The organism is Streptomyces sp. NPDC059080, from assembly GCF_042739975.1.
Taxonomy (GTDB): Bacteria; Actinomycetota; Actinomycetes; order Streptomycetales; family Streptomycetaceae; genus Streptomyces; species Streptomyces benahoarensis.
This window is the reverse complement of sequence record NZ_JBHYGX010000002.1, coordinates 116711-172664: the sequence shown is the minus strand read 5'-3', so window position 1 is coordinate 172664 and position 55954 is coordinate 116711. Positions and strand designations below refer to the sequence as shown.

Below are 55954 nucleotides of genomic sequence, written 5' to 3'. Positions count from 1 at the left end.
CCCCTCGCCGCTGCCCCCGCGCTCGCCGGGGATGATGCTGCAGTTCCCGGCGACCCCCGGGGACGGCTGGCCGCCGAGCAACACCCCGCCCCCCACCCCCCCCCCGGCCCCGGCCGAGACCCTCCCGCCGCCCGCACGTCGCCTCTCACAGATTCCGGCCGATGCCCATGAGCTGGTCGAAGACGCCAAAGGCGGCGACGGTGAGGGGGATGGCGAAGGCGCCCAGGACCGCGCCGAGCCCGCCGAACCAGAGGGGGCGCCGCATCGACGGGAGTTCGGGCCGCATCAGCCGCCGGAACCCGTACAGCACCAGCACGGCGCCGATGACGATCGCGGCCGTGGGACCGGATCCGCCCGGCAGATCCAGCTGCGCGGGCCCGGCCAGCAGCAGCGTGAACAGGCCGATCGCACCGGCGATCCCGACCGGCGCCACCTCGACGACGACCTTCGCGCCACCGGCCCGCAGCAGCAGCCCCAGCCCGATGCAGGCGGTGATCGCCGCGCTGAACGGCGAGGTGCCGTCGATGCCGAGCAGCACCAGCGCGACGGCGCACGCCAGCGACAGCGCACCGCCCCACAGCGCGAGCAGCAGCATCGCGGTCCGCACCGCGGTCTCCAGCTCCGTACCCTCCGGCGTCGACCCGCCCTGACGCCGGTAGCCGAACGCGGCCACCCGTCCGGCCGTCGCCGGTGCGATCAGCAGCAGCCCGAACGCGACGACGGCGATCACCGCGGCGCACTGTGCGGTGTCGGCCTTCAACAGCGCCAGCAGACCGGTCACCACCGTGGCGATCAGTGCGCCGAGGAGCACGGCGGTGGTGGTGACGCCCATCGACGCGACGGCGGCCAGCACGGCACCGACGAGCACCCCGCCCGCCAGGCACAGCGCGGTCGTCCCGTTCGCGGTCAACGCGGCGGACGGCGCGGTCTCCTGGGCCACCAGCGCCCACGACGCGACCGCCAGACACGGGATCGCGCTCAGCGCCAGCGCCAGCCGCACCGAGCCCGGTACCGACCAGCGCCGCTCCGTCGCCAGCCAGGACAGTCCGGGCAGCAGCAGGCCCAGGGCGGCGGCCGCGGTGCCGGTGACCGCGGGCTCGACCGGCTGCGTCACGGCGGCCAGCACCAGCGCGGCCAGCCACCACACCAGCCCGCAGGCCATCACCGTCACGGTCCGCGACCGGGCGTCCCAACGCCGGTCCAGTGCCTGCTCGGAGACCTCGGAGACCTGCTCGGCGACGTCCAGCACGACGGGCTCGTCGAACTCGTCGGCGACCACGTCGCGCAGGTATAGAAGCTGACCGTCCGCCATGCCGAGGTCGGCGAGGCTGTGTTCGGGCGCGATGGCCCCGCCCGTCCCCGTCGCCAGCGACCAGGCGGCGGGCATCAGCTCGTTCTCCTCCAGCTCGCACAGGCGGGCCAGGTCATCGATGTACTCGGCGATGGGAGCACGGGCCGGGACCGCGAGGTCCACCTGCCTGTGTTCGCCCACGACCGTGATCCGGCAGCGCTCATCGGCCATCGGGTGCTGTCAGGTCCTCTCGTGCTCGGTGCGTTGTGCGGTTCCGCTCAGGACGCGGCCGCGGACGCGGGTGTATCAGCTCGCGCTGTTCTGCCAGGTGCGTTGGTTGGCCCACTCGGCCTCGGAGTAGTTCGACCAGTTGACGTTCATCGCCATGGCGATCTGGCCGAGCACGCCGCCCGGCCCGAACAGGCCCTCGGCGGCGGTGTTCCACTCCGCCTGCAGCCCCTCGTAGTACACCTGCGCCTGACCGGACCAGGTCTCCGAGATCGGCTGCAGCAGGAGGACCAGCTGATGCAGCTCCTCCGCGATCTGCTCCGACAAGTCATTGATGTGCTTGCCTGCGGTCTCCAGCTCCTGGCGGACCAGGATGGACGATCCGTCGATTCCTGCCACGACGCTCCTCAAGTTTGGGCGGTCAGCCGGTCGGTTCGGTGGTCAGCTGAGCCGGGCCGTGGGCAGCTCGGCCTGGAGGGCCCTGATCCGGTTCAGGTTGTCCTGCTCGGATTCCTTGTAGTTGACCTCGTTGCCGCGCAGGCCCGACGCGATGTCGGTCAGGGCGTTGTGCAGCATCTGCGCGTACGTGTCGTACTCGGCCATGTAGATCTGGAACGTGTTGTGGGCGATGCCCTGCCAGGACTGTTCCAGCGAGATGACGTACGCCTTGAGGTTCTGGAGCTTGGTCTCGACGTCCGCCGCCGTGTTGTCACACGAGCTGGCGGCCTGGGCGATCATCTCCGGAGTGACCTTGAAGCCCGACGTGGTATGCCCGCCCTGTTGCATCTGCCCGCCCTCTCGCGCGCCGGATCCCGCCCGGCAGTTGGCTGTTCCGCGGCCACTTTCGCAGCCGCCGGACGCGTCGGAACAGTCCCCTGTTCAGATGTCCCGCCCGTAACCCGGAACCGTCCCGACCTCTTGACCGTACGCCGACAACGAGTAAAGTCCAGACCAATTGGTGAGCGGGTCGGGCCCTCGCATCCGGTGTCGGCACCGGGCGCAGGCCGCCGCCCGTCTCGCCGTGCACCACCTTCGCGTCATTCACCCCCACTCCCGAGGCTGCCCGGGGGCGTGCGTGCCAGGCGGCGCCGCGTCCCGATGTCTTCCGCGGTGGCCTCCTTCGCGAAAGGTATGCCATGAACAAGAAACGCAGGCTGGCCCTGGGCATCGGCGCGGCCATCGCCCCGCTGCTCGTCGTCACCGTCCCGGCCGGCTCCGCCAGCGCCCACGGCTACATCTCCCACCCGCCCAGCCGCCAGGCGCAGTGCGCGGCCGGGACGGTCGACTGCGGGCCCATCAAGTGGGAGCCGCAGAGCGTCGAGGGACCGAAGGGGCTGACCAGCTGCAGCGGCGGCAACAGCCAGTTCGCCGACCTCGACGACGACTCCAAGGGCTGGAAGGTCACCCCGGTCGGCAGCACCACCAGCTTCAGCTGGCAGCTGACGGCCCGCCACGCGACCAGCACCTGGCAGTACTACGTGGGCGGCAACAAGGTCGCCGAGTTCGACGACCACGGCGCCCAGCCCGGCGCGACCGTCACCCATCAGGTCAACTTCGGTGGCGTCACCGGCATGCAGAAGGTCCTCGCGGTCTGGAACATCGCCGACACCGCGAACGCCTTCTACGCCTGCGTCGACGTCAACATCGGCGGCTGACCGGACACCCGCACCGCCCGGACGGCCGGTTCCGCTTCCGGTCCGTCCGGGCACCGCGCGCCCCGCCCCCGCACCACGCGGCGAACGGCGCCCGGCACACCCGTTACGATCGGCCCTTTGTGGCCGTCGTACGTGGCCGTCGCCGGGAGGACGAGATGGGCCTGTTCCGCCGAGGACCGAAGCGGGATCCCCGTGACCTGCCACGCGACGGGGAGTTCCCCTTCTTCTCGGACCGCGAGGGCGGCGTCTTCCGCTCCCAGGTCCGCCAGGCGTTCGCCGAACAGGGCCTGGAGGTCACGGTCTACGCGGGCGTCGTCGCCGACTCCGGCGGCCGCCGGTTCGGCCTCGGCAACCTCGCCGCCGTCTGCCACCGCGACCGCCGCGGCGAACGCAGCTGGCCCGGCCTCGTCCGCGACCACGTCGGCAAGGTCCTGCGCACCATGGACGGCCCGCAGCCGCTGGAGATCCTCTCCGCCGACGAGATCCGCGCCTGCCTCTACCCCCGCGTCGTCGCCGAGGAGACCCTGCCCGCCTCCGACGCGTTCCGCTACGGCCGCGAGCCCGCCGAGGGGCTGCGGGAGGTGCTGGCGCTCGATCTGCCCGACGCGGTGCAGATGCTCAGCGAGGACTCCCTGCGGGACGTCGGGGACATCGCCGAGCTGCGGATCCGCGCCATGAACAATCTGCGCGCCCTGCCGGTCGAGGGCCACGAGACGGTGCGCCGCCCGGACGGCGCCTCCTTCGAGGTGCTGTTCGGCGACTCGTTCTTCACCGCCAGCCGGGTCCTGGCCCTCGGCGAACTGGTCGAGCGGATCACGGGCACCCCGCTGACCGCCGACGGCGCCCTCGTGGCGATGCCCTTCCGCCATCAGCTCGGCTTCCACCGCATCCGCGACGCCCAGGTCATCCCGGCGCTCCAGGCGATGGCGGAGTTCGCCGCCGCCGGGCACCGGGACGCCGCGGGCGCGATCAGCCCCCATGTGTTCTGGTGGCGCCGGGGCGTGATGACGCCGCTCAGCGAGCCGGACGGGGCGGGGCTGCGGGTGGTCGTGGACGGCGATTTCCAGCACATGCTGGAGCGCCTGGTCGACGACGAGGCATGACCGCCGAAAAATTCTTGCGGCATTTTTCCCGGGAAGGGGAACCCCGACGGCCCCTGACCCGTTATCCCGAGTGAGGCCCCGCGTCATCCCCCGTGCGCGGGGTCTCGCCATGTCCGCAGCCGGACGCCGCAGCGCCCGCCGTGGCCGTCCCGCTCACCCCTCCGCGCCGCCCGGCCGCCCTTCCTCCGCCGCGTCCAGCAGCCGCGAGCGGATCAGGAACCGCACCCCCTCCGGCGCCTCCAGCGAGAAGCCGCTGCCGCGGCCCGGGACGACGTCCACGATCAGCCGGGTGTGACGCCAGCGGGCGAACTGATCGGCGCCCATCCAGAACTCCACCGGCTCCGCCACCCCGGCCACCGCCAACCGCTCCAGCAGCACATCCGATGCGCCGGTGCGGAACTCCCCGGCCGGGAAGCACATCGGTGCGCTGCCGTCGCAGCAGCCGCCGGACTGGTGGAACATCAACGGCCCGTGCGCCGCCCGCAGCCGCCGCAGCAGACCGGCGGCCGCCTCCGTCACCGCCACCCGTGCCACCGCGCCGTCCGGCCCGTTCCCCGCCTCGTCCATCCGCGGTCCCTCCGTCCGTGGCCCCCGGGGCCGCTCCCGCGCGGGGCCGCCGCCCAGCCAACCCGCCGCCGGGTTGCACGGACGTTGCACCGACCGGCGCCCCCGCGCCCGGCCGCCCTAGACTGTCCCCTCGACACGAGGCACACACCCAGGGGGACGGAGACGGCAGTGGCAAGGGGCATCGAGGGTGGTGGGACGGATCCGTCCGCCGAGGTGCTGACCGAGGCGGCCGCGATGTTCGGCCTGCTGGCCTCGCCGCCTCGGCTGCACCTCGTCTGGGCGCTGACCCAGGGCGAGAGCGACGTCACCGGGCTCGCGGAGCGCGTCGGCGGCGCGCTGCCCGCCGTCAGCCAGCATCTGTCCAAGCTGAAACTGGCCGGTCTGGTCCGCTCGCGCCGCGAGGGCCGCCGCGTCGTCTACCTCGTCGACGATCCCGATGTGGTGGCCGTCGTACGGCTCCTCGTCGGACGGCTCGCCGACCGCGGCGGGCAGCACGCGTCCCGCGCCCGCCGCTTCGGTGCCTGAGACCGACGCGGCACCGGGCACCGGCCACCCGCCCGGCCCCCGGGAGGCGCCCGCCGACCTGACCCCGGGCGCCGCGGGCGGCGCCGCCCTCACCCCGCTCCAGCTGATGCGCCGCCTGGCGAGCGGACCGCGCGGCCTCACCGAGAACGAGGCCGACGCCCGGCTCGCCCGCGACGGCGAGAACACCGTCCCCGCCTGGCGCACGCCGTCCTGGCCGCGCCGGTTCCTGCGCAGCCTGCGCGATCCGTTCACCGCCGTGCTGCTCTGCCTCGGCCTGGTCTCGGCGGCGGTGGCGTCCTGGGGCACGGCCTGTGTGATCACGGTGCTGGTCGTGGTGAGCTGTGTGCTCCGCTCGGCCGGTGAGGCGCACGCCGGACGTGCGATGGCGGCGCTGCGCGAGATGGTCGCCACCACGGCGGCGGTGCAGCGGCGCCCGGACGACGACGCCCCGCCCCGGGTACGGGAGATCCCCGTCGAGGAACTGGTCGTCGGCGACGTGGTGCGGCTGGGCCCCGGCGATCTGGTCCCCGCGGACCTGCGGCTGTTGCGGGCGAACGGGCTGACCGTCCACCAGGCGTCGCTGACCGGCGAGTCCGCCCCTGTCGCCAAGCACGCCGTGGACGATCCGGCGGACGGCGGGGACGCGGATCCGCCGCACCTGTGCTTCCAGGGCAGCAGCGTCGCCACCGGCAGCGGCACCGGACTGGTCGTCGCCACCGGCGCGGACACCCGCTTCGCCGCCGCGTACCGCGCCCTCGGGCGGCGACGCGCCGAGACCGCCTTCGACCGCTCCGTCCACGGCATCGCCTGGACCCTCATCCGCTTCATGCTGCTGACCCCGCCGCTGGTCCTGATGGCGAACGCGGCGGTGCGCGGGCGGGGCCTGGAGACCCTGCCGTTCGGGGTGGCCGTCGCCGTCGGACTGACCCCGGAGATGCTGCCGGTCGTCGTCACCGCGACGCTGGCCCGCGGCGCCGCGACGCTCGCCCGCACCGGCGGCGTGATCGTCAAACGGCTCCCGGCCCTCCACGACCTCGGTGCGATGCAGGTCCTCTGCCTCGACAAGACCGGCACCCTCACCCAGGACCGGCCGCTGGTCGAACGGTCCGTGGACGCCCGGGGCCGTCCCGACCCGGGCGTGCTGCGCTGGGCCGCGGTGGGCAGCTTCTGGACCCTCGAACTCGCCGAACTCCCCGCACCGGACACCCTCGACGAGGCCGTCCTCGCCGCCGCGGACGAGGCGGGCGCCGACCCGCTCGCCTACGACGGCGTCGCGGCGCTCCCCTTCGACCCGGTGCACCGGGTCGCCGCCGCCGTCGTCCGCCGCCCCGGTGCGCTCGGCACCCACACCCTCGTCGTCAAGGGCGCGGCCGAGGACGTCCTCGCCCGCTGCGCCCGGGTGCGCGGTACCGGCGGTGACGGTGCCGGCACCGAACTGGACGACGCCGAACGGGCGCGGCTGCTCGCTTGGGTGGCGCGGGAGACGGACGAGGGGTTGCGGCTGCTGGCCGTCGCTGTCGCGGACCGTCCGGCCCGCGCGGGCGCGTACCGCGAGGCCGATCTGCGGGGCCTGACCCTCCTCGGCTTCGTCGCGCTGCGCGACGCACTCGCCCCGTCGGCCGCCGACGCGCTCGGCGTCCTGGCCCGGCGCGGCGTCCGCGTCAAGATCCTCACCGGCGACCACCCGGGCACCACTGCCCGCGCCTGCCGGGATCTGGGCCTCGACCCCGGCGAGGTGCTGACCGCCGGGGCGCTGGCGGAGGTGGACGGCCCGGCGCTCGCCGCGGCCGTCGACGGTGCCACCGTCGTGGCCCGCTGCACCCCCGCCGACAAGGCCCGGATCGTCGCCGCGCTGCGTGAGGCCGGGCAGGTCACCGGCTTCCTCGGCGACGGCGTCAACGATGTGCCCGCGCTGCACGCCGCCGATGTCGGCATCACCCCGCGCGGCGCGGTGACGGTGGCGCGGGAGGGCGCCGATGTGGTGCTGGCGGAGAAGGATCTCACCGCCATCGGCCGGGCCGTCGCCGCCGGCCGGTACAGCAGCGGCTCCCTCGCCGCGTATCTGCGCATCACCCTCTCGTCCAACCTCGGCAACGTCCTCGCGATGCTCGGCGCCGGGCTGCTGCTGTCGTTCCTGCCGATGCTGCCCGCGCAGGTCCTGGTGCAGAACCTCTGCTTCGACGCCGCCCAGCTGGCCTTCGCCCTGGACCGGCCGGGCGACGGCGTGCTGCGCGGGCCTGCGGCGCTGCGGCCACGGGCCTTCCTGCGGTTCATCACGGTGTTCGGGCTGATCAACGCCGCCGCGGACGTGGCGACGTTCGCCGCCCTCGCGGTCGCCCTGCACACCACCGGCGCCCGCGGTGAGGAGGTGTTCCACGCCGCGTGGTTCACCGAGAACCTCTTCACCCAGGCGCTGGTGATGCTGCTGCTGCGCGCCGGGCACCTCACCGTACGGGGCCGCCCGGGGCCGGTCCCGGGCGCCGCGGCGGGCCTCGCCGTCATCGGTCTGCTGCTGCCGCTCTCCCCGCTGGGGCCGCCGCTGGGCCTGGCGGCACCGCCGCTGCTGTATTACGCGCTGCTCGCCGCCGTCCTCGTGCTGTACGGGGCGGCGCTGGCCGCGGCGCGGCGGCGGTTCCTGCCGGGCAGGCGCTGACCGGACGGGGCCGGGCCCGCGCCCGGGGACTTTCCCGTCAGCCGTACGACAGCTTCGAGCAGGCGTCGTCATCGGCGGTGCGGGCGTCGTCGGAGACCTCCGAGGGCACCTTGCCGTCCGCGGGCGGCGGCGAGGCGGTGGCGTCGCCCTCGGGCGGCTCGCTGTACGAGCTGCCCAGGGTGACGATGATGCCGGGCGCGGAGCTCTCGTGGAGTTCCGCGTCGGGGAAGAGCCGGGCGGTGGTGCGGGCGTGCTTCTCCTGGCCGGGGCCGTAGGAGATCCGCGTGGTGGTGTGGTCCTGGGACGGCGCGGTGGTGGTGGACAGGACGGTGAAGCCGGAAGAGCGCAGGGTGGCCGCGACGCGGGAGCCCAGCCCGCTGCTGTGGGTGCCGTTGAGGACGGTCACGTCGATCCCGGCGCCGGAGACGGGCGCCTCGGACGCGGGCGCGGTGGGCTCGCCGTGCTTCTTCTTCGCGCCGCCCGCACCGGCGGCGTCCTTGCCGTCGAGGGTGCGGTCGGCACGCAGGGACGCCCAGAGGGAGTCGGCGGCGGGGTGCACGATCGCGACCCGGGCGCCCTGGTAGCGCCAGGGCACGGTGACGAACGCGGTGTCGTGCAGATCGATGTCCTTGAGCGACATCGCGAACGACAGGAGTTTCTGGGCGCTGCCCAGCTCCGGGTCGACGGTGAGGGATTCGGTGGCCGCGGTGGCGAGCGGCAGCAGCGTGGTGGGGTTGACGCCCTGTTCCTTTATCTTGCGTATCAGCCCGGAGACGAACGCCTGCTGCCGCTTGATCCGGCCGATGTCGGAGCCGTCGCCGACGCCGTGCCGCAGCCGTACGTAGTCCAGTGCTTTGCGTCCCTCGACGGTCTGCGGGCCCTTGGTGAAGATCCGTTCGCCGCGTGAGCCGCGGTTCGGGTTGAGATCGCCCTGGTAGACGTCCTGCGGTACGCAGACGGGGACGCCGCCGACGGCTTCGGTCATCTTCGCGAAGCCGTTGAAGTCGACGACCACGGTGTGGTCGACGCGCACCCCGGTCAGCTTTTCGATGGTGTTCTGGGTGCAGGCGGGGTTGCCCTGGGCCGTCTCGCCCACGGTGAACGCCGAGTTGAACATCGCGTTGCTGCGTTGCTGGGTCCAGGAGCCGTCCGGGAGCTTGCAGGGCGGGATGTCGACGAGGGCGTCGCGGGGGATGGACACCGCGAGGGCGTGCTTGCGGTCGCCGTAGATGTGCAGCAGGAACGCGGTGTCGGAGCGGCCCACATCGCCCTCGCCGCCGCCGAGTTCGCTGTTCTTGCCGGAGCGGGAGTCGGAGCCGATGACGAGGACGTTGCTGCCGCCGGTGTTGGCGTCGGGGCGGTCGCGGCTGACGCCGTCGGCGCCGAAGGTCGTGATGTTGCCGTCGAGCCGGTAGTAGAGCCATCCGGCTCCGGCGGCCAGCAGGACCACGAAGGACGCGGCCGTCACCCCGGCTATCCGGGCCTTGCTGCGCCTGCGCCTGCGCCGCCCCCGGGCGGCGTTGTCCCCGTTGCGGCGTCCGTCGCGTGCCGAATGGCTGCCTGTCACGTGTGCACCCTCAATTGCCCGGATTCTTCCTGCGGGGAAGGCGGTTCGCCCCCGCCCAGAGTTGTATAGTTGCGCAATGTAGCAAGTAAAGGCCGGTGGTGTTCCACCGGAGACCCGGCAATCCGAGAGGCGGCGGCGATGCTGCGTAACGGACTGGAGCCCTGGCACCTGCTGATCGTGGGAATCGTGGTGATCCTGCTCTTCGGGTCCAGCAAACTCCCCGACACCGCACGCGCGTTGGGCAAATCCCTGCGGATCCTCAAGAGCGAGACCAAGGCGATGAAGAACGACGACGCGGGCGCGGGGCCGCCGCCCGGGCCCGGGGATTCCGCAGCCTCCTCCGGTTTCGTCCCCGCGCCCGGCGCCACAGCTGCTCCCGGCCCGGAGCAGGCGCCCGCCGCCTCCGCCCCGGCCCACGCGTCCGGCGGCCCGGCCGCGCCCGCCGCGCACACCCTGGCAGCGCCGGGCGCCGCCCGTTCCGCCGCGTCCGGCGACGCCGCCCCGGCCGTCGTGCCCGTCACCGACCGGGGGACCGGCGGTGGCTGACGAGAGACCCCGCACCATCCTTCCGACCGCACCGACCACGGGGGTTGATGTGCCGACGACCGAAGCGTTCCGGCCACCGGACGAGGCGGACTTCCCGCAGCTCCTGGACCGTGCCCTGGCCACCCGGGAGATCGCGGAGGCGCTGCGCCGCGCGGGCGGCGACCCCGACGCCGGGCAGCTGCGCGCCGACGCGCTCCGCGCGGAGGCCGCCATCGCCGCCGCCGCGGAGCAGGAGTACCGCACCTACCACCGCCTCGCCGCCGCCCACCCCGCGCCCCGCCCGGCCCGGCCGTCGGTCCGTCCGTCGGTCCGTCCGTCGGCCCGGGCCACCGGCGGGGTGCTGCCCGCCCTCGGCGTGCTCGTACCGGGCCTGGCGGCGGTGGCCGCGGTGATCTTCCTGCTGCTCGGCTTCGGGTTGCGCGGCGTCGGACTGCGCGGCCGTTTCGCGGACGAGCTGATCGTCTCGGGAGAGATCGCGGCCGGTGTCGCGGCGGTGGCGGCGCTCTGCGGTCTGCTGTGGATGCTGGTGGCAGCGGCCCGCAACCGTCCCTCGGCGGGCGCCCGTTCGACGGCGGACGCGGAGGTCGCCCTCGCGCTGACGGCGTATCAGAACGCGTTGGTCGAGCGCGGCCTGCTGCCGTTCCTGCGGGCCCGGCTGGGCGAGGCCGGGGGGGAGGTCCCGTCGGAGGCGGACGCGCCGTCGACGCCGGGCGGGCAGCGGCCGCCCCGTACCGGCCCCGGGTTCAGCGCGCCCGATTTCGCCAGCCCCGATTTCGCCAGTCCGGACTTTGCGAGCCCCGATTTCGCGAGCCCGCACTTCAGCAGCCCGGACTTCAGCGGGCCGGGCGGCGCCGCGGAGCGCTGAGCCCCCGCCGGGCGGCGCCGCGTGACCGGCACCGCCCGGCGGCGTTGCCGTGTCTCAGCCCTTCAGCGGACCGCCGTTGATCGCCACCCGGCGCGCGTAGCGGGTGCGCGGGTAGTAGTCGTACGACACGTGGTGCTGCACACAGCGGTTGTCCCAGAGCACCAGGGTGTTCGGCTCCCAGCGCACCCGGCACTGCAGCAGCGGACGCCCCGACACCGTCTGGTAGAGCATGTCCAGCAGGGCCCGGCTCTCCGGCTCCGACAGCTGCGGGATCCGCTGGGTGTAGATCGGGTTGACGTAGAGGATCTTGCGGTCGGTCTCCGGGTGGCGCACCACCACCGGATGCTCGCTCTTCGACGTGACGTGCCCCTTCGGTATGGGCCGGTTCCCGAACGCGAGCAGACCGTCGTGGATCGAGGTCAGCCCGTCGAGGAGTCCGCGCATCGTCGGGGAGAGCATGTCGTACGCCAGGTGCATGTTGGCGAAGAGGGTGTCGCCGCCGCTGCCGCCCTCCGGGGGGTTCAGGACATGCAGCATCGACCCGAGCGACGGCTCGGCGTCGGCGGTGCCGTCCGCGTGCCAGGCGTTGCCCGCCACGTCCTCCGCCCCTGGGACGGTGACGATCTCCAGGATGTGCGGGTCCCCGTCGGCCGGCGGCGGGTTCACCGGCCGCAGCTCACCGAAGTGGGCCGCGAACCGCAGGTGGTCCTCGGGGCTGATGTCCTGATCCCGCAGGACCAGGACGTGGTGGTCGAGGAACGCGGCCTTGATCTCGGCGAGTTGGTCGTCCGGCAGGTCCCTGGTGAGGTCGACGCCCGACACCTCGGCGCCGATCACCGGCGTGAGCGGAGCGACCTCGATGGTCCGGTACTCCCTGGCGGGCCGGGTGGTGAGGCGCTCGACGGCGTCGAGTTCGTACTGCTCCATGTCTGTTTCCTTCGGTGGATGGATGGGACAGCGGGCAGAGGATGGCTCAGGGACGGGCGTCCAGCGCCGCGTGGAGCGCGGCGGCGACGGCCTGCGCGTGCGGTGGCCGGACGATCCCGTAGTGGTCGGTGGGCAGGGGCTGCCAGTCGCCGGGCAGCGCCAGGTGGTCGCGCCACAGCTCCCGGTGCGTGGCGGCGGGCAGCGGTGCGGGCAGGCCCTCCGCCGGGTGCTCGGCCAGCCACACCCGGGCGGGTGTACGGGCCAGCCGCGGCAGCCGGTGGTCGGCCATGGAGGCGAGGTTGGCCCGGCAGCACCGCGCCAGCCGCTGTGCGTACGCCTGCCCCTCGCCGGTGAACGCGCCGTCCACCGACCCCAGTTCGTGGGCGAAGAGCGCTTCGAGCTGCTGCTCGTCGTAGCCCTGGAAGCCCGGACCGGAGCCTGGGGGCGGTGGGTCGAGCAGCTGGACGCCGCGCACCGGGCGGCCCGCCGCCTCGGCGAGCGCGGCGATGCCCACCGCCGTCCAGGCGCCGAACGACCAGCCGACCAGATGCAGCCGCTCCGTGGCGTCGCCGAACCGGGCGCAGAGCGCGTCGTGGTAGCGGCGGACCCGTTCGTCCAGCGTCATCGTGGCCGCGTCCGGGTGGCGCAGCGCCGGGTCCGCGATCAGGCAGACCGTCGCCCGGCCGTCGAGCGCGGACACCAGCGACCGGTACGCCTGGATGTCGCCGCCCACCGGATGCAGCAGGCACACCACCTCGGGCCCGGTGCCCTCCTGCCACACGTCCGGCGTCACCGTGTCCGCCGCGGCGGCTTCGGGCGCCGTGTCCTGCGCGATATGGGCCAGCAGGTCGTTGAGGCTGACCCGGGGCCCGAACCACGACAGGTCGAGTTCCACGCCGTAGTGCTGTTTGACCACGCCGATCAGGTCGAGCAGGGTCAGCGAGTCGGCGCCCAGGTCGTACAGTGGCGCGTCCGGGTCGAGCGGGTCGGCGTCGAGCCAGTCCCGGAGCCAGCCGGCGAGGAGATCCGCCCGGACGGGACCGGCCGGTTCCGGGGCGTCCGGCGCCGCGCCTTCGCCTGCCGCGTTCCGTACGGGAGCGCCGGCGGCCTCCGGTTCGGGCGCGGGCCCGGCGTAGAAGGTGCGGGACGCCTCGATGTCCGTGGTGGAGACCAGCAGATGCGGCAGCCGCAGCGCGACGGCGCGGCCGAAGACCCGTTTGCCCTCCTCGACGGTCAGGCCCACGGAAAGGTGGGCGCGGTGCCGGGCGTCGCCCGCCGGGACCCGCAGCGCCATCCCGGTCTCCCGCCACACGTCCCAGTCGAGGGCGATCCGCGCGGTGGTGCCGGGCCGATGGTGGGCGAAGGCGTCCAACAGGCCCGCCGCGGCGGCGTAGTCGTACTGTCCGACGCCGCCGAGCCGCGCCGACATCGACGAGCAGTGGACGACGAGCGCGGGGGAGCAGCGGGCGATCAGCCGCTCGACGAGGAGTGCGCCGTGCAGCTTGGCCCGCTGGCCGTGCGCGCCGCCCGGGCGCCGGACGACGAGCCCGCCGGTGGCGGCACCGGCGGCGTGCACCACCGTGGCCGGGCCGGTGGCGCGGGCGGCGATCCGTGCCACGAGCGCGTCGTGGCCGCCGGGGTCGGTGAGGTCCGCCTCGATCAGCTCGACCCGTTCCGCCCAGGGCGCCAGCGCCGCCGGCAGCCGGGGGTGCCGGGACACCAGGAGCACCCGGCCCGCGGTGTGCTCCAGCAGCCAGGCGGCGATGCCCGTGCCGATGCCGCCGGTGCCGCCGAGGATCACATGGTCGCCGTCCTCGGGCAGCGCGGGCGCCGGGTCCGGGGCGGCGGTGACGGGCACGGCCACCGGATGCCACCAGTGGCCGTCGCGGAGCGCCAGCCGCTCCGGCAGGGCGGTGCGCGGGGTGGCCGAGGTGAGCAGCGCGGCCAGCGGCCCGGCCCAGCCGGCCGGGTCGGGGCCGGGCAGATCCAGCCACCGGCCGTCGGCCGCACCCTCCTGACCGGCGACGGTGGTGACACCGGTCAGCAGCCCCGACTCCGGCCGTTCGACGTCGCCGTGGACCGGCTGCGCCTGGTACGACAGCCACCACAGGCGCGGCCGGAACGCGGGCGGGGTGTCCGCCAGCGCCTGGAGGAGGGCGGCCGGGGCGTCCAGACAGGCCCGTTCGGCCCGCGCCAGGGACACGGCGTCGACCGCGCCGGCGAGGCCCAGCGGCAGGGCGTGGAGCCAGTCGGTGCCGCCGTCCGCGTCCGGGTCGAGGGCGTCGAGGAGGTGGCGCCAGGCGGTGCGGTCGACCGGGTCGACGAGGAAGGCGTCGTCGCCGTGCCGGGCGAAGGCGTCCCCGGTGCCGACCCGGACCACCTGGTCGTACGCCGCCGTGAACTCCGGCGGCACCGCGTCCGGCACCGGCCCGTCCATGACCAGCACCAGCCGCCGCAGGGTGCGCTCCCGGCTGCCGGACGCGGCCCGGCGCCACCGCACCCAGTGGGGCTGGCTCAGCCAGTCGGCCTCGGGGAGGCGCGGGGGGACGGCGGGGGCGGCGGGGGCGGCCTCGGCCGTCGGCTGCGCGGTGGCCGGGGTGTCGGCGTCGGCCTCCTGGACCGGGGCGCCGTTCGCGGGCGGTGCGGCGGAGGCGGCCCGGGCAGCGGGCACGGCGGCTGCGGGCCGCGCGGCCGCCGTGGGCAGGGTGTTGGCGGCGCTCCCGGCGGTGTGCCCGGCCGGGCTCCCCGCCGAGGCCCGTTCCCCGTCCTCCGTACGCGCCCGCGGGAAGTCGTACTCCGCCAGGTCGAAGGCGGGCGGCGGGAAGTCCCACGGCGCCGGGGCCGGGCCGGGGTGCGCGGTGAGCGACGCACCGGCGAGCCAGGCGGCCACCGTCTCCTGCGGGCCGCGGGCGTCCGCGACCGGTGCCTCGCCGGTGCCGGAGGTCTCCGGGGGCCGGGTCGCGACGGGGTCGACGGTGCGCAGCCACCGCACCGCGGCCGCCGCGTCCGGGCAGACCGCGGCCGCCCGCCAGCGCCACTCCGGGCGCCCCGACCGCAGATGCCGCAGCACCGCCCCGTACGTCTCCGGACGGGCCGTCAGATGGTCGGCGATCCGCGCGGCGTCGGCGCGCAGCGCGGCGGGGCTCGACGCGGAGAGGAACAGACAGCCGTCCCCGGCCTCGGGCCCGGCGCCGTCCTCCGTGGCGGGCGGCGCCTCCAGCACGACATGGGCGTTGGTGCCGCCCATGCCGAAGCTGCTGACCGCCGCCACCCGGGGCCGGTCGGCGGGCCAGGGCAGCGCCGTGGTCGGGAAGTGGAACGGTGTCGGGTCCGGGTCGATGTGCGGGCTCAGGGCCCGGAAGTCGGCGTGCGGCGGGATCACCCCGTGGTGCACGCCGAGCACCGCGCGGATCAGCCCCACCACGCCCGCCGCTGCGCCCAGATGCCCGAGCTGGCTCTTGACCGAGGCCAGCGCGGTACGGCCGGACTCCGGCACGTCGAACGCCTGCCGCAGCGCGCCGATCTCGACCGGGTCGCCGAGGCGGGTGGCGGTGCCGTGCGCCTCGACGTACGCGAGGTCGGCGCCGGTGCGGCCGCTGCGCCGCAGGGCCGCCCGGATCACCTCCCGCTGTCCGGCCAGCGACGGTGCGCTGTAGCCCAGTTTGCCGGCGCCGTCGTTGTTCACCGCGGAGCCGGTCAGCACCGCGTAGACGGTGTCGCCGTCGCGCCGGGCGTGCCGCAGCGGCTTGAGGACGACGACGCCGACGCCGCTGGCGCCGACGGTGCCGCTCGCGTCGTCGCTGAACGGGCGGCAGTGGCCGTCGGCGGAGAAGATGTGCTGCGGCTGGTAGCGGTAGCCGTCGCCGAGCGTCGGGTCGACGAGCACCCCGCCGGCCAGCATCACCTCCGCGTCGCCCTGCCGCAGCAGCCCGGCCGCCAGATGCACCGCGACCAGCGAACTGGCGCACGCGGCCTGGGCGGTGAACGCCGGGCCGGTCAGCCCCAGGTGGTAGGCGGGCTTGGTGGCGAGGAAGTCCTTCTCGTGGTGGAGCGCCAGCCGGAACGCGTCCGGCAGCGCCGCCGGATCGGCCTCCCGCAGCATCGTGCGGTAGTACGCGCTCTCGCCCGCGCCCGCTATCAGCCCGGTGCGCGCACCGGCAGACGGATCCGCGATCCCGGCGTGCGCCAGCGCCTGCGCCGCACACATCAGCAGATGGCGCTGTTGGGGGTCCATCAGCCGGGCCTCGGCGCGGCTGATGCCGAAGTGCTCCGGGTCGAAGGAGAGCAGCCCGTCCATCCGGCTGCGCGCCCCGATCAGCCCGTCGGCGGCGTCGAAGTGCTCGATGCCGCGGGCGCCGGTGCGTATCAGCTCCCAGAACGCGGCCAGATCCACCGCACCGGGCAGCCGGACCGCCATACCGACGACGGCGATCGGCTCGGCCTGCGGGAGAGGCTCCGACGCCGATGCGGAAGCCGATGCGGATACGGACGCGGATACGGATGCGGATACGGATACGGATGCGGACGCGGCGGTCGGCGCGGCGTCCGGCACCGGCGTCCCCGCCCCGTCCGCCGTCTCGCCCAGGAAGCGGGCCAGCGCCCGTACCGTGACGTGCTCGAAGAGGTCGGCGACGGTGAAGCGCAGCCCCAGCTCCGTGGTGCAGCGCAGGTGGTAACGCATCAGGGTCAGGCTGGAGGCCCCGGCGTCGAAGAACGTCCGGTCGGGCTCGATGGCGTGGCCGGTCACCTCCTCGAACAGCGCGGCCAGTTCGGCCTCCCGCGGCGAGCGCGGCACCGCGTCCGCCGCCCGGCCGCCCACCTCCTCACCGGGCGCCCGCAGCGCCGCCGACCGGTCCAGCTTCCCGCTGGGCGTACGCGGCAGCGCGGCCAGCCGCCGGAAACGGGTGACGCGGACGTACGCGGGCAGCAGCGTCGCCAGATGCGCGGTGAGGCCGTCGGCGTCGGGCGTCGCGCCGCGGCATGCGAAGCACGCCGTCAGCGCGGCGCCGTCCGGGACCACCACGGCGTTGGTGATCTCCGGGTGCCGCAGCAGCGCCGCCTCGACCTGGCCCAGCTCCAGCCGGTGCCCGCTCAGCTTGATCTGCTGGTCGTCGCGGCCCAGATAGTGCAGCAGCCCGTCCCGGCCGAACCGGGCCCGGTCACCGCTGCGGTAGAACAGCCCCTCGCCCGGCAGTTCGGTGAACCGCTCGGTGTTGAGGTCCGCCCCCGGCGTGTCCAGGTAGCAGCGGGACGCCATGGTGCCGCCGATGAGCAGGTCGCCGGGGCAGCCGGGCGGTACCGGTCGCCCGTCGCCGTCGACGACCCGCAGCACCGCACCGGCCACCGGCCGCCCGATGGCGGGCCGCTCCGGCCAGTACGCCGGGTCCCCGTCGAGGCACAGGGCGCTCACCACATGCGTCTCGGTCGGCCCGTAGTGGTTGAACAGCCGGGCGCCGGGCAGCCCCGCCAGCCAGCGGCGGATCGCGTCCGTGCACACCAACTGCTCGCCCGCGGTGACCACGTCGCGCAGCCGCGACGGGTACCGGCCCAGGTGGACGGCGTGCTCCGCCAGCAGCTGGAGCGCCACGTACGGCAGGAAGATCCGCTCCGCGCCGGACGCCTCCAGTTGGGCGAGGAGCGCGGGCGCGTCCTGCCGCATGCCGGGGCCGATCAGCCGCAGCGTCCCGCCGCCGCACAGCGCCCCGAAGATCTCCTGGAACGACACGTCGAAGGAGAGCATCGAGAACTGCTGGGTGACGGCGGGCGCGCCCAGACCGCCCGCGTCCGCCTGCCAGGCGAGGAGGTTGCACAGCGTCCGGTCGGAGACCTGGACGCCCTTCGGGGTGCCGCTGGACCCCGACGTGAACAGCGTGTACAGCGGCCGGGCCCCGTCGTGCGGCGCGACCGGCGCCCCCGGGCCGCCCGCCCGCAGCGTCACCGGATGCCGCACCACACGGCCCTCGGGGTCGACGGCGTCCAGGCCGGGCGCGCCGCCCGGCGGCACCAGCACGCACAGCGGCGTGGCCCGGTCGAGGACCTGCCGCAGCACGGCGGGCGGATACGACGGGTCGAGCGGCACGACCGTCAGGTTCAGCCGGGCGAGCGCCAGCAGCGCCACCACATGCGTCAAGGACGGCTCCAGGTACAGCGCGACCCGCGCCGGGGCGCCGTCCGCGACCGGGAACGCCTCCCGCACCTCCGCGGCCAGCGCCGCTGCGTACCCGTCCAGCGTGGCGTAGTCGACGGTCCGCGTGCCGTCGTCGACGGCCGGGGCGTGCGGGGTGCGCGCCACCTGCCGGGCGAAGCCCTCGGCCACCGTCGCGAACGACGGGTGGGCCCGCGGGCCGCGGCCGTGGTCGGGCAGCAGCGCGCGGTGCGGTGCGGCCAGTTCGGCGGGGGTGTGCGCGCCCGCGGCGGCGAGGAGGTCGAGGGCCCGCCGCAACAGCGTGTCCAGCGCCGCGACGTCCTCGGCGCCGAAGTGGTCGGTGGCGTACTCCCAGACGCACTCCAGCCCGTCCGCGTACGCGACGACGGAGAGCGTCAGCGGGCACTTCGCCTCGGCCGGCGGCCACCACAGGGGGCGGGCCGCGCAGCCCGGCAGCCGCAGCGCCTCGAAGTCGGTGTTCTCCTGGACGAAGAGCACATCGAACGGCGCGCCGTCGTCCCCGGACGCGTCGGCCAGGCCGCCCAGCACGTCCGAGAACGCCACGTCCTGCCGGTCCAGGACCGCGCCCACCTCCGCGCCCCAGCGCAGCAGCTGGGCGCGCAGCGCCTCGTCGGGGGCGACGGCCAGCGGCAGCAGCACGGTGTTGGCGAACATCCCGACGCCGTCCGCGAATTCGGGCACCGGACGGCCCGCCACCGGCGCCGCGATCCGCGGCCGGGTGCGGCCGGTCACCGCGTACAGACTCCAGGCGAAGGCGCCCAGCAGCACCTGGAAACGGGTCAGGCCCAGCTGGGCGCAGAGCCGGTCGACATGGGTGCGGCGCACCGTGTCGAGGCGGGTGTGGAGCAGCCGCGCCTCGGGGAACGGCGTCTCCCGCGTAGGCAGCAGCCGTTCGCCCGGCCCCTGCGCCTGCGCCTGTGCGTAGTGCGCGGCGAGCGCGTCGCGGCGCTCGGCGTAGGCGGGGCGGGTGAACCATTCCGCCTGCCAGTGGGCGTGGTCGAGCGGCGTGTACCCGGCGTCCGGCGCCGCGGACGCCTCGCCCGGGTACGCCGCGTACACCTCCGACAGGTCGGCGAAGAGGACGTTGAGCGACCAGCCGTCGACCGCGATGTGGTGCAGATGCAGCAACAGCACCGCGCCGTCGGTGTCCGGCAGCAGGCAGGCGCGGAGCATCCGCGGCTCCGCCAGGTCGAAGGGTGCGGCGAAATACCGTGCGGCGAAGGCGCGTCGGCCCTCCTCGTCCGGCGGCGGCGCGCCGGGGCCGGTCCACGGGTCGTACGGGTCGCCGACGGTCTGCCGCAGCCCCTCGGGCGTCGCCTCGAAACCGGTCCGCAGCGCCGGGTGGCGCACCACCAGCTGCCGCAGCGCGTGCCGGAGCGCCGCCGCGTCGACCGTGCCGTCCAGCCGGAACGCCTGGCCCACGTGGTAGGCGCGGGAGGCGGGGTGGCGCCGCTGGTGCAGCCAGAGGCGCTGCTGCTCGCTCGTGGCCGGGGCGGAGCGCGCGCCCGAGGGCGGTGCCACCGGCGGATAGGGCGACCCCGCGGTGCCGCGGGCGGCGGCCACCGCCTCGGCAACGGCGGCGAGATCCCCGCCGAGGACCAGCGAGCGGTCCAGTTCACAGCCCCAGCGGCGGCGCGCCGCGAAGCAGAACCGCAGCGCCTTCAGCGAGTCGCCGCCCGCCGCGATCCACCGGTCGTCCGGCCGGGGATCCGCCAGCCCCAGCACCTCACCGGCCAGCTCCAGGACCTCCCGCTGCCACGGCGTCACCTCGGCCGCGGGAGCCTCGCCGGTACGCCGCCACGGCCGGTCCGCGCGGGCCAGCAGCGCCGCCTCGTCGACCTTGCCGTTCGCGGTCAGCGGCACCGCGTCCACCAGGAAGAGGTGGTGCGGGCGCATATAGGTGGGCAGCCCGCCGGCGAGGTGGTGTTCGCACTCCTCGTACGACAGCTCACCGTCCAGCACCAGGAACGCCAGCAGCTCGCGCGGGCCGTCCGCGCCGGAGCGGCGGGTGCACACATAGGCGCGGCGCACCGCCGGATGCGCGGCGATCTGCCGCTCCAGCTCGCCCGGTTCGATCCGGAAGCCCCGGACCTTCACCTGCCGGTCGGCGCGACCCACGAACGTCAGCAGCCCGTCGGCGTCGGCGTGCACCAGGTCGCCGGTGCGGTAGTGGACCGCCCGCCCGCCGTCGTACCAGGGCAGCCGGACGAAGCGGCGCGCCGTCTCCTCGGGGAGGTTGCGGTACCCGGCGGCCAGCCCGGCGCCCGACAGATACAGCTCACCGATCTCACCGGCCGCCGCGGCGCCTGTCCCGTCCGTGGCCATCACCACCGTGCCGGTCTCCGGCAGCGCCCGCCCGATGGGCACCACCTCGCCGTCGAAGTCGCGCGGTACGGGGTACGACACCGCGAAGGTGGTGGCTTCCGTCGGCCCGTAGCCGTTGAACAGCCGGGTGGCGGCGTCCGGGTTGTGCCGGTACCAGCGGCGGACGGTACGGGCGTTGAGCTGTTCGCCGCCGACCAGGACCTGCCGGGCACCGGCGAAGCAGCCGGGCGCCGCGTCCACTACGGCGTTGAACAGCGCCGCGGTGACGAACAGCGTCTCGATCTCCTCCCGCAGCAGTACTGCGGCCAGCCGCTCCGGATCGCGGACGTCCGCGTCGTCGACGATCACACAGCAGCCGCCGGTCAGCAGCGGCACCCACACCTCGAAGGTCAGCGCGTCGAACGCCGGATTGGACAGGCAGGCGAACCGCATGCCCGGCGCCGTGTCGACGAACCCGGGCCGGGCCAGCCGCAGCACCCCGGCATCCCGGAGCTCCACTCCCTTGGGCAGGCCGGTCGTTCCGGACGTGTAGAGGAGGAAGGAGAGCGGCCCGCTGGACGGCGGCCGCTCCTGCGGTGCCGGGAAGCGGTCCCGCGCGGCGAGCAGCCCGTCCGCGTCCAGCGTCCGGACGCCCGGCGGGACCTCGGGGGCCCGCGCGCCGTGGACGAGGGCGACGGCGTCCGCGTCGGTGAGGATGTGGCGGCGCCGCTCCGGCGGGCTCTGTGCGTCCAGCGGGACGACGTGGGCGCCCAGCCGCAGGATGCCGAGCATGACGCAGACCAGCTGCCAGGAGCGCGGCAGCTGCACCGCCACCGCCTGACCGGGGCGCACACCGTGGCGGCGCAGCCCGTCCGCGACGGCGGCACCGGCCGCGTCCAGCGCCGCGTGGTCCAGCCGTACCGCACCGTCGCACACGGCGGGCGCATCGGGCGTGCGCAGCGCCCAGGCGTGCACCGCCTGCGCCAGTCCGGGCATCAACGTTCCTTCTGGGTGCGGGAGTTCGGTGGGATCTGTGGGCTCGGTCGGCTCGGACCCGCGGTCCGCCACGGGCTCGTTCGGGGATTCCGTCATGCCGTACCTCCGGCGGGGGAGCCGTCACCCGGGGCGTCCGGGGCGTCCGGGGCGTCCGGGGCGGCGGGCGGCGCCGGTTCCGGCAGCCGGGCCAGCTCCGCGGCGATCAGCTCCGCCACCCGCGGCAACTGGTCGCCCTCCAGCATGTCCCAGTGGCCGCAGGCCACCGGCGCGGTCATCAGACCACCCCCGGCCCGCCGCTCCCAGAACGCCCGTACCTCCTGCCGGTCCGCCGGGCTCTCGTCCTCCTCGGTGGCCTGGACGAACACCAGCCGGGCGCCGGTCGACGGCACCTCGTGGTCGCGGGCGGTCATCCGGTTGTGGTTGTAGATCCGGAGGTACCGGTCGATCTGCGCGTCCTCGATGCCCGGGTACATCCCGTTGAACCGCACCAGCTTCGCGCGGAACTCCTCGGCGTCCACCGGCACGACGGCCGCCCGTGCCGCCGGGTCGTCGGTGCCGCGGGTGTCGAGCAGCACCACGCTCACCCGGCGGTGCCCCGCCTCCGCCAGCAGCCGCCCCATCGCATGCGCGACGAGCCCGCCGTACGACAGTCCGCACAGGACCAGCGCCTCGTCCTCGCGCACCCCGATCAGCCGCAGATACTCCTCGGCCATCGCCTCCACCGACGGCAGCGGCTCCTCCCCGGCGTTCAGCCCGGGCGACTGGATCCCGACCACCCCGGTCTCCGGCGGCAGCGCCGTGGCCAGCGGCAGATAGCAGAACGCGGTGCCGCCCGCCGGATGGACGCAGACCACCCGCTGCCGCCCGTCGCCCGGCCGGAACTCGATCAGGCTGCTCCCGGGCTGCCCGGACGCGCCGGACCGCAGCCGCCCGGCCAGCGCCTCGATCGTCGGATGGGTCAACAGGTCGCGGATGGGCAGCGTCTCGCCGAACTCCTCGCGGACGGCGGAGGCCACCTTGATGGCCGAGACGGAGGTGCCGCCGATGCCGAAGAAGTCGTCGGTGACGGAGATCGACGGGCGCCGCAGCACGCCCTGCCAGATCCGGTGCAGCGCCAGCTCGACGTGGTTGCGCGGCGCCGCGGTGTTCACCCGCGACGGCACCGCGTGCGCCGCCACCAGCAGCGCGTCCCGGTCCACCTTGCCGCTGCGGTTCAGCGGCAGCGCCGGGAACTCCACGAAGAGCGCGGGGATCATGTGGTCGGGCAGCCGGCGGGCGAGCGCGGCGCGCCACTCGTCGGCCCGGCGCGGCGCGGCCTCGCCCCGGCCGAGGGCGGCCACCAGCCGCAGTTCACCGGCGTCGTCCCGGTCGGCGAGGACCGCCGCCTCCCGCACCCCGTCCAGCGCCAGCAGCGCCGTCTCCACCTCGCGCGGTTCGATGCGGAAGCCGCGCAGCTTGATCTGGTCGTCGTGGCGGCCCAGGAACTCCGCGGTGCCGTCGGGCAGCCGCCGCGCCAGGTCGCCGGTGCGGTAGATCCGCTCACCCGGCACGAACGGATCGGGCCGGAACCGCTCCTCGGTCAGATCCGGACGGCCGTGGTACCCGGCGGCGAGCGAGGCGCCGCCGAGCCAGATCTCGCCCGGCACACCCGGCGGCACCGGCCGCATGCGCGCATCGAGGAGGTACAGCCGGGTGTTGCCGATGGGCCGGCCGATCGGGCACGACCGGTCCAGCGGCCGCGGATCGGTGTGGGCGGTGCTGTACGCCGTGGCCTCGGTCGGCCCGTAGCCGTAGCAGATCCGCAGCCCCGGCAGCGCCTCCGTCATCCGGTACAGCGCCTTCTCGGGAAGCGGCTCCACCCCGGTCAGCAGCTGCCGTAGCGCCAGCCCCGCCAGCCGCTCCCCGGGCGCCTCGTCGATCCAGCGGACGTAGGCGGGCGGCAGGAACGCCTGGACGATGCGGTGGTCGCGCATCCACCCCAGCAACGCGTCGGGGTCGGCCCGCAACTCGTCCGGGACGAGGTGCAGTTCGGCGCCGGTGGTCAGCGGCAGCAGCAGCTCGTGGACCATCGCGTCGAAGCCGATGCCCGACCACGCGGACGTCGCCTCACCCGGTGTGGGCCCGAACCGGTCCAGCCAGGTGTCGAGGAGGTTCAGCACACTGCGATGGGTGACCGCCACGCCCTTGGGGCGCCCGGTCGAGCCGGAGGTGTAGAGGATGTACGCGAGAGCGTCGGGTGCCGTCGCCACCGCCGGCGCCTTCTCCGGGTCGCCCTCCGCCTCGACGGTCCGCAGGTCCACGTGGCCGTCGGGCGCGTCGGCGCGGTCGGTCAGCACCAGCGCCGGAGCGGCGTCCGCGACCATCGCCGCGCGCCGGGCGTCCGGCTGCCCGGGGTCGAGCGGCAGGAACGCGCAGCCCGCCTTGAGGATGCCGAGCAGCCCCACCACCAGCTCCGGCGTCCGCCCGGCGTGCAGCCCGACGACCTGACCGGGCCGCACCCCGCGGGCGGCCAGCGCGGCGGCGAGCCGGCCCGCGCGCCGCGCCAGTGTCCCGTAGGCGAGCCGTTGCCCCTCGCATTCCAGCGCCGTGGCGTCGGGACGGGCCGCGGCCTGCGCGTCGAAGCGGGCGATCAGCGAGGCGGGCGCGGTGGCCGGAACCGCGCCGTCGCCCCGCGTCGCGTCCCAGTCGGCCAGCAGCCACCGGCTCTCCGCCTCGTCCAGCAGCTCCAGCTCACCGACGGTCCGCTCGGGCGCGGCGGCCATCTGGGCCAGCACCCGCTCCAGATAGCGGGCGTACCGCTCCACCGTCGCGCGGTCGAACAGCGCGGTGGCGTAGTCGATATGGCCGGTCAGGCAACCGTCCTCCTCGGTCACCATCAGCATCAGATCGAACTTGGCGGCGATGAAGGGGAGTTCCAGCTTCTCCGCGGTGAGGCCGGGCAGCTCCAGCAGTGTGCGGAGCGCCGGGGTCCAGGAGAGCGTCGTCTGGAACAGCGGGGTGTGGGCGCTGCTGCGCGGCGGGTTGACCAGCTCCACCACCCGTTCCAGCGGCAGCTCCTGGTGGGTCAGCGCGCCACGGATCCCGGCGCGGGTCCGGCGCAGCACCTCGGCGACGCTCGGGTTGCCGGACAGGTCGCTGCGCAGGGCGAGGGTGTTGGCGAAGAAGCCGATGACATCGTCGGCGTTCCGGCCGCGGCGGTTCCCGCTGGGGATCCCGACAACGATGTCCGTCTGGCCGGACAGGCGCGACAGCAGAAGGGCCCAGCCGGTCTGCACGGCGGCGAAGAGCGAGGCGCCGTGCTCCTGTCCGGCCCGCCGGAGCGCGGCCGTCGTCCCCTCGTCCAGCTCCAGGGCGACCTGGTCGCCGCGGAAATCCTGCCGGGGCGGGCGCGGCCGGTCCGCGGGCACGTCCAGCACCGGCGGCGCGCCGGAGAGCCGCTCCTGCCAGTACGCCTCCTGCGCGACGACCTCCGGGTCGGCCGCCCGGGCGAGCTGATCGGCCGCATGGTCGGCGAACTGCCGGGAAGTCGGCTCCAACGGATCGTCCGCGCCGGTCAGGAACGCCGCGTAGAGCGCGTTCAACTCCTCGATGAACACGATTTGTGACGCCCCGTCGATCACCATGTGATGCACCGTCACCATCAGGACGTGGTCCTCCGGCGCCAGTCGTACGAGGGTGCCCCGGGCGAGCGGGCCGGTGCTCAGGTCGAACGGGACGGTGGCCTCTTCCCGGAGCACCGCGGAGAGCCGTTCCGCCGAGGGAGCCTCGTCCGACAGATCGATCGTGACCAGCGGAAAACCGGTATCGGCGGGCGCCGCGATCTGGTATGTCTCGCCGTCGATGGCCACCATGCGGGACCGCCATATCTCATGCCGCGCCACGATCGTGTCCAGGGCCCGGCCCAGCGCCACCGTGTCGAGAGGGCCCCGCAGCCGGTACGGGAGCGGCTCGTTGTAGGCGTCCTCCGCCCCCTCCAGCTGGCTCAGCACCCACAGGCGGCGCTGCGAGGGAGACAGTGGCCGCGGCACCCCCTCTCCCGGCACCGCTGCCCGCCCGCGGGAGGGCCGCACCGCTTCGGACGGGCCGCTGTGGGGATGCGCGAAGGTCTGTGTCACCGGGGAAACCATCTCTTTCCTCTGTGGGGGAGGCGGTCGGAGGCTCGTACGGGCGGGGCGCGCCGACGGGCGTCGCGCCGAGAGGGACGGCTGAGGGCGCACCAAGGGGGCGGTGGTTCCGGGTCCGTCGGGCCGGGTGCCGCGGAAGCCCGGTGTGCCGTGTGCCGGGCGGCGGCACCGGTCTCCCGTCCGCCGGGCGGGACCGGCGGGAACGAGCGGCCGATGTCCGCCCGCCACGTACCTGCTCCGTCGCCGTGGTACCGCTCATGCGGGGGTCGGTTCGGGCGGAATGAGTCGAAAGCTCGTTCCTGTGACCTCAGTGATGATTGATCAACACGTGAGTGGGTGTCAATGGCCGGAGGTTCACATCGCGGTGGGTGACTCGAAGCCGACGGTTCGTGATCCTGTTCCGGGCTCGCGGCGCCCCGGAACAGGCATTTTCGGCCGCGCCGCCGCTATCCCGCCGCCCCTCGCGCCCGCCGCTCAGGCCGTCCCGGCGGGCCGGCCCGTACCGGCGAACGCGCCGCCGCGGCCGAACGCCAGCGCCGCGAACCGCTCGCCGATGCGGCGGTGCGTGGCGGCGTCCGGGTGGAGCTGGTCGGGGAGCGGCAGCTCGGCGAAGTCCGCCTCGCCGTACAGATCCCGGCCGTCGAGGAGGAAGAGCCGCGGGTCCCCGGCGGCGCGCTGCCGCACGATACGGGCCAGCTCCTCGCGGATGACGTTCAGCGTCAGCTTCCCGGTGGCCCGCTCGGCCGGGGCGCCCGCGGCCTTGAACTGGAGCTGTCCCTCGGAGAGGTTCTCGAAGTCGGGGACGCTGGGGCCCGGGGCGTCCTCGTGGATCGGGCAGATCACCGGCGAGATCACCAGCAGCGGAGCGGTGGGGTGGCCCTCCCGGATCGTGTCGAGGAAGCCGTGCACCGCCGGGGTGAAGGCGCGCAGCCGCATCAGATCGGCGTTGACGAGATTGAGGCCGATCTTGACGCTGATCAGATCCGCCGGGGTGTCCCGCATCGCGCGGGCGGTGAACGGATCGAGCAGCGCGCTGCCGCCCAGACCGAGGTTGACCAGCTCCGCGCCGCCCAGGGAGGCGGCCAGCGCCGGCCAGGTCGTGGTGGGGCTCGCGGCGTTCGAGCCATGGCTGATCGAACTGCCGTGGTGCAGCCACACCGGCGCCCCGCGCGACGGCGCCGGCTCGACGGGCGCGTCCGTCCGCAACGCCACGAGCTGCGTGATCTCGTTGTACGGCAGCCAGATCTCGACGTCCTTGGCGCCCTCGGGCAGCCCCGCGAAGCGCACCGTGCCGGGCGGCCCCGGCTTCGTCTCGGCCGACCCCTTTGTCATGTCCACCAGCAGGACGTTCCCGCCGTCCGTCGACGCCTGCGCGGTGAGCTGCCCGTCGACCACCAGGTCGTAGATGCCGTCCGGCCGCTCCGGCGCGCCCACGTACGCCATCTTCGTGCGCAGCGTGTCCAGTTCGACGGTGGTGGCCCGGGTGCGGAACACCAGCCGGACACCGGAGGGCTGCGACTCCGCGAGGGAGAGCTGAGGGTCGGAGAACTGCGCGCGGGCGCGCGCGGGCAGCCGGTGCGGCAGCAGCCCGTGCGCGGTGCGCTCCACATCGAGGGCGCCGCGCAGCAGCTCCTCGGTGAGCGGGGTGGCGAGCAGGTCCGGGGAGGCGGCCGGGCCCGCGGTGTCGTCGTGCTGAGAGGTCATGGCGCCAGCTTGTCAAGAGCTTTCCGGATATGCACACGGATTCCCGTGCGGAGCGCGGAGCGGACGGCGGCGGGGCCGGGCGCTGTTCCGCGGGGCCGGCATGACGGCCGCGTCCGGCCGGCGGGGAGGCCCCGGTCGGACGCGGCCGCCCTCGGATGCCGTACGGCAGGGCCACGTCACCGTCAGAAGTCGTACGGCTTCTTGGCGTTCCAGTTGAGGACGTCGGCCTCGTTGTAGGTGAACTGCGGCTTCTCGCCCTTGAGGTCGACGGAGTACGCGGGCTTCTGGTGGCCGTTGTTGTCGCGCAGCGCGACGGACAGGCCGGTGCCGGTCTTGTTGTCCTTGCCGTAGTCGAAGATGTTGACGGCGCTGTAGACCTTGCCGCCGGGCCGCAGCATGATCTGCTGGTGGCCGCCCTCCGCCTTCTTCGAGAGCGGCAGCGTGGCGCCCTCGCCGTCGATCTTGACGGACGGGTACGAGGTGACCGTGCACGGCTTGGAGCCCTCGTTCGACGCGGTGATCAGCAGGTGGTCGCCCTGCTGCCCGGCGAACCGGTGCTCCGCGGTGAGCAGCAGCTCGTCGCCGACGCACTGCCCGACCCCCGCCGTGTCGCCGCCCTTGTCCGCCGCGGTGCCCGTGCCGCCCGACGCGGACGTCGACCGGGTCTCGTCCTTGGTGTCCTTGCCGCTGTTGGCCTGTGCCGCGTCGCCCTTGGCGTCCCCGCCGGACGCGGACTGGCTCTGCGGGGCGGCGTCGCTCTTTGTGCTGGTGTCCCCACCGCCGCAGGCGGTCAGGCTCAGGGCGAGGGTGGCGGTGGCGGCGGCCAGGACGGTGGCGCGGATGCGGGAAGTGCGCATGATCGGGTCCCCTGCGTTCGAGTGCGGGACTCTCCGAGATCGTTCCCGCGTCGTGTGCACCACTTTTCCCGAGCCGGCTGACGTTCCACCAACGCCTCACCAACGTGCCACTGACGGTCCGCGAGCGAACGGGTGACATCCCCCGCCGGGGCGCGTCATCGCAGGTCAGGAACGGGATTGCCGCCGCGCCAGGGCCTCGTCGTGCCGCGCCTGGAGCGCGGCCAGTTCCGCGCCTTTCGTCACCCGCAGCAGCGCGCCCAGCGCCCGTACCGCACCGTCGTCGAAACCGCACGCCTCCGCCACGCCCGCCGCCTCCCGGAGCCGGGCGGTGCCCGCCGCCTCGTCGCCCATCCCCAGCAGCGCCTCACCGGCCGCGGCGACCAACAGCACCCGCCCCGCCGCCGAGGAGTCCGCCACATCATCCAGCGCCTGCGCAGCAGCCACCGTCTCCAACGCCGACTCCCAGGCCCCGCAGGCCAGTTGATGTCCGGTCAGGTGGTAGAGCGCGAGGCGTTCGGTGTACGGATCCCCGGCGTCGTGCGCCAGCCGCGCCGCGTCCGCGCACTCCTCCGCGGCCTCCTGCGGACTGCCGAGCGCCGCCTGCGCCAGCGACAGGTTGACCAGCGCCGTCGCCTGCGCACTACGGTCCCCCGCCCGCGCCGCCAGCACCGGCGCCGCCTCCAGATGCGCCAGCGCCTCCGGGACGCGGCCCTCCTCCGTCAGCACCCACCCCAGCAGCGCCAGGATCCGCGACTGCGCCCGCAGATCACCGTCGGCCCGCGCCGCCTCCAGCGCCGTCCCCAGCAGCGGGGCCCAGCCGTCCCGCACCCGCCACACGATCTGCGGCCACAGGCCCAGCACGAGCCGCCACGTCCGGCTGTGCAGCCCCGCGGCGTCCGCCGCTGCCGCCGCCAGCGTCAGCTCCTCCCGCTCGGCCTCATACCACGCCATCGCCTCGTCCCGGGCGGCGAACCGGCGGATCTCCCGGGGCGCACGGAAGTCCGCGGGCAGCGGGAAGCACGACTCGTCGCCCGGCTCGGCCGCGTCCGCGGCGGCCAGCGCGGTCGCCACGGCGTGGTCGAGTGCCCGCGGCAGGGTGTCCGGGTCGGCGTCCAGGCCCCGCGCGTACAGCCGGACGAGATCGTGCAGTGTCCAGCGGCCCGGCGCGGTCCGGGTCACCAGATGCGCCGCGGCGAGCCGGTCCAGGGCGGCCTCGGCGGTCGCCGGGTCGGTGGCCGCCAGGGCCGCCGCCGCGTACCGGTCGACATGGGTGCCGGGGTGGCGGCCCAGGTGCGCGAAGTGGTGTGCGGCGTCCGCCGGGAGCCGTCGCACCGTCAGCCGCAGCGCCGCCCGGACGCCGGTGTCCTCGACGTCCAGCAGCGCCAACCGTCTTGATTCGTCGGAGAGTTCACTGATCAGCGCGGACAGCGACCACTCCGGCTGATCGGTCAGCCGGGCCGCGGTCACCCGCAGCGCGAGCGGCAGCCCGCCGCACAGCTCCGCGAGGCGCCGGGCCGCCCCCGCCTCCGCACGCACCCGCTCCTCACCGAGGACCGCGCCGAGCAACGCGGCGCTGTCCTCGGGCCCCAGCACGTCCACGGGCACCGGCCGGGCCGCGTCGGAGGCGATCAGTCCGGGCAGCCGGTGGCGGCTGGTGACGACCGTGACACACCGCGCGCCGCCCGGCAGCAGCTCCTGCACCTGCGCGGAGCCGGGCGCGTTGTCCAGGACGACCAGCAGCTGACGGCCGGCCGCGAGCGACCGGAACAGCGCCGATGCCCCGCTCGCCGACTCCGGTATCCGGCGCGGCGCCACCCCCAGCGCGAGCAGGAACTCCCGCATCACCTCGGCCGGTTCCACCTCGGGGGTGTCGCTGAAGCCCCGTAGATCGGCGTAGAGCAGACCGCCGGGGAACCGGTCGCGGTTGCGGTGCGCCCAGTGCACCACCAGCGCGGTCTTGCCCACCCCGGCGGGCCCGGTGACCAGACAGACAGGCGCCTCCCCGGCGGCGGCCCGGCTCAGCGCCGTCAGTTCGTCGGCCCGGCCGTGGAAACCGCGCGGCATACGGGGGAGGAGGTCGACGGTCCCCGGGTGCGCGGGGGCGGGCGCGGCCTGCGGATCCGGCGGCGCGGGTGCCGCCGCGGCCACCGGAGCCGCCGGGTCGCCGTCGCCGCGCAGTACCACCGCGTACGCGTCCGCCAGTTCCCGCCCCGGGTCGACGCCCAGCTCCTCGGCGAGCAGCCGCCGGGTGCGGTGGAACCAGTCCAGCGCCTCCGAACGGCGCCCCGCCCGCTGCAGCGTCCGGATCAGCGCGGCCGACAGCGACTCCCGCAGCGGCTGCGCGGCCGCCTCCGCCCGCAGCAGCGACGCGGCTCGTGCGTACTCGCCGACCTGCGTGTACTCCCCGGCCAGCAGCTCCACGGCGGTCAGTCGCAGCTCCTCCAGGGCGTGCGCGGCGGCCTGCAGCGGGGCGCTGCGGTACGCGCCGGTGAGCGCGGGCCCCTGCCACAGCGCCAGCGCCTCCCGGTATATCGCCACCGCATCGCCCGCCGCCCGCTGACCCCGCGCCAGCGCCACCAGCTCCTCGAAGCGGTGCGCGTCCAGCAGGCTCTCCGGCGTCCGCAACACGTACGCGGCGCCCTGCGTGACCAGCTCCACGCCGTACACCCCGGCGCCCGCGCCGGTCAGCAGTGACCGCAGCCGCGAGACATGGCCCTGGATGACGCTCCGGGCCCGCGGCGGCGGCTCCTGGTCCCACAGCGCGGCCGTCAGCGCCTCCACCGGAACCGGATGGTTGGGCCGCAGCAGCAGAGCGGCGAGCAGACTGCGCCGCTTCGCGGGGCCGAGCGGCAGATCGCCGACCTCGGTGACGACGGAAACCGCTCCGAGCAGCCGGAACTCCACTGACCTGTCTCCTCTTGGGGGAAGCCGTCAGATTACCGGAGGGCAGGGGAACGGACCCCGGCCGCGGCCCCCTGTTCCGCGGTACGTACACCCAGGGGAAAGCGGGTGGCGGGCGGACGGCCCGGCCCCCACCATGGAAATTCGAACGGACAGGCGGATCGGGGGCGGCGGATGCCGGGAGCGAACGGATTCACGTGCGAGGAGCGGGGCGACGGAGCGGTGCTGGTGCACCACCACGGCCGTCGTGCGGCGGCGCTGCGCAGCGGCCGCGCGGCGCGGTTCCTGTACGAGGTGACATCCGGCGACGCGCAGCTGGTGAGGGCCCGCTGGACGGGCAGCCACCGACGCGGCACCGAACGCACGGCCCGGGACCCTCCGCGCAACGCCCGCTGACGCACCGGCCCGGGCGGCACGCCCACCGCCCGGCCTGACGAAAATCGCCCGTGCCCTCCTCAGAACACCCGGAGCGCCACCAGCGCGCCCGAGTTGAGGACGAACAGCCGGTTCGCGGCGCCCGCGGCCGTACGGCCCGAGCCCTCCTTGAGGGGGTACGTCGTCCCCTGGCTGGAACCGTTGTCGCCGTTGCGCGGCCTGCCGCTCACCCCGGTGTCGCGGCTCTCCACCACCCACACGCTGCCCGCCTGCACGACCGGCGGCTGCCACGGCGGCGTCACCCCGGCCACCATCGTCGTCATGCTCGCCTCCTCCCCGTCGGGACGCAGCGACCGCATCGCGTCACCGTCGAGGACGTACACCACTCCGGAGGCCACGGCCGGCGGGCCGAAGCCGTACACCCCGCGCCGGATCGGCTGCATGGTGGGCTTGTTCCACCGCACCTTGCCGTCGTGCGCGCCGACCGCCGCCAGGGTGTGCCCGCCCAGGAACACCGTGCCGTTGTCGATCGCGGGCCGCAGCGCGCCCGCCGCCTGCCCCTTGCGCACCCACGCCCGCGCACCGTCGGCGGCGCGCACCGCGACCACATCGCCGCCGGACGTGCAGATCACCAGCACCCCGCCGCCGAGCGCCGCCGCCGGACGCCCGCCGGTCAGCGGCAGCGGCGGACGGCGCGTCCACCGGACCGTCGCATCCTTCGTCGCCACGCACCGCAGCTCGCCCTCGGACGTCAGCACGTACACATGGGCGGCGTCGGCGGCGAGCAGGGTGTCCACCCCCGCGTCGACGGTCCACCGGGGATCGCCCGTCGACGCGACGTAGGTGCGCAGCACGCCGTCGCTGTCGGCGGTGGCCACCAGCCGGTCGGCGATCGAGAGATAGCCCGCGTCGCCCCGCACCTCGCCGGCCCGCCAGCGTTCCTTGCCGTCGGTGACCCGGCGCGCGGCGACGCCGCCGCCCGCCGCCGCGAAGACCACCACGTCCCGCACCGGCAGCGGCGCCGGTGACCCGCCGTCGGCCACGCCGTCCTCCGGCCCCCACAGCGGCTCCGGCGTCCCGGTACCGGTGCCCAGCTCCGCGGGGCGCACCGTGGCGGCCGACGGGATGTCGAACGGGTCGGTGAAGACCGACGGCCGGTCGTCCGACAGCCACCACACCGCGCCGCCCGCGCCCGCCGCGACCAGCGCACCGCCGCCCGCCAGCATCAGCAGCCGCCGCCGTGACGGCTTCGCGGCGGGCACCGCCGTCGCCTCCGTGGCCGGAGTCGCCCCGCCCGGCAGCACCGTCGGCGGGGTCTCCCCGGCCATCCGCCTGGCCGCCGTCTCCCGGTCGCGGATGTCACCGGCGTACGGTCCCGACTTCCACAGCCGGGCGCCCCGTTGCGGCGCCCGGGCCGCCTCGGCGACCTGGGAGGGCAGCGGCCGCGCCCCCGGATCCTTCGCGAAACACGGCTCGACCAGATACCGCAGCGCCTGCGGCACCAGCGTCAGATCCGGGGAGCCGTGCACGACGTCGTAGAGGATCGCGGTGACCTCGGTGCCGGTGTACGCCGGGCGGCCGCCCGCGGCGAAGACCAGCACCGTGCCCAGCGAGAAGATGTCCGCGGCGGGGCCGACGCGCTGCCCCAGCACCTGCTCCGGCGCGCCGTACCCCGGCGTGACCGGGATCTGACCGGTCCGGGTCAGCGTCAGGCCGTGCTCGGGGCGGGCGATGCCGAAGTCGATGACGCGCGGGCCGTTCGAGGTCAGGACGACGTTCGACGGCTTGAGGTCGCGGTGGACAAGACCGGTGGCGTGGATGTCCCCGAGCGTCACCGCCAGCGCCCGCGCGGTCTCCCGCAGCAGCCCCTCGTCGAGCGGCCCGTGCCGCTGCACCGCCTCGTCCAGCGTCGGCCCGGCCAGGAACTCCGACGCGATCCACGGCCGCCCCGACTCCAGCTCCGCGCCCAGCACCCGCGCGACGCCCTCGCTGGTCACCGCGCGCGCCGTCTGCGCCTCCCGGACGAAACGGTCGACCAGATGCCGGTCGTGCGCCAGCTCGGGCAGCAGCACCTTGACGGCCGCCGGCCGCCCCGCCGCGTCCCGCCCGAGGTACACCTTGCCCATGCCGCCCTCACCGAGCACCCCGACGATGCGGTACGGGCCGAGCCGGAGCGGATCTCCGGCGCCGAGTGTTCTCAACTTCACGTCCTCCCTGGACGACGCAGCGCTCAGGCGAGCGGCAGCGCGAAGGTGGCCTGCTGCTCGCGGAGATACAGCCGCCCGCGCTCGCGATCGGCGGTCACCACCGTCGCGTCGGTCGGGAACGTCCACACCGCGGTGCGGCTGCGCATGTCCACCGCGCGCAGCCCCTTGTCGTCGAGGCTGTAGACATACTTCCGGCCGACGACGGGCGGCACCACACGGTTGAGGCGACGGCCCTTGAGGTCCTTCTCCGCCCAGTTGAGGCTGCCGGTCACCGCGTCGAGGGCGACCAGACCGCGGTCGCCCTCGGTGCAGTACAGGACCTCGTCGTGGAGGGCCGGGGCCCCGTAGATCCGGCTCTGGCCCGCACTGCCGCCGACGTTCCGGTTGTGGCCGAAGAGCCAGCCGCTCTCGCCGTCGGACATCTTCAGCGCGCTGACCGCCTCGTCGGTGTGGTAGACGTACCGGCCGTCGACGACCAGCTCGGACGGCGGTTCGCCGGAGAACGGCGAGGAGAGCGTCCACGACATCTTGCCGTCCGCGAGGGCGTACGACGTCACCTTGACGAAGTGGATGCCCGCGTCGGACCGGGACACCACCAGCCGGTCGCCGATGACCACGCCGCGCAGCATCGGCGGCCGGTAGCCGTCGGCCGCCGCATCCACCTGGGTGCGCCACCGCACCCGGCCGGTGCGCAGATCGAGGGCGACGACGTACCAGCGGTCGCGGTTCACGGCCCGGGCCACCAGGTAGGCGGTCTTCTTCACCACGCACAGCAGTTGGTTGCGGTTCTCGCCGCCGACGAACTCCGCCAGCTCCACCAGCGGTTCGCCGGGCTGGCCGTCGGCGGGGTCGAGGACGCACACCGCCAGCTTCCTGCCCTTGTCGTGCTCGCGCAGCGCGTAGATGCCGGTGCCGTCGGTCGCCCACCGCCAGGCGTCGGAGACGTTCGCCTGCCAGGTGCCCTCGCCGCTCTCCGGGTTGACACCGCACAGCACGATGCCCCCGGGCATCGCCAGCCCGTGCCGGGTCGACAGCACCTCGCCGTCGCTGTCCGGGGTGCGCGCGGCGAACGTCCACAGCCGCGTCGGCGGCTTCACCGGTTCCGGCGCCGGATCACCGCCACCGGGGCCACCGTCACCGGGGCCACCGCCCCGGCCGAGCCACGCCCACAGCCCGCCCGCCACACCGGCGCCCGCGACGACCCCGCCGGCGGTCATCGCCAGCATGCGGCGCCGCGACGGCCCCGGTCCGGCCGGCAGCGTCACGGGTCCCGGCGGCGCGTCGGGGGGCGGTGGCGCCAGCCGCGGCGGCTGCCGCCACACCTCGTCGCCGCGCTGCGCGATCCTCCGCAGCACACCGTCCGGCAGCACGTCCGCGAAGACCTGCGGTATGCCGTCCGGAGTCAGCGCGGCGGCCAGCTCCCCGGTCGTCGGCCGCTGCGCCGGGTCCTTCGCCAGACAGCGGCTCAGCACCGGCACCAGCTCCGGCGGCACCCCGCCGAGGTCCGCCTCGGTGTAGCGGACGCGGTAGAGCAGATCCGTGGGCTGCCCGGAGCCGAACGGGCCGTGGCCGGACGCGGCGAACACCAGCAGCCCGCCGAGTGCGAACACCTCGCCCGCCGCCGTGTGTTCGAGACCGGCCGCCTGCTCCGGCGACATGAACGCGGGCGTCCCCACGGCGGCACCGGCCTGCGTCAGCGGAGCCTCGCCGACCGCGTGGGCCACCCCGAAGTCGATGATCTTCGGCCCGGCCGCCGTGACCAGGACGTTCGACGGCTTGAGGTCACGGTGCACCACCTCGGAGCGGTGCAGCTGCGCCAGGCCCTGGGCCAGCGCCGCGCCCAGCGCCCGCACGGACCGCTCCGGCAGCGGACCGGCGGCCTCCACCGCGTCGTCCAGCGGCGGGCCGAGGACGTACTCCGTCGCCAGCCACGGCCGGGGCGCATCCGGGTCGGCGTCGTGGACCTGGGCGCCGTGGCGGCCACCGATCACCCGCGCCGCGTCCACCTCCAGCCGGAAGCGGTGGCGCAGCGCCGTATCGGCGGTCAGCCGCTGGTGCAGCACCTTGAGCGCGACGGTGCGCCCGCCCGCCGTACGTGCCAGATAGACCGTGCCCATACCGCCGCCGCCCAGCCGGGCCAGCAGCAGGTACGGGCCGACGGTGTGCGGATCGTCGTGGAGAAGAGCGGTCGGCATGGCGTCAGCGCACCTCGGGGAGTTCGGCGGCGAGCACCGCGGCCGCCTGGAGGGAGAGGGCCGCGACCACCCGACCGGGCAGCGACACCGGCTCGGTGCCCGCGTGCTGCGTGCCCCAGGCCGCGCCGGGCGCCAGCTCCGCAAGGACCTGGGCCGGTCCGGGCCGCGCGGCGGGATCCCGCGACAGGCAGGCGGTGATCGGCGCCCGCAGCCCGGCGGGGATCTCCGCCCGCTCCGGCACGGTGTGACCGGTCGCCGCGTACGCCAGGACGGCGCCCAGCGCGTACACATCGGCGGGCGCCGAAACCGGCCCGCCCGCACCCGACTCGGGCGCGAGGCAGCCCGCGTCGATACCGGGCAGCCCGGTCCGCGGCGTGCCGTCCGGTGCCGCCGCGCGCACCGCGCCGAAGCAGGAGATCAGCGGCCCGTACGCGGTGAGCAGCACCGACGCGGGGCACAGCCCGCCGTGCACCACGCCCAGGACGTGCGCCGACGCCAGCGATTCGGCGAGCGCCGCGCCCAGCGTCCGTACCGCCTCCTCGGGCAGCGGACCGCCGTGGGCGTCGAGGGCCTCCGGCAGCGGCAGCACCGGCCGGTAGGGCGAGGCGAGCCAGGGGAACGCGGCGCTGCCGCCGACCTGCGCCACCGGCCACAGACCGGGCTGCGTCAGCTTCGCCGCCCACTGCGCCTCGGCCGCCCAGCGCCCCGGATCGGCGCCCTGACGGGGCAGGCTGACCAGTACGGTCCGTGACCCGTCGGCGCTGCGCGCCAGATATCGCCGCTCGGGAACGTCCCGCCGCGCGGCCGGATCGAGCCGCGCCAGCGTCAGAAACTCCCCGATCCGCGGCGGATCGTCCTGCCGCAGCCCTTCCATACCGTCTCCCCGTTCGTCAAGCACCGGCACGCGAGCCTACCCGGCGATCACCGGGCCCGGTGGCCGGGGTGATCACGCGGGGCCCGGCCCGGCCGGGGGCGCGCCGCCGCCCGCCGCCCGCCGCACGGGCCCGCCCGGACGGCCCGTCGGCCCGGCACCCGGACCGCCCTCCGGCACGCCGCCGCCCCGCGCCGCCCCGCGCCGGGCGGGCCCGCATCGCCCGCCGCGCCGCCCGTTCCAGGTGTCAACGCGCCTGCTTTCCAAGGAACGTGACGCCGGACGTTGACGCCGGACGGACGGCGGGCCTTGAGTGTGGTCGCGCACGGTGGGCCGCCGCCCGGCGCCCTCCCGGCGACCCGACGACGAGGAGTCCGTATGCCACCGCAACCGGAAAACACCCCCGACACGGCACCGGCGTCCCCGCGGCGTGCGTCCCCGCGGCGTGCGTCCCCGCGGCGTGCGGCGGTGCGGCGTGCGGCGGTGCGGCGTGCGGCCGCCGCGCTGGCCGCCGCGGGAATGCTCGCCGCCGTCGCGGCATCCGCGCCCGCCGTCGCGGCATCCGCGCCCGCCGCCGCGGCGGACGGCGGCCAGCGTACGCAGAGGTACCACGTCGACGACTGGAACACCGGCCGGATCGGCGCGCTCCGCGCCTGCGCGCAGGTCACCGGGCATGACGACATCGCCTGCACCGGCTGGGCCCGCTCCGACTGGAACGGCGCCGACCGCCGCCAGGCCGCCGCCACCGCGCTGATGACGGACTACGACCGGAAGACCGGCCTGTTCGGCGGCGACGGCTGGTGGACCTCCGCCAACGCCCTGACCGCCCTCATCGACACCATCCGCCGCACCGGCGTCAAGAGTTACGCCTACGCCGTCAACGAGACGTACGACAAGAACAAGGACCGCACGGACGGCGGACGGCTGGGGCAGTTCCGCAACGAATACCTCGACGACACCGGCTGGTGGGGGCTGGCCTGGATCACGGCGTACGACCTGACCGGCGACGCCCGCTACCTGGACACCGCACGCGCCGACGCCGACCACATGGCGGGGTACTGGACCGACAAGTGCGGCGGCGGCGTCCAGTGGAAGACCGACACGGCGTACAAGAACGCCGTCACCAACGAGCTGTACATCGCCCTCAATGCCGCGCTGCACCACCGGACCGCAGGCGACACCCGCTATCTCGACCGGGCGAACAGCGGCTGGAACTGGCTGCGCGGTAGCGGCATGATCAACGGAAAACACCTGGTCAACGACGGTCTCAACGACTCCTGCCAGAACAACGGCCAGCCGGCCTGGACGTACAACCAGGGCGTGATCCTCGGCGGTCTCGCGGAGCTGCACCGGGCCACCGGCGACGACGGACTGCTGCGCAGCGCCCGCGAACTGGCCGACGCCTCCACGGGATCGGGCGACCTCAATCCGGGCGGGATCCTGCGCGAGCCGGGCGAGTCCGACAGCTGCACCGGTGACGGCCCCAGCTTCAAGGGCGCGTACGTCCGCGGACTGGGCGCCCTCAACCGCGAACTGGACGGCCACCCCTACGACGGCTACCTCACGGAGCAGGCGGACACCGCCTACGCCAAGGACCGCAACGCGCTCGACCAGTACGGCCAGCACTGGAACGGCGACCGCGGCGACGGCCCCGGCCACGGCTGCCAGCACTCCGCGCTGGACCTGCTGAACGCGGCACCGTAGCCGCCGCCCGGCCCGCCGGGCCGCCCGCCCGCCGGGCACCGCTTCTCCTGTGCTGACGGGGGAGCGGTGCGGTACCGCACAGTTCGCCCCCACGGTACGAAACGGGCAGGTCGCGCGGGGTGCGCGCGGGTTTTCCGGTGCGCCCGTCCGTCTGACAGGATCATGACGGGGGCCCGTTCCCGTGTCCCGCCGTGAGGCGCCGGGGTGACCCCGCGGATCAGGGTGGGCTCCCGCGATCCTTGCCGTGAAGATGACAGGACACAGATGAACTTCGGGACCTTCCTTCCCGCGGGAGTCCTCCGGCCGGGGATGCGGCGCGCGGTGGCGGACCACCGCGCCGCGGGGCCGCCACCACCGGCCGACGGGCACACGGCGGACAGACCGGACCAGGCGCGCACCGCCGCGGCGGGGGAGGGCACGCGATGACCGGCGCCTATCTGCTCCCCCTGAACACCGCGGCGAAGTTCTTCCCCGGCCTGGCCCTGCTGATATTGGTACCGGTCGCGATCGTCCTCTACCGCCGCCACGGCATCATGACCCGCTGGCGCACCCTCTCCCTCTTCGCGTTCGTCTACTTCGCCGTCTCGGCGCTCTGCCTCGTGGTGGTGCCGCTGCCGAGCAGTGCCGTGGATGTCTGCCAGGCGTTCCCGACCTTCAGGAATCCGCAGTGGACGCCGGGGATGTTCGTCGCCGACATGGGGAAGGAGGCCCACCACCAGCTCTCCTTCGGCGCGCTGATCCTGCACAACTCGGCGTTCTGGCAGACGGTCTTCAACCTCCTCCTGCTGCTCCCGCTGGGCGTCTTCGTACGGCTGCACTTCCGGCGCGGCCTGCTCGCCGCCACGCTCGCCGGGTGCGGCGCCTCCCTCTTCTTCGAGCTGACCCAGTTCACCGGGTTGTGGGGGATCTACCCCTGCCCCTACCGGCTCTTCGCGGTGGACGATCTGCTCGCCAACACGGCCGGGGCGTCGCTGGGCTGGGCGCTCGCCGCACCGCTGGCCCGCTTCCTGCCGGAGCTGAACACCCTGGACGACCGGGCGATGGCCGCCAGCGACAACGTCCCGTTCGGCCGCCGTCTGGTCGCTCTGCTGCTGGACGTGACGGGCCTGTTCGTGGTGGGGCCGCCGGTGAGCTTCGTGGTGACGATGTTCAGCGGCACCGAGACGGGGGTGCTGACATCGGTGCTCCTGACCGCCCTGTGGTTCGTGGTGGTGCCGTGGCTGACCGGCGGATTCACGCCGGGCAAACGGGTGTTGCTGCTCCGGCTGACGGCCCGCGACGGCTCCCGGCCCGGGCTGGTCCCGCTGGCCCTGCGGGCGGCGGTCCTCGCCTCACCGCCGCTGGTCCTGGCGCTGGCCATGGCCCTGGTGACCCTGCGGCTGCTGGAGGGCGGTGCGGCCGTGAACGCGGTGGCGCTGCTGGCCCTCGCGGCGATGCTGTGCTGCGGCGCGGTGGTCTGCCTCGTGCTGTACCTCTGGGCCCTCCGCGCAGCCCGCCGCCACCCCGAGGGACTGGGCTACCACGAGATCTGGTCCGGCGTCGCCAACACGTCGCTTCCGCACCGGCGGGCGGGGAAGCGGGAGAGGGCGGGGGCGGATGTCCCTGGCCCGGATGTCCCTGGCCCGGATGTCCCTGGCCCGGACGCCCCTGGCCCGGATGTCCCCGGCCCGGACGCTACGGGCGAAGCCGGGAAGGCCCCCACCGGACCGTAACCGGACAGCGCGCGGCGGCCGGACACCTGGCCGCCGCGCCCCCGAAACGCTCCGCCGTACCGCCCCGTCAGCCCTCGCTCCGTACCTGCCGTGCCGCGGCCGCCCGGCGACCGGTCAAGAGATGACGGGCCGTCAATTCCGCGACCCGGTCCGCATCGCGGTCCACCAGGGCGTCGTAGAGCGCCTCGTGTTCCTCGGCGATGGCCATCAGATCGTCGTGCTGCCCCAGCAGCCACCGCATCCGGCTGCGCAGGGTGCGTTCCAGTTCGTTGAGGAGTTCGTTGTCGGCGAGCGAGGTCACCGTCTCGTGGAAGTCGGCCGCCGCCCGCCGGGCCCGTACCGCGTCGCCCGCGCGGGCCGCCGTCAGTTCGGCGTCGAGGTCGGCGCGGAGCCGCGCCAGTCCGGCACGGGTGCGGCGCTGGGCGGCGAGGCGGAACGCCGTCGTCTCCAGCGCCGAGCGCACCTCCTCCAGATCGGCGAGGTCCGACGGCGTGAACTCCCGCACCACGGCCCAGCTCCGGGGCCGAGGCGTCACCAGTCCCTCGGTGACCAGCGCCTTCAGGGCGTCCCGGATCGGCAGCCGGCTCACGCCCAGCTCCGCGGCCAGCTCCCGCTCGACCAGCTTGCTGCCCGGCGCGCGGACCCCGTCGATGATGTCGTCGCGCAACTGCCGGGTGACCCGCTCCGATTCGGGCTCGAACTTCTCAGACCCTGTCATGGGCCCGATTCTCTCATCGGCGCCCGCCCCGCCCCGGCCTCGCGCGCCCGGCGCCACGCTCAGGCCGGTGGGTAGCCGCGGTCGCGGACGACCTGCGCGACCACGCGGGTGAAGGCGCGGGCGGCGGCGCTGCGGTAGGCGCTCTCCCGCCGCAACAACGCCGCCACACGGGTGGGCAGCGGCGGATCGAGCGGCACCGGCGCCAGATGCGGATGGTCGTCGGTGATCGCGTCGGGCAGCACGGTGGCCAGCAGCGGGGTGCGCCGCACGATCTCGGTGAGCGCCTGGATGGTGTTGGCCTCCACCACGATCGGCGGGCCGATGCGGTGGTGGGCGAAGTAGGCATCGATATGGCGCCGGGTCGCGAAGTCCTCGCTGAGCAGCGCGAGCGGCTGCCCGCCGAGCCGGTCCACCGGCATCGGCCGCGGATCGTCCGCCCCGGACCGGTGCGCGGTGGCGACCAGCCCGAGGGTCTCGGCGAACAGCGCGGTGGCGGCGATGCCCGGCAGATGCGGGCCCTCGAAGGCGATACCCAGGTCGATCTCGTCGGCGAGCAGCCCCGCCTCGATACGGTCCTGCGCCTGCTCGTGCACCTCCAGCGTCAGCCCGGGGTGCTCGTCGTGCAGCGCCGCCACCAGCGGGCCGAGGAGATACGCGGTGAACGTCGGCGTCATGGCCAGCCGCAGATGGCCCCGGGTCAGGTCCGCGACGTCCAGGACCGCGCGGTCGGCGGCGGCCAGCTCCCGCAGTGCCCGCCGCGCGTAGTGGACGTAGGCGGTGCCCGCGTCGGTCAGCCGCACCGCGCGCCCGCTGCGATCGAGAAGCTGGGCGCCCACCGACCGTTCCAGCTGCTTGATCTGCTGCGAGAGCGTCGGCTGGGAGACGGTCAGCGCCTCCGCGGCGCGGGTGAAGTTGCCGTGCTCGGCGACCGCGATCAGATAGCGCAGATGACGTAGTTCCGGACCCATATGCGGACTATAGGCAGCGGCCCGCCGGGCACCCGCACCGGCCCGCGACGGGCCGTTCGGCCTTACGGCAGAGCGCACCGCGGATACGTGGTGCACGGCGCGCCCACGGCACAGTCTCAGCCATTGCCGGCCAAGTAGTGCGTTGCCCTCAACTCGCCCCGGGAAAAGGATGTGTATGTCAGTGATCACCACAGAACGCCTCCGGCTGCGCCCGCTCACCGACGCCGATACCGACTGGTGGGTGCGCCTCCACGCCGATGAGGAGGTCAACCGGTTCGTCGGCAGCTACACCCGGGAACAGGCCACGGCACGCCTGCATGCGATACAGCAGCAGTGGGCTCAGCGCGGCCACGGACTGTGCGCCGTCGAACTGCGCGGTACCGGCCAAGTGGTGGGGCGCTGCGGCCTCAACTGGTGGGAACAGTTCGACGAGACCGAAATCGGCTGGACCTTCGCCCGCGCCCATTGGGGGCGAGGCTATGCCACGGAAGCGGCCCGAGCGGTCCTCGCCTGGGGCTTCGGGGCCCTGGGGCTCCAGCAGATCACCGCCATGATCCACCACGGGAACACCGGCTCTTCCGCCGTCGCTCAGCGCCTCGGATTCACGCGTCTGCGCGAGGACACGGTCCTCGGCCGCCCCTGCACCGTCCATGCCCTGGCCCGGGACGAGTTCTCCTCCGGCGCGGGCGCACACGTATAGACGACACATATAGACGACACCAATAGTAATCATGGCGACTACGTCTTGGACGCTATAGTCCCAGGTCGTGCATGGTGGATCCCGTCGGCCCGGCAGGGGCCGGCAGCCACTGAAGGGAGTGACCATGCACGACCTCATGGACGGTGTCGCCACCTTCCGCCGGGACGTCTTCCCGGCGAAGGCCGGGCTCTTCGCCCGGCTGGCCACCGAGCACCGGCCCACCACGCTGTTCATCGGCTGCTCCGACGCCCGGGTGGTGCCCGAGCTGATCACCCAGAGCGAGCCCGGGGAACTGTTCGTCATCCGTACGGCGGGCAATCTCGTCCCCGCCCACAGCCCGACCGCCGACGGCACCGCCGCGAGCATCGAGTACGCGGTGAGCGTGCTGGGCGTCACCGACGTCATCGTCTGCGGCCACTCCGGCTGCGGCGCGATGACGGCGCTGGCCGAGGGACACGACCTCACCGGCGCACCCCAGGTCGCCACCTGGCTGCTGCGCCACGCGGACGCCTCCCTCGCCCGCGCCGCCGCCGCGGGACCGGGCGAGGTGACCGCCCTGGTGTGGGCCAACGTCTCCGCCCAGCTGCGGAACCTGGCCACCCACCCCTCGGTGGCGCGGGCCCTCGCCGAGCGGCGCCTCACGCTGCACGGCTGGGTCTTCGACATCGCCTCCGGCACGGTCGACCGGCTCGAAACCCTCGACCGCGCCGGTGTCTGACGGCCCCTGCCACCCACCCTCCGCCCCCCGTGGCCGGACGCACCGCGCGTCCGGCGCCTCCCGAAAGCAACAGGAGTCTGCCCGGCGCCCACGCGACCCCTACGAACCCAGCCCACTCGACCATCCAGCGGCTCGCTCGTGAGCCGATCTGGAACCACCTGCTCACGAATGAGGAACCCGCCATGCCGCACGCCCAGTTCGACCCCGCCGCCCGTCAGGCCCTGGCCCTCGTCGCCGTCGAGTCCAAGACCCGTAAGGACCTGACCTGGCAGGAGATCGCGGACGCCGCCGGGCTGTCCGTCGCGTTCGTCACCGCCGCCGTCCTGGGGCAGCACGCCCTGCCGGAGCGCTCCGCGCTCGCCGTCGCCGCACTGCTGGAGCTGGACGCGGACGCCGCGGCGCTCCTGCAGACCATCCCCACCCGCGGTTCGATCCCCGGCGGCATCCCGACCGACCCGACGATCTACCGCTTCTACGAAATGCTCCAGGTCTACGGCACCACTCTCAAGGCCCTGATCCACGAGCAGTTCGGCGACGGCATCATCAGCGCGATCAACTTCAAGCTGGACGTCAAGAAGGTCGCCGACCCCGAGGGCGGCGAGCGCGCCGTCGTGACCCTTGACGGCAAGTACCTGCCGACCAAGCCCTTCTGACCCGCCTCATCAACTCCCCGGAGGAACCGTGGACTTCGCACAGCGCACCATCGACCTCGCCCGGCGCAACGTCGAGGAGGGCGGGCGCCCGGACTGCCCATGACGTACGAGCCACGGGAGGACGCCGTCGACGTCTACCGCCGGTGGCAGGAGCGCAACGGCGGTGAGCGCCGCGTCGCCGGCGCCCCCACCTCCTGACCGGCGCTGCATCAACACGCCGTCCGCGCGCGGGCCGAGGGCCGCACTCCAGCACGGAGCGCGGCCTCGGCCCGTACCGCCGCTCGGGCCAACCCGTACGGCACGGTGAGCCGATTCGCGAAGTATTCGCGAAACGGCGGGAGTTGATGTCGCATCCGCTGTCGTCGCGATGGTGAATACCGTGCCCGTCCGAGTATTTCGTGCGGGCCGTCGGAATTCTCTCCGTGGTGGAGGGGGGTTTTCCGTCACCTGTGTGTCGGTTGGTTTACCGTGCCACTGCGCGGCCTCGTCCGCGAGGAATTGCCGTGCGGCTCTCGATTTCCGGGGGCTTCGGTAATTCACCGCCGGGGCAGGGCGCCCCCGGGAGCGCCGGAGGTGCCCGCATGCCCGGTGTCACCGCGGTCGTCGCCGTTGTCAGGGGCGGAGTGGCCCCGGAGGGAGGGAAGGGGCAGGGCGTCGGCGAGGGGCGGGAAGGATACCCGTATCCCGTCGAGCCGGAATCGTGTCGGTGATCACGTTGAGAAGGAAGTGAAACCTGTCCTACGTTGCGGAACGTGCTCACTCAACTCCCCGGAGTGGAAATTCGTTCCACCGCCGCAGACCTCAACCGGATTCTCTTCGGAGACCAATTCGAACAATTGCATGAGCCGTGGCGGAGACTCTTCTCCACGGCCGCCTTCCGGTACCGGGAAGGGCTGTCCCCGGAGGAACGGGCCGCTCTGTCCTACGAACGGCTGCACGCGGTCAACGAGACCGTCACCGCCCCTGAGCGGTTCGCCTCGGACATCGAACAGCTCGCCGCACTTCACGAATGGGTCGGGCCCGTGGACCCGGGGCTGCTCACGGTCGGGTCCATCCACTTCAACCTCTTCCTCGGCAGCCTGCTCGACCACGACGGCGACCGGCGCGACCTGCGGGATTTCACCTCCCTCCGGCGCACGGGCACCTTCCTGTGCACCGAGGCGGGCCACGGCAACAGTGCCTCCTCCCTGGAGACCACCGCCGCCTACGACCCGGCCACCCGCACCTTCCTCCTGCACACGCCGTCGGCCGCCGCGGCGAAGTTCATGCCGAACACCTCCTCCGTCGGCGGCCCCAAGACCGCCGTCGTCGCCGCTCGCCTCCTCGTCGGAGGCAGGGACGAGGGCGTCTTCCTCTTCCTCACCCCGCTCCACGACGACACCGGACGCCCGCTGCCGGGCGTGGAGATACGCAGACTGCCGCAGACGGGCACCGCCCCGGTCGACCACTGCGTCACCTCCTTCGATCGCGTCCGGCTGCCGTACGAGGCGATGCTCCAGGCCGACCACGGACGGCTGCGGCCCGACGGTTCCTTCAGCAGCACGGTCGGCAACCGCCGCAAACGGTTCCTCGCCTCGGTCGGCCGCGTCACCGAGGGCAAACTCTGCATGAGCGCCTCCAGCCTCGGCCTCACCCGCCACGCCGTCACCGTCGCGGTGCACCACGCCCACCGCCGGCACACCTCGGGCATCACCTCGGGCCCCTCGGTCCCCCTCTTCGCCTACCGCAGCCACCACGCCCCGCTGCTGGACGCCCTCGCCACCGCGTACGCCGCCACCCTGCTGCAGCGCACGGCGGTACGGCGCTGGGCGCGGGACGGCCGGACGAGCGGTGCGGCCCGGGAGGACGCCGAGCGGCTCGTCGCCGTCGCCAAGGGCTGGATCACCTGGCAGGCGCGCGCCGTGATGACGGAGTGCCGGGAACGCTGCGGTGCGCAGGGCCTGTTCCTCGCCAACGGCATCGCCGCGCAGCTCGCCGCCAACGAAGGCACCATCACGGCCGAGGGCGACAACCTCGTCATCTGGACCAAAGCCGCCGGTGAGATGCTGCTCGGCCACTTCACCCCCCGGCCGCCGTCCGATACCCCCGCTGCCGAGCGCAGTCCCACCGACCCCGACGTCCTGCAGGACCTGCTCGCAGACATCGAGCGCATCTGGCACCGGCGGGCCCGCACCCGCCTGCGTTCCGGTGGTGCCGGCGGTCCGCTCGGCCGCTGGAACCGCACCGTTGCCCCCGCTCTGCGGCTGGTCGACGCCCACGCCCAGCGGCTTGCCGCCGAGGGCCTGCTCGCGGCTGCCCGCCGGGCCACCGACCCGGCCGCCGCCTCCCTCCTGCACGCCCTGCACCGGCTGTTCGCCCTGCGGAGCGTCGCCGCGCACGGCGGGGACCTCCTGGCCGACGGCGCCCTCACCGCCGATCAGGTCGGCGGCCTCCCCGACCTCGCCGACGCGGTCGTCGAGGAACTGGCCCCGCATGCGCTGACCCTGACGGCCGGTTTCGGCGTCGCCGACGATGTCCTGAACGGTCACCTCCTCACCACACGGGGCAGCGGCCAACTGGCGTACTGACCCGCCGGGGTGGGTGGTGCCCGACCCGGGCGGGCGCGATGCCGCCGGACACGCCGCCCCGGGCCGTCAAGAACGGTTGACGGTCCGGGGCGGTGGCGGCAGGAGGCGGCTCACCGCGTTACTGGCCCACCCGCCCGTCGACGCGCTCGCGCAGCAGATCGGCGTGGCCGCAGTGGCGGGCGTACTCCTCGATCCGGTGGACCATCAGCTCCCGGATCGCGATCTTGTCCTTGCCCACCCGCTCGCCCAGATCCGGGTGGGCGGCCAGCGCGGCATCGGTCGCCTCCTGTTCGCGCTCCAGGTCGCGGTAGGCGGCATCGACCACGGACTGCTCGGCGACGGCGTCGTCGAAGTCCGCGTCCCGCGCGCCGTACAGCTTCGCCAGCGGGGGCTCGTCGCCGATCCAGTTGCGCCAGTCCCGCTCCGTCTCGGCGAGATGCCGCACCAGGCCGAGCAGCGACATCGTCGACGGCGGCACCGACCGGCGCGCCAACTGCTCCGCGTCCAGCCCCTCGCACTTCATCCGCAGAGTCAGGCGATATCCCGTCAGGAAGTCCTGGAACGTGGCGAGTTCACCGTCCGGGCTGGGACCGGTGTTCTCGCGGGGGTCGTCGTCCGGATCTGCCCACATGTCGGGGTAGACGGTTGCCTGGGTCCATCGCGCGGGTTCGTCACTCATACGGGGCATGGTGGCGTCCGGCAGCCCCGGATGCCACCTCATTTCCCGGGCCCTGGGCGGGCCACCCGCCGTACGGCACGGTCAGCAGCTCCATGAAGTGCCCCGCGGGGTCGAGGAAGTAGACGCCGCGCCCGCCGTCGTTGTGGTTGATCTCCCCGGGGCGTTCGCCGTGCGGATCGGCGTAGTGTGTGATGCCGCGGCGCGCGATCTTCGCGTACGCCGCCTCGAACACCTCCTCGGAGACGAGGAAGGCGTAGTGCTGCGGGGCGATGTCGCCGGCGGGGACGGTGGCGAAGTCCAGGGTGACGCCGTTGCCCAGCGCGACCGCGACGAACGGCCCCCACTCCGCGGTGATTTCCAGGCCCAGCAGTTCCGTGAGGAACGCGGCGGATTCCCGGTTGTCCCGGGCATGCACGAGGGTGTGATTCAGCTCGACCGACATGGAATGCCTCCGAAGGCATGTCCCGGCACCTCCATGCCTCACCCGGTCGGTGACCGGCACGCGATGCCGTTGCGGACGCTAACCGCTGTTTTCCCGGACCGTCAACCAAGGCCGCCCAGGCCGTCCTGGACGCCGCGAAGAGGGCGAACCAGAAGGTCTCCGTCGCCGTCGTGGACCGCAACGGCAACACGCTCGTCACGCTGCGCGGCGACGGCGCGGGCCCGCAGTCCTACGAGTCGGCGGTCAAGAACGGCATCTCCGTCGTCGATATCGCCTCCGGCACCGTCCACCGCCTGGCCGCGGGGCAACGGCCGCTGGGCGTCGCCGTCCTGTGAGCGAAGGACGCTGACGCACCGTCAATATCATTAGCCCTCAAGATCAACAACCCCCAGGTGGGTGTGATGTGCGGCTGAGCGCGATGTGAAGATCAATTGCGCGCGGTGCCGGTGCTTCGTCCTCTCCGGCTGTACGACTGTCAGGCGCGGGGGAGGGACGTCCAGTCGGCGCCGCGGAACCGATGTCCCCACCACGCATGGAGAGTTGTTATGCCTGCCGACCTGCTTGACGCCTTTGACCTGGACGTTCGCGAGCTCGCCACGGAGAAGTCGGTCTCCGCGGGGCTCTCCGACGAAAACACCACCTCCACCACGATCTCGATCTGTGCGACCTGTTCCGTGTCCTTCGTGGCCGCTGCGGGCTGCTGACCCGAATCGGGGAGTTCTCCCCGGGGCGGGGCCCATGGCGAGTTCCGGGCCCCGCCTTCCGGGCCGCCCGCCGGCTGCGGGGCGGCCCCCTCCTGAACCTCACCCGCAGCCGTGGAGGTGCGCGGCAACGGCCCCGCCGGACGCGACACCCGCAGTCGCCGTGCGCCGCCCCGGTCCTGCGGAGCGAACGCAGCGCCGCTCCCCGCGAGGTGCGGCGCGCCGAGAAAGGCTCATCATGTCCGAGGAGTTCCTGTTCCGCGGTGCCGGCATCGGCATGCTCCGGGCCCCCGTCCGGCCGGTGGGCGAGGGCGCCGCAGTACGAGCGGACACCGAGCCCGACGCGGACGAGAGCGCCTCGCTCACCCGGTCGCTGCATGCCCTGGCCGACGACCCGCTGGTACGCGAGGCCATCGAGATCTCCAGCCCGTCGCTGGCCGGTGTGGTGCGGCGCGTTCTGGACGACGGGCGCAGCGTCGCTCTGCCGCAACTACGGCGTTCCGTACGCGCCCTGACCACCTACCGGCTGCGGATGAGCGGTCGCGCCACCCCGTTCGGTCTGATCGCCGGCGTCGCACCCGTCCGTTTCGCGGACGGCTCCGCCAAGGCGCGCTGGGGCGACGCGCACACCCGTGCCGTCCGGCCGGACCAGGAATGGCTCACCGAACTGGTGGCAGCCTGGGAACGCCGCCCCGGCGTGCTGGCCCACCTGCGAGTGGTCGGCAACGCACTGTGTTCCGTACGCGGCGACCGGCTGGTCCTCCCCTACGTCCCGCAGAGCACCCGAGCGGAACCGACCGGGCACGGCGCGACCGGAGCCGAACGTATGGTGCAGGAGGTCAGCGTCCGGAACACCGTCGTCGTCCAAGCGGTGCTGGAGACCGCCCGCCGGCCCGTGCGCGGCGCGGAGCTGGCCCGGACCCTGCTGGAGCGCTTCCCGGGCGCCCCCGCGCAGGCGGTGGACGGCGTACTGACCGAACTGGTCGCCAAGGAAATCCTGCTCACCGACGCCCGACCGCCCCTGGAGGCCGTCGACCCGCTGGGACATGTCCTCCAGGTCTGCGCCGACGCGCCCGCCGAGCACCTTCCGGAGTACGCCGAACTTGCCGCCATACGGGAGGAGATGTCCCGGTACAGCTCCCAGGGTCTCGGTGACGGACACGCCGCACTGCGCAAGCTCACCGACCGCATGCGGGAGCTGAACGACCGGCCGCGCCCCCTCCAGGTCGACCTGGCGCTCGACGCCGAGGCGCACCTGCCGGTCGCCGTGGCCGAGGAGGCAGCCCGCGCCGCCACCCTGCTCTGGCGGCTCTCCCCGCAGCAGAGCGACCCCGGCCATCTGCGCGAGTACCACGGCGCGTTCCTGGAGCGCTACGGAACCGAACGCCTCGTCCCGGTGCGGGAACTGCTGGACCCGGGCACCGGCCTGGCCGCCCCCGCCACCTATCAGCGTCCGCCGAGCCCCCGCCGCGTCCCCATCGACGACCCCGACCGGCAGCGCGACCGGATCCTGGCGGAGCTGGCGCAACAGGCGCTGCTGGACGGCGCCGACGAAGTGGTGCTCGACGACGACCACCCCGCCGTACGCGCCCTGACCGACAACGGGGGTCGGCCGCCTGCCTCCCTGGAACTGAACGCGCATCTGCTCGCCGCCTCCTGCGAGGCGCTGGCCGACGGTGACTTCCGGCTGGTGTTCGCCGGCGGCTCCGGGAAGGCCGGGGCCCTGCTGGGGCGTTTCGGCTACCTGCTGGGAGAAGAGGACCGCGCAGCCCTGGCCGAGATGGCACGTACGGGCTCCACGTCCGGTGACGCCCTCGGCGCGCAGGTGGGGTTCCGCCCCGGCCGCGCACGGGCCGCCAACGTGGCCCAGGTCCCGCAGTGGCTGGACCGCACCCTGCCGGTGGGCTGCTTCGCCGACCCGGACGACCCCGCCGTCCTGGACCTGCGCCGCCTCGCCGTGGGCGCCGACCACGACCGGCTGTACCTGGTGGACACCACATCCGGCCGCCGCGTCGACCCCGCGGTCTTCCATGTGCTCAACCCGCAGTGGGCGCTGCCCAACGCGGCCCGCTTCCTCTGCGAACTCGCCGACAGCGGGGTACGTCGCTGGCGGCAGTGGGAATGGGGCGTCGCCGGTGCGCTGCCGTACCTGCCCCGCGTCCGGTACGGGCGGACCGTGCTCGCCCTGGCGCGCTGGCGGCCCACCGCCGCACTGCGCGACCCCGACCTGCCGTTCCCGCAGTGGTCGCAGGAGTGGGAGCGCTGGCGGAAGCAGTGGCGGGTACCCGACCGGATCTGGGCGGGGCTGTCGGACCGGGGCGTCCGGCTCGATCTGAGCCTGCCCGGCCACGCCGCGCTCCTGCGGCACGAACTGCTCCGCAACGAACAGGCCGAACTGCGGGAGGTCCCCTCCGACGCCGCCGGCCTCCCGGACGGCTGGCTCGGCGGCCCGGACGGCGCGCGGTGCGCCGAGGTCACCGTGCCGCTGCGGAGGATCCACCCGGAGAAGAGCACGACCGTGCCCCCGCCAACGCGCCGACGGCACGCCCCGCCGCGCCCGGCGCCCGGCGTCCATCTGCCGGGCGGCGACTGGCTGTACACCTCGCTGTACGCCCCGGCCGAACGCCACGAGGAGCTCCTCGCCGTCCATCTGCCGCCGCTCCTGGAGCAGTTGCCGCCCGAGGTCGACCGCTGGTTCTTCCTGCGGTACGCGGACGCCGACGGGGCCCATCTGCGCCTGCGCTTCCACGCCCCGCGCGAGGTGCTGCACGGCGCACTGGCGCCCCGGCTGCACGACCTCACCGCCGCGCTCCGCGACGGCCGGCTGGTCGACCGGGTGGTCTGGGACACCTACGACCCCGAACTGGAGCGCTACGGCGGTCCGGAGGCCATCGACGCGGCCGAACGGGTCTTCCACGCCGACAGCGTGGCCGCGGTGGCACACCTGCGCCGCGCCTACACCCGCACCGACACCACCGAGCCGCTGCTGCGCGCGGCCGCGGGCTTCACCGACCTCACCCGCGCCTTCCACGGAGGCGACGAGGACGCAGGGGAGGCCGCCGCGGCATGGCTCACCCGCGTCGTACCCAAGGACGAGACGCGCCAGCGCGCCTTCCGGGAGCGCCGCCGCGAGGCCCTGACGCTCGTCGACCCGTACCGCACCGAACCGGGCCCCGCCGCCACCGACGAGGCGCTGCGCACCGCCTGGACCCGCCGGGCCGAGGCCGTCGCCGCCTACGGGCAGCTCCTGCGCGATCTGGGCGACCGCTCCTGGTCCGGCCCCGACCAGGTGCTTCTCTCCCTGCTGCACATGCACCACAACCGGCTGGCGGGCGTGGACCGGGACCACGAGAACCTCGCCCTCGCCGTCGCCCGCGGCGCGGCCCGCGCTCACACCGACCGCAGGCGGAACGCCCGATGACCGGCACCATGACGGAACGCGCCGGTGGCCTGGACAGAGCCGCGCTGCGGACCCGGGCCGCCGCGACCGCCACCGAGGTCGCGGGCAGACTGACCGACCCCGGAGAGACAGCGGCCGCCGCGTGTTCCTGGTCCGCCTCCGGCCTGGACGAGGGCCACCCCGGGGTGGCCCTGCTCTTCGCCGAACTCTCCCACCACGATCCGCGGCACCGCCCCGCCGTCCACGCCCATCTGAAGGCGGCCGTCGCCGGCCTTCCCTATGCGCTCCAGGGCGGGCTGTACGCAGGAGTGCCCGCGCTGGTCTTCGCCGCACACACCGCCCGGCAGGCGCCGGAGGACTACGCGGGGCTGCTGCATCAGCTGGACCCTGTGGTCGTCCGTGCCGTCCGCGCCCGGCTGGACGAGGACCGGCGACGCCTCACGGCCCGCAGGGCCGGGCTCGGCTTCCCCGCCTACGACCTGATCAGCGGCCTCACCGGCCTCACCGGACTGCTGCTGGCCCGGCGCCCGGCCGACGACCCCACCCTGACCGAGGCGGTCACCCATCTGCTCCGGCTCCTGGAACCGCTGCCGCGCGAGGGGGTACCGGTGCCGGGCTGGTGGACCCCGGGCGGGCACCGCGGCGACGACGACGCGGAATTCCCCGACGGCCACCTCAACTTCGGCGTGGCGCATGGCATCACGGGAGTGTTGTCGGTGCTGGTGACCGCCCATCAGGCGCAGGTGCCGGCGCCCGGGATCGGCGAGGCCGTCGCGGACCTGGCCGCGCTCCTGCTGGAGCGGCGCACCGCCGACGGCAGGTGGCCCGCGGTCGTTCCGCTCGCGGACTTCACCGCCGGCCGCACCGCCCACGCCGGCCGCTCCGCGTGGTGCTACGGAACCCCCGGCGTGGCCGCCGTGCTCCACCGGGCCGGTGTGGCACTGGACCGGCCCGACTGGCGGCGGACCGCGGTGGACGCCGCCCTGCGCGACCTGGGCGAACCGCTCGGCGTCGGCGACCCCGGAATCTGCCACGGCTGGGCCGGACTGCTGCACCTGGCGACGGTCTTGCGCCACGCCTCCGGCGACGCCCGGTTCGCCGCCCTCCAGGACCGGTTCGCCGCCCGAGCACTGGACGCCCACGACCCGGACCGCCCCTTCGGTTTCGGCTGGGCGGCGACGGACACGGACGAGGTCGTCAACTGCGCCGGCCTCCTCACCGGCGCCTCCGGCATCGCCCTTGCCCTGCACGCCTATGCCACGGGCGCACCGCCCGCCGGCGGCTGGGACGCGGCCCTGCTGCTGAGCTGACCGGCGGCGCGCGGCCGATCCGGCCCGGGGCCGCCGCGCAGCGCCCGCAGGAACCACGGGTGGACCGGTACCAACTGCGGCAGCACCGTCCAGCCGTTGACCGTCCACACCAGACGCCAGTACCGCTCGACGCGCGGATCGTGGGCCTCGGCCAGCTGCGCGGTCAGCCAGGCCCGGAACTCCGCGTCCGGGGCGCGCCCGCACGCCTCGGCGAACCGCCGCACGAGGGCGTCGGCGAGCGCCGCCGCCTCCGCGCCGCCCGGGTCGAGGTCCGCGTCCCGCGCCTCGGCGAGGGCGCGGTGGGCGCCTTGCACCACCGCGTCCCCGGCGAGCGCCTCGAAGGCGAGCGGTTCGCCGGATGCCTGGCGCGCGGCCGCCCGCCCCAGCAGGGCGCGGAACTCCGCGTCGCCCAGAAGCCCGGCGATCTCCGTCCAAGCGCCGACCTGTTCGGCGGTCGGATCCTCCGGCAGATCGGGCAGCGCGGTGCGCACCATCGCGGCCGCGGCCGGATCGTGCCCGGCGCCGAAGGTGGCGTCCAGGAAGTCGTCGGTGATCCGGCGGCGTTCCGCGCCGGTCAGCTGGGTGAGTCGGTGCATCAGTGTGGTCTCCTCGGGTCCGGTGCCGCGCGCGGCCGCGGCGCGCAGCACGCTCCGCCGCAGCCGTAGCGCACGGATCTGCACCTCGACGGCCTCGGCCTGCGCCAGCGCCACCCGCGCCATCGGCAGCTCGTGGTCGAGCACCCGGCGGATCGTCGCGAGACCGATGCCCAACTCCCGCAGGGATCGGATCAGTTCGAGGCGTTGCAGGGCGGCGGGGGCGTAGCGCCGGTGTCCGGCGTGGGTGCGGTCGGCCGGTGGGACCAGCCCCTCGTCGGAGTAGAACCGGATGGTGCGCACGGGCACGCCGGTGCGCCGGGAGAGTTCCCCGATCGAGTAGCGGGTCGTTCCGTCCATGGCGCCATCCTGGAGTCTCCAGTCGCTGGAGAGGCAACCCGGTTCCGGCTCCGGCGCTCCCCGGGCGGCGGATCGCCCCGGCTGCATGCCCCGTGGCGCCCCCGCCCGGCCCGTCCCGCACATCCCCGGAAACCCGCATCCGGACATAGCCGCGTATCACTGCCGCAGGCGTCATCACGTTTGTCAACGGACTGTGGAGACAAGGGGGCCGGGCGGGGGAGAGGCCCTGTGACATGGGAGTCTCGGTGATCACGGAAGGCTCACCCATGGGTGAGCGGCACCACCCCGCAAGGAGAGAAGATGCGCGCCTGCTCCCTCCAGGGCTTCCCGGGTGTCGACCTCAAGGGCAGGGACGGCACCATCAGCGCCACCCGCAGCAAGGCCGCCCCGGTGAAGGTCACCGTCCAGCCCGGCGAGGAGACCCGTTTCACCCTGAACACCCCGCCGAACACCTCCGGCGGCAGCGGCGTGACCTTCACCTCCCTGATCGTCACCCCGCCCAACGAGACCCACTCGCACACCCTGCCCGCCGGCATCAACCTCCCCGTCTCCGACAAGCCCGCGGCCGTCACGGTCGACCCGGTCGGCGTGGGCAAGTAACAGCGCCTCCGACGGTCCCGATCCGGCCACGCCCCCGCCGGCGACCTGTACCGGCGCCCGGCGGGGGCCGGATCGTTCCGGGGCCCGGCCTTGGCCGGTCACCCGCCACGCGGTACCTTCGGTGCGATATCGACGACGGCACGACGGAAGCCGGTGCAAATCCGGCACGGTCGCGCCACTGTGTGCACGCCGCCCCTTCCCACGGACGGGGCGGCGTGTGAGTCAGACCCGGGGCCGTCGTCCTGTGCACCACCGAGATGGGACGCGAACTCCCAAAGGAGGCACCGCCATGGCGCAGCCCTTCGCCCAGCCGACCGCCACCCCCGCGATACCCGCCAAGCTTCCGCTGAAGGCGGTCGCTCCCTGGGCGGTCTTCTTCGGCATTCTCATGCTCGTCCTGCTCTACTTCGTCGGCGCCGAGCAGGGCGCCACCTCCGTGTTCAACGGCGCGGGGGTCCATGAATGGGTGCACGACGCCCGCCACCTGCTCGGCTTCCCCTGCCACTGACGCAAGGGGCGCCGCAACCTCCATGAACTCCACCACCGTCCGCAACCTGCTCGTTCGGGGCATGCTCGCCGGCCTGGGAACCGGCGTGCTCGCCCTGATCGTCGCCTACGTCCTCGGCGAGCCGAACGTCAACAGCGCCATCGGCTTCGAGGAGGCCCACGCCGGGCACTCCCACGGCGACGAGGCCGAACTCGTCTCCCGCGGCGTGCAGTCCACCGCCGGGCTCGCCACCGGCGTCCTCGTCTACGGCGTCGCCTTCGGCGGCATCGCCGCCCTCGCCTACTGTTTCGCCCTCGGCCGCGTGGGCCGCTTCGGTCCCCGCGCCACCGCGCTGCTGCTGTCCGGCTGCGCCCTGCTCGCCGTCTACGTCGTCCCGTTCCTGAAGTACCCGGCGAACCCGCCCGCCGTCGGCGACCCCGACACCATCGGCAAGCGGACCGCCCTGTACTTCCTGATGATGCTGCTCAGCGTGCTCCTCGCCGTCGCCGCCACGCTCCTGGGCAAACAGCTCGCGCCCCGGACCGGCAACTGGTACGCGACGGTCGTGGCCGTGCTCGCCTTCGCGGTGGTCATCGGCCTCGCGTATGCGTTCCTGCCCGTGATCGACGAAGTGCCGGAGCACTTCCCGGCGGCGCTGCTCTGGCGCTTCCGGCTCTCCGCCCTCGGCATGCAGCTCACCCTGTGGGCCGGATTCGGGCTGCTCTTCGGCGAGTTGGCGCAGCGGCTGCTGCGCCCGGAGCCGGCGGCGTCCGACCGGGTGGTACCGGCCGGTTCGTGAGACGAGCCACCGGTTCCTGAGAGGAGCCGCCCGCACGGAGGGCCCCCGGCAACCGGCCGGGGGCCCTTTCGCGTTCCCCGGCCGGGTGCGTGGCGTGGGCCCCGGCCCCCGCCCCCCGGCGGCCCGGGGGCGGGGGGGGTGGGGACCCCGGCCCCGCGGGCGGGCAGAACGCCCACACCGCGCGCCCCGGTGACTAAAAAAAACGCGCGCCGCGCC

Annotated in this window: 38 protein-coding genes, 1 pseudogene and 1 riboswitch; of the genes and pseudogenes, 20 read left to right on the top strand and 19 right to left on the bottom strand. The window is 74.4% G+C overall.

Annotated features, from left to right (window positions below; all coding sequences use genetic code 11):
• Positions 1-145: 145 nt before the first annotated feature.
• The 3 genes from ACFWWQ_RS02065 to ACFWWQ_RS02055 form a co-directional block, all read right to left on the bottom strand.
• Positions 146-1522 carry an EsaB/YukD family protein gene (locus ACFWWQ_RS02065; RefSeq protein WP_384588578.1) on the bottom strand — a complete coding sequence of 459 codons (1377 nt, stop codon included), beginning with the start codon at positions 1520-1522 and terminating at the stop codon, positions 146-148.
• 75 nt (positions 1523-1597) lie between these two features.
• Positions 1598-1918, bottom strand: a complete 321-nt coding sequence (locus tag ACFWWQ_RS02060) for a WXG100 family type VII secretion target (RefSeq protein WP_384588575.1) — start codon at positions 1916-1918, stop codon at positions 1598-1600.
• Positions 1919-1960: 42 nt separating this feature from the next.
• Positions 1961-2305 (bottom strand): WXG100 family type VII secretion target, encoded by a 345-nt coding sequence (locus ACFWWQ_RS02055; RefSeq protein WP_384588572.1) that lies wholly within the window; start codon positions 2303-2305, stop codon positions 1961-1963.
• A 350-nt stretch (positions 2306-2655) separates the two neighbouring features.
• Between ACFWWQ_RS02055 and ACFWWQ_RS02050 the strand changes: the two genes are divergently transcribed.
• Both ACFWWQ_RS02050 and ACFWWQ_RS02045 read left to right on the top strand, forming a co-directional pair.
• Complete coding sequence (locus tag ACFWWQ_RS02050; protein ID WP_384588569.1) at positions 2656-3174, top strand: lytic polysaccharide monooxygenase auxiliary activity family 9 protein; 519 nt, start codon at positions 2656-2658, stop codon at positions 3172-3174.
• A gap of 155 nt (positions 3175-3329) precedes the next feature.
• A complete protein-coding gene (locus ACFWWQ_RS02045) occupies positions 3330-4277 on the top strand; it encodes a hypothetical protein (protein WP_384588862.1) in 948 nt (315 codons plus the stop codon).
• Between the two features lie 153 nt (positions 4278-4430).
• On the opposite strand, the gene ACFWWQ_RS02040 is transcribed toward ACFWWQ_RS02045, so the two are convergent.
• Positions 4431-4844, bottom strand: a complete 414-nt coding sequence (locus ACFWWQ_RS02040) for a DUF779 domain-containing protein (protein ID WP_384588566.1) — start codon at positions 4842-4844, stop codon at positions 4431-4433.
• Positions 4845-5012: 168 nt separating this feature from the next.
• Here ACFWWQ_RS02040 and ACFWWQ_RS02035 point away from each other — a divergent pair, with 168 nt between their 5' ends.
• Together ACFWWQ_RS02035 and mgtA are read left to right on the top strand one after the other, a co-directional pair.
• Entirely contained in the window at positions 5013-5369 is a 357-nt protein-coding gene (locus tag ACFWWQ_RS02035) for an ArsR/SmtB family transcription factor (protein ID WP_384588563.1), read from the top strand.
• Complete coding sequence (gene mgtA / locus ACFWWQ_RS02030) at positions 5362-8022, top strand: magnesium-translocating P-type ATPase (protein WP_384588560.1); 2661 nt, start codon at positions 5362-5364, stop codon at positions 8020-8022. The genes ACFWWQ_RS02035 and mgtA overlap by 8 nt, the downstream gene beginning before the upstream one ends.
• A 37-nt stretch (positions 8023-8059) precedes the next feature.
• Here the strand turns inward: mgtA and ACFWWQ_RS02025 are convergent, their stop codons facing one another.
• Positions 8060-9589: an LCP family protein gene (locus ACFWWQ_RS02025; RefSeq protein ID WP_384588557.1), complete on the bottom strand. Its 1530-nt coding sequence runs from the start codon at positions 9587-9589 to the stop codon at positions 8060-8062.
• 138 nt (positions 9590-9727) lie between these two features.
• Here ACFWWQ_RS02025 and tatA point away from each other — a divergent pair, with 138 nt between their 5' ends.
• Positions 9728-10135 (top strand): Sec-independent protein translocase subunit TatA, encoded by a 408-nt coding sequence (gene tatA, locus ACFWWQ_RS02020; RefSeq protein WP_384588554.1) that lies wholly within the window; start codon positions 9728-9730, stop codon positions 10133-10135.
• 49 nt (positions 10136-10184) lie between these two features.
• Positions 10185-11000 (top strand): hypothetical protein, encoded by an 816-nt coding sequence (locus ACFWWQ_RS02015; RefSeq protein ID WP_384588552.1) that lies wholly within the window; start codon positions 10185-10187, stop codon positions 10998-11000.
• A 54-nt stretch (positions 11001-11054) separates the two neighbouring features.
• Here ACFWWQ_RS02015 and ACFWWQ_RS02010 read toward each other — a convergent pair whose 3' ends face one another.
• From ACFWWQ_RS02010 to ACFWWQ_RS01985, 6 genes are all read right to left on the bottom strand, one after another.
• Positions 11055-11927: a TauD/TfdA dioxygenase family protein gene (locus ACFWWQ_RS02010; protein ID WP_384588549.1), complete on the bottom strand. Its 873-nt coding sequence runs from the start codon at positions 11925-11927 to the stop codon at positions 11055-11057.
• Positions 11928-11973: 46 nt separating this feature from the next.
• Complete coding sequence (locus ACFWWQ_RS02005) at positions 11974-21393, bottom strand: amino acid adenylation domain-containing protein (RefSeq protein WP_384588546.1); 9420 nt, start codon at positions 21391-21393, stop codon at positions 11974-11976.
• A gap of 92 nt (positions 21394-21485) precedes the next feature.
• Complete coding sequence (locus ACFWWQ_RS02000) at positions 21486-25520, bottom strand: amino acid adenylation domain-containing protein (protein ID WP_384588543.1); 4035 nt, start codon at positions 25518-25520, stop codon at positions 21486-21488.
• A gap of 471 nt (positions 25521-25991) precedes the next feature.
• Positions 25992-27221 (bottom strand): GDSL-type esterase/lipase family protein, encoded by a 1230-nt coding sequence (locus ACFWWQ_RS01995; RefSeq protein WP_384588540.1) that lies wholly within the window; start codon positions 27219-27221, stop codon positions 25992-25994.
• 182 nt (positions 27222-27403) lie between these two features.
• Positions 27404-28078 (bottom strand): DUF4232 domain-containing protein, encoded by a 675-nt coding sequence (locus ACFWWQ_RS01990; RefSeq protein WP_384588537.1) that lies wholly within the window; start codon positions 28076-28078, stop codon positions 27404-27406.
• A 165-nt stretch (positions 28079-28243) separates the two neighbouring features.
• Positions 28244-30982 (bottom strand): BTAD domain-containing putative transcriptional regulator, encoded by a 2739-nt coding sequence (locus ACFWWQ_RS01985; RefSeq protein ID WP_384588534.1) that lies wholly within the window; start codon positions 30980-30982, stop codon positions 28244-28246.
• A 171-nt stretch (positions 30983-31153) separates the two neighbouring features.
• Between ACFWWQ_RS01985 and ACFWWQ_RS01980 the strand changes: the two genes are divergently transcribed.
• Positions 31154-31375 carry a hypothetical protein gene (locus ACFWWQ_RS01980; RefSeq protein WP_384588530.1) on the top strand — a complete coding sequence of 74 codons (222 nt, stop codon included), beginning with the start codon at positions 31154-31156 and terminating at the stop codon, positions 31373-31375.
• Positions 31376-31434: 59 nt separating this feature from the next.
• Here ACFWWQ_RS01980 and ACFWWQ_RS01975 read toward each other — a convergent pair whose 3' ends face one another.
• Genes ACFWWQ_RS01975 through ACFWWQ_RS01965 form a run of 3 tightly spaced genes read right to left on the bottom strand, consistent with a single transcriptional unit; the run spans position 31435 to position 36630 of the window.
• Positions 31435-33561 carry a serine/threonine-protein kinase gene (locus ACFWWQ_RS01975; protein ID WP_384588527.1) on the bottom strand — a complete coding sequence of 709 codons (2127 nt, stop codon included), beginning with the start codon at positions 33559-33561 and terminating at the stop codon, positions 31435-31437.
• 23 nt (positions 33562-33584) lie between these two features.
• Complete coding sequence (locus ACFWWQ_RS01970; RefSeq protein WP_384588524.1) at positions 33585-35756, bottom strand: protein kinase; 2172 nt, start codon at positions 35754-35756, stop codon at positions 33585-33587.
• Between the two features lie 4 nt (positions 35757-35760).
• On the bottom strand, positions 35761-36630 hold the full coding sequence (locus ACFWWQ_RS01965; RefSeq protein WP_384588521.1) for a serine/threonine protein kinase: 870 nt from the start codon (positions 36628-36630) through the stop codon (positions 35761-35763).
• A gap of 480 nt (positions 36631-37110) precedes the next feature.
• Here ACFWWQ_RS01965 and ACFWWQ_RS01960 point away from each other — a divergent pair, with 480 nt between their 5' ends.
• Both ACFWWQ_RS01960 and ACFWWQ_RS01955 read left to right on the top strand, forming a co-directional pair.
• Positions 37111-38331: a glycoside hydrolase family 76 protein gene (locus ACFWWQ_RS01960; protein ID WP_384588518.1), complete on the top strand. Its 1221-nt coding sequence runs from the start codon at positions 37111-37113 to the stop codon at positions 38329-38331.
• A gap of 422 nt (positions 38332-38753) precedes the next feature.
• Entirely contained in the window at positions 38754-40043 is a 1290-nt protein-coding gene (locus ACFWWQ_RS01955) for a VanZ family protein (RefSeq protein ID WP_384588516.1), read from the top strand.
• Positions 40044-40110: 67 nt separating this feature from the next.
• On the opposite strand, the gene ACFWWQ_RS01950 is transcribed toward ACFWWQ_RS01955, so the two are convergent.
• Positions 40111-40761 (bottom strand): GntR family transcriptional regulator, encoded by a 651-nt coding sequence (locus ACFWWQ_RS01950; RefSeq protein ID WP_384588513.1) that lies wholly within the window; start codon positions 40759-40761, stop codon positions 40111-40113.
• Positions 40762-40820: 59 nt separating this feature from the next.
• Positions 40821-41729, bottom strand: a complete 909-nt coding sequence (cynR, locus tag ACFWWQ_RS01945) for a transcriptional regulator CynR (RefSeq protein ID WP_384588510.1) — start codon at positions 41727-41729, stop codon at positions 40821-40823.
• A 175-nt stretch (positions 41730-41904) separates the two neighbouring features.
• On the opposite strand from cynR, the gene ACFWWQ_RS01940 reads away from it, so the two are divergent.
• The 4 genes from ACFWWQ_RS01940 to ACFWWQ_RS01925 all read left to right on the top strand — a co-directional run bounded on the left by ACFWWQ_RS01940 (position 41905) and on the right by ACFWWQ_RS01925 (position 46367).
• Positions 41905-42429 carry a GNAT family N-acetyltransferase gene (locus tag ACFWWQ_RS01940; RefSeq protein ID WP_384588507.1) on the top strand — a complete coding sequence of 175 codons (525 nt, stop codon included), beginning with the start codon at positions 41905-41907 and terminating at the stop codon, positions 42427-42429.
• 124 nt (positions 42430-42553) lie between these two features.
• Positions 42554-43147 (top strand): carbonic anhydrase, encoded by a 594-nt coding sequence (locus ACFWWQ_RS01935; RefSeq protein WP_384588504.1) that lies wholly within the window; start codon positions 42554-42556, stop codon positions 43145-43147.
• 182 nt (positions 43148-43329) lie between these two features.
• The gene (gene cynS / locus ACFWWQ_RS01930) at positions 43330-43800 is read left to right on the top strand and encodes a cyanase (protein WP_384588501.1); all 471 of its coding nucleotides are present in this window, start codon (positions 43330-43332) and stop codon (positions 43798-43800) included.
• A gap of 773 nt (positions 43801-44573) precedes the next feature.
• A complete protein-coding gene (locus ACFWWQ_RS01925) occupies positions 44574-46367 on the top strand; it encodes an acyl-CoA dehydrogenase (protein ID WP_384588498.1) in 1794 nt (597 codons plus the stop codon).
• A gap of 118 nt (positions 46368-46485) precedes the next feature.
• Here the strand turns inward: ACFWWQ_RS01925 and ACFWWQ_RS01920 are convergent, their stop codons facing one another.
• Positions 46486-47055: a DinB family protein gene (locus ACFWWQ_RS01920; RefSeq protein WP_384588495.1), complete on the bottom strand. Its 570-nt coding sequence runs from the start codon at positions 47053-47055 to the stop codon at positions 46486-46488.
• Complete coding sequence (locus ACFWWQ_RS01915) at positions 47039-47488, bottom strand: VOC family protein (RefSeq protein ID WP_384588492.1); 450 nt, start codon at positions 47486-47488, stop codon at positions 47039-47041. Before ACFWWQ_RS01915 ends, ACFWWQ_RS01920 begins: the two co-directional genes overlap by 17 nt.
• Before the next feature lie 101 nt (positions 47489-47589).
• On the opposite strand from ACFWWQ_RS01915, the pseudogene ACFWWQ_RS01910 reads away from it, so the two are divergent.
• The 4 genes and pseudogenes from ACFWWQ_RS01910 to ACFWWQ_RS01895 all read left to right on the top strand — a co-directional run.
• Positions 47590-47754: pseudogene (locus ACFWWQ_RS01910) on the top strand (heme-binding protein); the annotation flags it as partial.
• Between the two features lie 279 nt (positions 47755-48033).
• Positions 48034-48192 (top strand): hypothetical protein, encoded by a 159-nt coding sequence (locus ACFWWQ_RS01905; RefSeq protein ID WP_384588489.1) that lies wholly within the window; start codon positions 48034-48036, stop codon positions 48190-48192.
• Between the two features lie 235 nt (positions 48193-48427).
• A complete protein-coding gene (locus ACFWWQ_RS01900; protein ID WP_384588486.1) occupies positions 48428-51610 on the top strand; it encodes a lantibiotic dehydratase in 3183 nt (1060 codons plus the stop codon).
• Positions 51607-52899: a lanthionine synthetase C family protein gene (locus ACFWWQ_RS01895; RefSeq protein ID WP_384588483.1), complete on the top strand. Its 1293-nt coding sequence runs from the start codon at positions 51607-51609 to the stop codon at positions 52897-52899. The genes ACFWWQ_RS01900 and ACFWWQ_RS01895 overlap by 4 nt, the downstream gene beginning before the upstream one ends.
• On the opposite strand, the gene ACFWWQ_RS01890 is transcribed toward ACFWWQ_RS01895, so the two are convergent.
• Positions 52842-53852: a MerR family transcriptional regulator gene (locus ACFWWQ_RS01890; RefSeq protein WP_384588480.1), complete on the bottom strand. Its 1011-nt coding sequence runs from the start codon at positions 53850-53852 to the stop codon at positions 52842-52844. The genes ACFWWQ_RS01895 and ACFWWQ_RS01890 overlap by 58 nt on opposite strands.
• Before the next feature lie 300 nt (positions 53853-54152).
• On the opposite strand from ACFWWQ_RS01890, the gene ACFWWQ_RS01885 reads away from it, so the two are divergent.
• The 3 genes from ACFWWQ_RS01885 to ACFWWQ_RS01875 all read left to right on the top strand — a co-directional run bounded on the left by ACFWWQ_RS01885 (position 54153) and on the right by ACFWWQ_RS01875 (position 55738).
• Positions 54153-54452 carry a DUF4232 domain-containing protein gene (locus ACFWWQ_RS01885; RefSeq protein WP_384588478.1) on the top strand — a complete coding sequence of 100 codons (300 nt, stop codon included), beginning with the start codon at positions 54153-54155 and terminating at the stop codon, positions 54450-54452.
• Between the two features lie 145 nt (positions 54453-54597).
• Positions 54598-54680, top strand: a riboswitch (cobalamin riboswitch).
• A 61-nt stretch (positions 54681-54741) separates the two neighbouring features.
• Positions 54742-54960, top strand: coding sequence for a CbtB-domain containing protein (locus ACFWWQ_RS01880; protein WP_384588475.1), 219 nt, complete (start codon positions 54742-54744; stop codon positions 54958-54960).
• Positions 54961-54982: 22 nt separating this feature from the next.
• The gene (locus ACFWWQ_RS01875; RefSeq protein WP_384588473.1) at positions 54983-55738 is read left to right on the top strand and encodes a CbtA family protein; all 756 of its coding nucleotides are present in this window, start codon (positions 54983-54985) and stop codon (positions 55736-55738) included.
• Positions 55739-55954 lie beyond the last annotated feature (216 nt).

Excerpts from the sequence above, each read along its gene's own strand:
- ACFWWQ_RS01880 (WP_384588475.1), top strand. The coding sequence starts at position 54,742 with ATGGCGCAGCCCTTCGCCCAGCCGACCGCCACCCCCGCGATACCCGCC.
- ACFWWQ_RS01905 (WP_384588489.1), top strand. The coding sequence starts at position 48,034 with ATGCCTGCCGACCTGCTTGACGCCTTTGACCTGGACGTTCGCGAGCTC.
- ACFWWQ_RS01955 (WP_384588516.1), top strand. The coding sequence starts at position 38,754 with ATGACCGGCGCCTATCTGCTCCCCCTGAACACCGCGGCGAAGTTCTTC.
- ACFWWQ_RS02050 (WP_384588569.1), top strand. The coding sequence starts at position 2,656 with ATGAACAAGAAACGCAGGCTGGCCCTGGGCATCGGCGCGGCCATCGCC.
- ACFWWQ_RS01965 (WP_384588521.1), bottom strand. The coding sequence starts at position 36,630 with ATGGAAGGGCTGCGGCAGGACGATCCGCCGCGGATCGGGGAGTTTCTG.
- ACFWWQ_RS01875 (WP_384588473.1), top strand. The coding sequence starts at position 54,983 with ATGAACTCCACCACCGTCCGCAACCTGCTCGTTCGGGGCATGCTCGCC.
- cynS (WP_384588501.1), top strand. The coding sequence starts at position 43,330 with ATGCCGCACGCCCAGTTCGACCCCGCCGCCCGTCAGGCCCTGGCCCTC.
- ACFWWQ_RS02045 (WP_384588862.1), top strand. The coding sequence starts at position 3,330 with ATGGGCCTGTTCCGCCGAGGACCGAAGCGGGATCCCCGTGACCTGCCA.
- ACFWWQ_RS01920 (WP_384588495.1), bottom strand. The coding sequence starts at position 47,055 with ATGCCCCGTATGAGTGACGAACCCGCGCGATGGACCCAGGCAACCGTC.
- ACFWWQ_RS01900 (WP_384588486.1), top strand. The coding sequence starts at position 48,428 with ATGTCCGAGGAGTTCCTGTTCCGCGGTGCCGGCATCGGCATGCTCCGG.
- ACFWWQ_RS01885 (WP_384588478.1), top strand. The coding sequence starts at position 54,153 with ATGCGCGCCTGCTCCCTCCAGGGCTTCCCGGGTGTCGACCTCAAGGGC.
- ACFWWQ_RS01915 (WP_384588492.1), bottom strand. The coding sequence starts at position 47,488 with ATGTCGGTCGAGCTGAATCACACCCTCGTGCATGCCCGGGACAACCGG.
- ACFWWQ_RS01890 (WP_384588480.1), bottom strand. The coding sequence starts at position 53,852 with ATGGACGGAACGACCCGCTACTCGATCGGGGAACTCTCCCGGCGCACC.
- ACFWWQ_RS02000 (WP_384588543.1), bottom strand. The coding sequence starts at position 25,520 with ATGGTTTCCCCGGTGACACAGACCTTCGCGCATCCCCACAGCGGCCCG.
- cynR (WP_384588510.1), bottom strand. The coding sequence starts at position 41,729 with ATGGGTCCGGAACTACGTCATCTGCGCTATCTGATCGCGGTCGCCGAG.
- ACFWWQ_RS01950 (WP_384588513.1), bottom strand. The coding sequence starts at position 40,761 with ATGACAGGGTCTGAGAAGTTCGAGCCCGAATCGGAGCGGGTCACCCGG.
- ACFWWQ_RS01970 (WP_384588524.1), bottom strand. The coding sequence starts at position 35,756 with ATGCCGACCGCTCTTCTCCACGACGATCCGCACACCGTCGGCCCGTAC.
- ACFWWQ_RS02055 (WP_384588572.1), bottom strand. The coding sequence starts at position 2,305 with ATGCAACAGGGCGGGCATACCACGTCGGGCTTCAAGGTCACTCCGGAG.
- ACFWWQ_RS01995 (WP_384588540.1), bottom strand. The coding sequence starts at position 27,221 with ATGACCTCTCAGCACGACGACACCGCGGGCCCGGCCGCCTCCCCGGAC.
- ACFWWQ_RS01935 (WP_384588504.1), top strand. The coding sequence starts at position 42,554 with ATGCACGACCTCATGGACGGTGTCGCCACCTTCCGCCGGGACGTCTTC.
- ACFWWQ_RS01980 (WP_384588530.1), top strand. The coding sequence starts at position 31,154 with ATGCCGGGAGCGAACGGATTCACGTGCGAGGAGCGGGGCGACGGAGCG.
- ACFWWQ_RS02040 (WP_384588566.1), bottom strand. The coding sequence starts at position 4,844 with ATGGACGAGGCGGGGAACGGGCCGGACGGCGCGGTGGCACGGGTGGCG.
- tatA (WP_384588554.1), top strand. The coding sequence starts at position 9,728 with ATGCTGCGTAACGGACTGGAGCCCTGGCACCTGCTGATCGTGGGAATC.
- ACFWWQ_RS02005 (WP_384588546.1), bottom strand. The coding sequence starts at position 21,393 with ATGCCCGGACTGGCGCAGGCGGTGCACGCCTGGGCGCTGCGCACGCCC.
- ACFWWQ_RS02065 (WP_384588578.1), bottom strand. The coding sequence starts at position 1,522 with ATGGCCGATGAGCGCTGCCGGATCACGGTCGTGGGCGAACACAGGCAG.
- ACFWWQ_RS01895 (WP_384588483.1), top strand. The coding sequence starts at position 51,607 with ATGACCGGCACCATGACGGAACGCGCCGGTGGCCTGGACAGAGCCGCG.
- ACFWWQ_RS01940 (WP_384588507.1), top strand. The coding sequence starts at position 41,905 with ATGTCAGTGATCACCACAGAACGCCTCCGGCTGCGCCCGCTCACCGAC.
- ACFWWQ_RS02010 (WP_384588549.1), bottom strand. The coding sequence starts at position 11,927 with ATGGAGCAGTACGAACTCGACGCCGTCGAGCGCCTCACCACCCGGCCC.
- ACFWWQ_RS01990 (WP_384588537.1), bottom strand. The coding sequence starts at position 28,078 with ATGCGCACTTCCCGCATCCGCGCCACCGTCCTGGCCGCCGCCACCGCC.